A 57,671-nucleotide genomic window follows, 5' to 3' on the forward strand; every position below is an offset into this window, starting at 1 on the left:
TTTGCGGACGATTGCGGGAATAGTTTTCACGCCAGCTTTAGATGATGCACGCCAGCGGCGCTCACCCATGATGATCTCGTAGTGCTCATCGGGGGTCTCGCGGACCACGATGGGCTGGAGCAGACCAAACTCACGGATTGAGTGAACCAGCTCAGCGAGGTCTTCCTCGTCAAAAACGCTACGGGGGTTTTTCTCATTGGGGATGATGAGCCCGATGGGAATTTCCCGGTAGGTGGCACCAAATTCTTCGAGTTGCTGATCTGTTCCGCGTGAGCCTGCGGATTGCTTTTCTACTGCATGCGCAATGATGGGGCTAATGCGCGCACCCTTGGCTTCGCGTTGCAAGCGCGATTGTTTGTTCTTCTCAGTTGCACCGCCAAAAACCACATCTGCTGCGGAGTCGCCGATGCGTTGCCCAGGCGACGGGCTTCCAGTTATCAACGCGCCAATTCCTCTGCCGAGACCACCTTTACGAGCTTCCTGTGCCATCTTTCTTACTCCTTTGAGGTCTCATCCGCGTGATCGGCATTGCCTTCATTTTGGCTTTGCCCTTGTTGTTCGCGCAATGCTTCTGGTGACATCCCGATTGGGCCCGAGCTTTCCGACGGCAAATAGTCGCCGCGAGTGGCCAGCTCTCGTGCCGCGTCGAGGTAGGCTAGCGCGCCCCGAGAACCTGGATCATAGGCAAGAACGGTTTGCCCATAGCCTGGGGCTTCTGACACCTTCACGGAGCGCGGAATCTTGGTTCCCAAGACTACGTCACCAAAATGCCCGCGTACTTCATCCATGACCTGCTCTGCGAGCTTTGTCCGACCGTCATACATGGTCAGGAGAATCGAGGAAATATGCAGGTTGGGGTTCAGATATTGCCTGATCATCGTGATGTTATTCAACAGCTGACCCACACCTTCGAGGGCATAGTACTCACACTGAATAGGGATAAGTACCTCATCAACGGCGGTCATGGCGTTAATGGTGAGTAAGCCAAGCGAGGGTGGGCAATCGATAAATATGTAATCGAAGTCTGCCTGCTGCATGTACTCCGTGTTGAGAGCGTCGCTGAGCCGGTATTCTCGCCGAACTAAGTTAACCAGCTCAATTTCGGCGCCAGCTAGATCGATGGTTGCGGGAACACAGAAGAGGTTCTCAGATGCCGTCGTTTCCTGTATCGCGTCTTCTACAGTGCATTCTCCGATGAGTAATTCATAACTCGACAAGGTTCCGGCACGGTGTTCAACACCTAGGGCAGTAGAGGCGTTTCCCTGCGGATCAAGATCAATAACAAGGACTTTGAGGCCATTAATAGCAAGCCCCGCTGCGAGATTAACTGAAGAGGTAGTTTTTCCTACGCCACCTTTTTGGTTAGCTACAGTCATCCTGCGAGAGCTATCTGGACGGGGCAGATGCAGGCTATTCGGCGTCAACACCTGCGCCGCACGGCGTGCCGCAGCGGCGATCGGTGTATCTTCCCAGTTCTGGTCGTCCATGCGTCCCTTCTCGTCTATGAATCGAGGGCCCTATCACGCCCACAGTGTACGTTTCTTACTTTAATGCCTAGAGGGCAGGCGGTTCCACACCACCCAACGCCGCTTTTAGCGAACTTTTCGGATAGAAATCAGTGTAGTTGGATCTTCCAGCTGATCACCCACCGTAAAAATCTTGATTTTTCCGCCACCAGCTTTAAAAATCATCTTTTCATCACGGTCAAATTCCTCTTTTACGGAGGAGCCTTTCATGGCGATCATTTTCCCACCAAGACGAACCAACGGAAGCGACCATCCCGCAAGTTTTCCTAGGGGAGCGACTGCGCGCGATGTGACGACGTCGACAAGCCCCAGTTCGTTTCGGACCTCTTTTTCTTCTGCACGCCCCCGAATCACGGTCACGTTATCTAACTCCAGGGAGTCTTTCACCTCACCCAAGAAAACAGAACGCTTGAGCAGCGGTTCAATGAGCGTTATCTCCAGGTCAGGACGGGCAAGCGCAAGAGGAATACCAGGCAAACCGGCTCCTGAGCCAATATCTGCAACGCGAGCATGGAGATCCATCGCTTCACCGATGACCGCGCAGTTAAGTATGTGACGGTCCCACAGTTTTGGAACTTCACGAGGGCCGATAAATCCGCGTGTGGATCCGTCGATAGCCAATAAACGGTGGTATTCCACCGCTTTATCCAGCAACGATCCAAAGATCTCTGTGGCTACCTCTGGGGGAGAGACCAGCTCAAGCTCACGCTCGGCACCGTTATTTTCCTCATGTTTCACGTGGAACCATCCTTAATACTTCTACCGGCATCACAGACAACTCCGGTACGTTCACAACGCTATCACGCCGGTCCGACACTGTTGCCCCCAAACGGGAAAGCCACCACATCACGCACGCACTTACCAGGCGGAATAACAAAAACTGCCGCCACCACATATGGTGGCGGCAGTGAGCGGAAGAAAAATTATTTCTTCTTGCCCTTCTTAGGGTTATTCGGACGCTGTCCGGGCTTCGGAGCCGTTGCCCGCTTCGCGGCCTTCTTGGCTTCAATTTCTTCGGCCTCTTCTGCGTCAATCTTGTTAAAAATCCAACGCTGCTGGAAGAAGGTCCAAATGTTGTTGGCCACCATGTAGAACAGCAGACCGAGGTGCCACAGGACACCGGTAAACAGAATGGTCAATGGCATGAACCACAGCATCATCTTGTTCATCATGTCCATTTGCATCTGCATCTGGCCGCTAGTAGGCGCGGCTTGCAGGCCGGATTCACGCCGTGCTTTTTGGCGATTAACAGACAAACGTCCGTTCATATGCGTTGCTACCACGATGATCAGAATCAACGGAGCTGCCACAGCAATGATGTTGGCACGGGTGAAATCTACAGGTTGGAAAGCCTTGTACATGTCACCAGGCATCGAAATGTATGCGGAGAGCGGCACGCCAAAGATACGAGCGTCAAGGAAGGACTGAACGTCTTCGGGCGAGAAGATGTAGTTAGGGGTCTGTCGGTTGACCTCAACGGAAAGTCCCAGCTGGCTGTGTCCGGTACCGGTACGGTTGAAGGAGCGCAGCACGTGGAACAGACCGATGAACACAGGCATCTGTACGAGGGCGGGAAGGCAACCAGCGATGGGATTGACTCCCACTTCTTTTTGCACTTTCCGTGTCTCTGCCATCATCTTCTGCTGGTCTTTTCCGTATTTCTTACGGATTTCCTGCATCAGCGGCTGGAGTTCCTGCATCTTGCGAGCAGAACGCATCTGATTGAGCATTGGCTTCACAAGGAATGCACGAATCGTGAACGTCAGCAGCATAATAGCCAACACCCACGAGATGCCGGAGTCTGGGTCAAACACAAAGCTCACTACTTTGTGCCAGAACCACAGGATGGCCGAGATCGGCCAATAAATGAAGTTGAGCACTGTGAGTCAGAACTCCTTGGTGGTCGAAGTTTTAAGATGTGGCGTTCCCTGCATATCGAAGCTGATCATCGAGGATCCTCCAAAGAATCTCCGATGCATAATCAACGCCGAGGCACGGGGTCGTAACCGCCTGGGTGCCAGGGGCCACATTTGGCTAACCGTGCGATCGTCAACGCCGTGCCTACAACAGCACCACGCCGAGACACAGCCTCAAGCGCATACGCACTACAGGTCGGATCGAAACGGCAGGTAGACCCCATCTTAAGGGGAGAAATATATTTTTGGTAGAAACGCACCGCATCATACAGCAGCCCACTGAGCATCCCAGCAGGTCGCACAGGCCAAGAATTATTATTCTCATTGCCTAGTTGCTGGTGGGAATAACACATGAGAGCCGCTCCTTATCAACGTAAAAGCAGCTTTTCGACGCCCGAACGAACATCCGCTTCCAGTTCCTTAGACGTCGCCATTGCCGCCGGGGGTAATGCGCGAACAACAATATGCACGTCGTGAGGAATCTGGTCTTTCATGCCCATAAGAATATGCCGAAGTTTGCGAGAGACTGCATGACGGATCACCGCATTGCCTACGGCTTTAGACACCACGAGGCCAAAGCGTGGTCCGCCTACTGCCGCTATGTTGTCCGCAGCAGCATGGGTGCGTAAATGAATAACGACGGTGCTTCTTCCAGCACGCTTGCCTTTCCGAATAGTTCCACGGAACTCGTCGGAATTGCTGAGCTTGTGCCTAGAAGGAAGCACCGTCGTTTAATTCTTGTAAGAAGAGACTAAGCAGTCAGCTTCTCACGGCCCTTACGACGACGTGCAGCCACGATTGCGCGCCCCGCACGGGTACGCATACGAATACGGAAGCCGTGCTTACGTGCGCGACGACGGTTGTTCGGCTGGAACGTCCGCTTGCCCTTAGCCACGGTGAACACTCCTCAAGTTGTGTGTAGGCGGCCGCACAAAGATCCCCGACCCACAGTGGGCCAAGCACCCTCTTACTTCTCAGCATTACTGGGAAGCGCGGTCACCCTAAATTGGATGATTTTCAAGTGAGGTACGCGCACCACGCTAACCACAATCACGTTAGCGCCGAATTTCCGGAACCCTGTCGGCGTCACACATCTCTTTTGATGCGAGGCGTTCCGAAAGCTCTGTCGTTCATAGCGGCGTTCTCAACAAAGCACTTGCGATTGACGTATTAAAAACACGCCCGTTGCAGTGACAGACCTCAACAGACTACGTGAGTTTTCCTAGCTAGAACAAATCGACACGCCGTTCCCCCAACCCCACCCCTGTAATGACATTTTTGTAATTAACAGCTGCTCATCCACTATTTGGCCGGTCAGGGTCTCTCGACAGTTGCAATATAGCCATAAAAATGCGTCTGTTCGAGCTCCCCAGACCGAGAACATAAAACATCTAAAATTAATTTTTGGACAGCCTCACGTCACACCGAGTAACAATATTTGTAAGGAAAAATCACACACTGTGAATAACCAAGCCTGTGGATAACTCTCAAATCTATGTCGAAACTTTTCCCATAGAATTGGGTTCATGCAGGTTAAAAGCGGTACTTTTCACGGTGGGCGTTGTCCACAAGGTTGTGAAATGACTGTGGATAACTTTTCACACACCCCAGTGCGGAAAGTTATCCACAGTTGTGGAAAACTCTGTGGAATACGCGGTCACAGCACCCAAAGCGTTGTGAACAACTCGGTGAAATCCCCGTGGACAGTGAAATAACATTTTTCACCGCCGGCTGGGGAAATCTCGTTGTTTGGACATTAATTTTTGGGGTTGATGAGCGCTGCTGATATGGCATTGACCCGCGAATGCACTGCCATATCAGCAAGAAAAATTAGTTGTTGTTCATTCGCACAAGGTAAAGGAAATACGAAGTGTCGGAGACTCCATCGACATGGAACGAACGGTGGCAGGAAGTTACTAATGAGCTGCTGTCACAGTCTCAGGACCCAGAAAGTGGTATTTCCATTACTCGCCAGCAAAGTGCATACCTGCGGTTGGTTAAGCCAGTCGCATTTGTAGAGGGTATTGCAGTTTTAAGCGTTCCCCACGCCCGAGCGAAAAAAGAGATTGAGACTACGCTGGGCCCTGTTATCACTGAGGTATTGTCTCGTAGGTTAGGGCGACAGTACAGCCTTGCAGTGAGCGTTCATGCTTCAGAGGAAGAACCAGAAGACTCCTCACTTAGCCCAGATACCGCGCCTGCATACCAGGAGCGATCTGCTGTTTCTGGTCATTATGGCGCAGGCTCTGTCAATGCGGCGTATCAGAATCAGCAAAGCGCGGCATACCGCCAGTCACAGGACGCACAGCATCCTGTGACTTTTGGTTCCCTCTCATACGGAAATGAAAAGTACCCAGAAAACACTCTTGAACAGTGCTTTTCCACTCCTCATTATGGGTTTAACGAGCAAAATTTTAACGAGGCTCAACACACCACGCCGGCGACTTCTCATACCGCACCACAGAGTGGATCTGCGTTATTGCATGATCCACTTCAAACGCGTGGAACTGAACCATCGTTGAACCAGGACTATCAGGGGAATACTGGAGGATGGCGTACTGACCATATCCAGGAACCCACTCCTGCAGAACAGATTCCTTCCGGCACACCGCGTGCTCGTGAGCAGCCATCGTTTAACCCCGATCGTGCTTTAGCGCTTAACCCGCATTACACATTTGATTCTTATGTAGTCAGTGATTCCAATAAATTGCCGTGCTCAGCAGCAATCGCTGTGGCGGAAAAGCCTGCTCGTGCCTACAATCCGCTCTTTATTTGGGGAGACTCAGGCCTAGGTAAAACTCACCTCATGCATGCGGTAGGCAACTACGCCCAATATTTAAATCCGCGTCTTCGCATTAAGTATGTTTCTAGTGAGGAATTCACTAATGAATACATTAATTCGGTGCGAGATGACCGGCAGGAAGCGTTTAAGCGTAAGTATCGTGAACTAGATATTTTGATGGTTGATGATATTCAGTTCCTCCAGGGTAAAGAGGGTACTCAGGAAGAGTTCTTCCATACGTTTAATGCTTTGTACCAAGCTAATAAGCAGATTGTTTTGTCTTCAGATAGGCCTCCAAAACAGCTGACTACCTTGGAAGATCGACTACGTACCCGGTTCCAGGCTGGCCTTATTGCAGACATTTATCCGCCAGATTTAGAAACTCGTATTGCGATTTTGATGAAGAAGGCGACGTCGGAACGCATTGTTGCGGATCGTGAAGCTATCGAGCTGATTGCGAGCCGTTTTAATACGTCGATCCGCGAGCTAGAAGGCGCTTTCATTCGTGTTTCTGCGTATGCGTCGCTGATGTCTCCAGATAAGGGCAAGCACCGTATTGATCTGCGGATAGCCGAAAAAGCTCTTGAAGATATGATGCCGGAGCAGGCCAATCAAGAAATTACGGCGACAACCATTCTCGCGGCTACTGCTGAGTATTTTGAGATGGATGTCAATGAGCTCAAGGGCAGTGGTAAGACGCGTGCGGTGGCTCATGCACGTCAGCTAGCAATGTATCTGTGCCGCGAGCTTACAGATCTGTCGCTTCCAAAGATCGGCGAACAATTCGGCGGTAAAGACCACACCACGGTGATGTACGCGGATCGAAAAATTCGTAAAGAGATCACAGAGAAGAAAGAAACTTACGACGAAATTCAGCTGCTCACGCAGCAGATCAAGAGTTCTTCTCGCGGATAAGACCGTTATCGGCTTCTAACAAAGGCTGCCTCCCGGTAATTCTGGGAGGCAGCCTTTGTTGTGGGTTCTTCCAGGTCACAACAGTTTTAAAAGTAGTACACAGAGTTATACACAGCTGTGTAATTACAAACATGTAATTTGATGATACTCGACACATTTTGAGGTTTTCGACGCCGCCCAAGACCTGTGGATAACACTGCCTTTTATGTGTAAGAATTAACCCTGAACTGGGGATAGAATGTGAACAACTCACCACCCCAAAAAGTTATCCACAGGACCGTCGAGTTATCCACCGACATTCCACAATCGCATTCACAGCCAAAAAATCCGCTACGACCGTAGCGTTCACCCCTCATTCCACAGAATGCACAGGACTTACTGTTACTACCAACGATTTACTCTTAATGAAACTAAGTAGAAAGAGGAGCTGGGGAATAACAACTTTTGAGGCTCGGCCTGCGGTCTCACCGGATTCTTGAAATTACAAAAATCTGGGGCTGCGGAGTTTTGCAGTCGCGTCAACCCGGGTACGGTTAGGTCTTGTAATTCCAAGATTCACTCAAGCGAGGAGCCCTCATACGCATGGACGCACAAGCTGTCTCATTCCGGGTCGAGAAGGAAGACCTTTCAGGTGCAGTGAGCTGGGTTGCGCGTAACCTGCCAACAAAGCCCACCCAACCCGTACTGCGAGCCGTGGTCATCACAGTTGATGATGAAGGGCTAGAGTTTGCGGGTTTTGACTATGAGATCTCTACAAAAGTTCGTATTTCCGCAGATGTAAGCCAACCGGGACGTATCGCTGTTGCTGGAAAGCTCCTCTCAGACATCATCGGAACTCTGCCAGCAAAGCCGGTGGAAATTTTTGTAGAAGGTAGCCAGGCTCTCGTGGTCTGTGGATCTTCTCGCTTTGAGCTTCCGCTCATCCCGCTGGATGAATATCCGATTTTGCCTAAGCTACCTGCAGCAACAGGCGCCATCGACCCTAAACTTTTCGCAGATGCAGTGCTCCAGGTCGCAGCAGCAGCTGGCAAAGATGACACGCTGCCTATGCTCACCGGTATTCACATGGAGATCGACGGGGAAGACGTCACGCTCACGGCCACCGACCGATTCCGTTTGGCTTTACGACGCTTCCAGTGGACACCTGCTGTCGCCGATGCCAAAGCAGATCTTTTGATTCCCGCGAAGAACCTCTCGGATAACGCACGCAGCCTTGATCAAAACTCAACCGATCCGGTCGAAATCGCTGTCGGTGCTGGCGAGAGCATCGGTTCTGAAGGCCTCTTTGGCATTCACATCGACAGTCGCCAGACAACAACGCGCATGCTTGATGCGGATTTCCCCAATGTGAACCCGCTGCTTCCTAAGATGCACAAGTCGATGGCGAGTGTCGAGATTTCTGCGTTAGCAGACGCAATCCGTCGTGTGGCTTTGGTCGCTGAAAGAAACGCACAGATCAGGCTCCAATTTTCCAAGAACGAAGTCATTTTGTCTGCCGGTGGATCGGATGCCGGCCACGCAGAAGAATCAGTTCCTTGCGCATACACCGGGGAAGACGATTTCCTCATCGCTTTTAACTCGGGCTACCTGCGCGATGGCCTAGGCGTGATCAAGACAAACCGTGTGGTCTTTGGCTTTACTGAGCCGTCTCGTCCGGCGATCATGATCCCGGAACCAGAAGAGCTTCCCGAGGCTGATGCCGATGGCACGTTCCCCACACCCGACACTGACTTCACGTACCTTTTGATGCCAGTTCGACTGCCAGGCTAAAAGCGAAAACTGCTGGTGAGATGCATCTTTGTGTCTCACCAAAAGAAAGCAACTAGAGGTAATTACCGTGTACATTCGCGAGCTATCGCTCCGAGATTTTCGTTCGTGGGCAGACTGCCACGTAAATCTTGAACCGGGTGTCACGGTTTTTGTTGGGCGCAATGGTTTTGGGAAAACCAACATCGTTGAAGCCATCGGCTATATTGCGCATTTGGGATCCCATCGAGTCTCCCAGGATTCTCCGCTTGTTCGTCAGGGGAAAGACTCTGCGCGGGTATCCGTTACCGCTGTTAACCAGGGACGCGAGCTAACAGCTCATATGTTGATCCAACATAAGGGCGCCAACCAGGCTCAGATCAATCGGACCCGGCTGAAGTCTCCCAGAGAGCTTTTAGGTGTGGTTCGGACTGTCTTGTTTTCTCCGGAAGATCTGAGCATGGTTCGTGGCGAGCCGGGGGAACGCCGGCGCTATCTGGATCATATCGTCGCTACCCGAAAGCCCAGGCTGGCAGGGGTAAAAGCAGATTATGACAAGGTCTTAAAGCAAAGAAATTCGCTGTTGAAAACAGCTAGTGCATCGCTGCGCCGGGGATATGGTGCAGATGACGGGACTCTGAGCACGCTGGATGTCTGGGATACCCAGCTTGCTCGGCTCGGCAGCGAGCTTATTCATACTCGACTTAGCCTCGTTGCAGAGCTCGCCCCGCTTGTTCATTCCGCGTACGCCCGCATTGCTCCGGAATCGCGGCCCGCGCGAATTAACTATGAATCTACTGTTCCCGTGCCGGCCTCTGTCGTTGATACCGAGGCTGCGTCGACAAGCATTCCCGACATGGACGTACTGGAAGCCGCTATGCTTTCTCAGCTGGGAGTTCAGCGAAAAAAGGAGATTGATCGGGGACTATCCTTGGTGGGGCCGCATCGCGACGACCTAGCTGTTTTGTTGGGTGATTATCCCGCTAAAGGATATGCGAGCCATGGGGAAACCTGGTCGATGGCGTTAGCCCTGCGGCTAGCGGAATTTCGCCTGCTCAGCGCGGACGGGTCGGAGCCGATTTTGATCCTCGATGATGTGTTTGCGGAACTCGATTCCAAACGCAGACAAAAACTCGTGGGGATCACCGCAGAGGCCGAACAAGTGCTCATCACGGCGGCTGTCGGCGACGATCTTCCAGATAACCTGGCAGAATCGGTGGTACACCGGCATATGGTGACCATGACGGATACCCCAGAGGGACGTATTTCTGAGCTGGACAAGGACAAAGACGCGGAAGGACCGAGCGATGAGCACTCAGCCTGCTGATGCTGGATCAGAAGATCCCGTAGCAGAGGCATTTGCAGCTATTCGCGCCGAGGCGCAACGCCGCACGGGGCGTATCCCTGACCTGTCTGCCCATAATCCACGCCCCGGATTAAAGCTTAACGACGCCCCCGCTACTCCTCGCCGGCCCAAAACCCCGGGAAAACCGACTGGTCCGGATGGCCGTAGACTACGGCGCTCTTATGATGTCGAGCCAGTAGGCTCTGTGCTGAGTAAAGAAATCCAACGCCGCGGATGGCGACACGGGATTGCTGGTGGTTGGGTGCATTCGCATTGGGATGAACTGGTGGGGGAAAAAATCGCGGCGCACACCAAAGTGGAAATACTCAAAGAGAAGTCCCTCTTTATATCGTGTAATTCCACTGCATGGGCTACAAATTTGCGTATGATGCAGCGTACGATCTTGCAGGCTATTGCGGAAAAAGTAGGCCCTGATGTGGTGGCGGAGCTGAAGATTTTTGGCCCTAAGACACCTAGCTGGCGCCATGGCCCCTTGCATGTGAAAGGTCGCGGCCCGCGCGATACATACGGATAAGGCGGGGAGAACTGCCTCAAAATCGTCTAATTCACCCCTATTTTGCCGTTATAAGCGTGTGAATGCATTCCTTGTAGGGAGGGAGGGTAGGCAGTGTAAGATGGAACGGTCTAAGCGTATTTAATAACAAGGAGTGCTCGTTCCGTGGCAACCGCTGAACATGAATATGGCGCCTCATCCATTACGATCCTTGAGGGTCTAGAGGCTGTACGTAAGCGCCCCGGTATGTACATCGGCTCGACCGGTGAACGCGGCCTACACCATTTGTTGTGGGAGGTCGTAGATAACTCCGTCGATGAGGCGATGGCTGGTCACGCCACGCATGTCGACGTCACACTGCTGGAAGACGGCGGCGTGGAGGTCGTGGATAACGGCCGTGGTATCCCCGTCGATATGCACGCTTCTGGTGCACCGACGGTGCAGGTCGTTATGACGCAGCTCCACGCGGGCGGCAAGTTCGACTCTGATTCCTATGCTGTCTCCGGCGGTCTTCACGGTGTGGGCATCTCTGTCGTGAACGCGCTGTCCACTCGCGTTGAAGCCGACATTAAACTTCACGGCAAGCACTGGTATCAGAACTTCTCCAACGCGGTTCCGGACGAGTTGATCCAGGGCGGAAATGCGCGGGGGACAGGAACTACCATCCGGTTCTGGCCGGATGCTGAGATTTTTGAAACCACCACGTTTAAATTCGACATCATTGCACGCCGATTGCAGGAAATGGCGTTCCTGAACAAGGGACTGACCCTTTCGCTGACAGATAAGCGCGTGAGCGATGAGGAACTTGAGCTGGAAGCAATCGCCGATGAAGGCGATACCGCAGAGAACGTTTCGCTGGAAAAAATAGATTCCGATGCCGATGGCAACATCGAGGCTCCTGCTGCGCCGAAGAAACGCGAGAAGAAAAAGGTCTTTTATTACCCCGAGGGCCTCAAAGACTATGTTGCGCATCTGAATAAGTCCAAGCAGGTCATTCACCCGACCATCGTCGCCTTTGAAGCCAAAGGGGAGGACCACGAGGTTGAGGTGGCTATGCAGTGGAACAACGGCTACGCACAAAGCGTGCATACCTTTGCTAACACCATCAACACCATTGAGGGTGGTACCCATGAAGAGGGCTTCCGCGCTGCGCTCACAACGTTGATGAATCGCTATGCCCGTGAACACCGACTGCTTAAAGAAAAAGAATCCAACCTTACCGGTGACGATTGCCGTGAGGGCCTTTCTGCGGTTATTTCCGTGCGCGTGGGCGATCCTCAATTCGAGGGACAGACTAAGACAAAGCTCGGTAATACCGAGGTCAAGGGCTTTGTTCAGCGCATGGTCAACGAGCATGTGGCGGATTGGCTAGACGCGAACCCGGCAGAAGCAAAGACCATCATTAATAAAGCTGTGTCTTCTGCGCATGCGCGTATGGCGGCACGCAAGGCTCGTGACCTGGTGCGTCGCAAGTCTGCAACGGACCTTGGTGGACTGCCAGGCAAGCTTGCAGATTGCCGTTCTAAAGATCCCGTGAAGTCGGAACTTTATGTGGTGGAGGGTGATTCCGCAGGTGGCTCGGCTAAAGCAGGCCGAGACTCCCTTTACCAGGCTATTCTTCCTTTGCGCGGAAAAATCCTGAATGTGGAAAAAGCGCGACTGGATAAGGTGCTTAAGAACGCCGAGGTTCAGGCGATCATCACTGCTTTGGGCACCGGCATTCACGATGAGTTTGACATCAATAAACTGCGCTACCACAAGATTGTTCTTATGGCCGACGCTGATGTGGATGGCTCCCACATTGCTACGCTGCTGCTTACTCTCTTGTTCCGCTTCATGCCTCAGCTCATCGAGGAAGGCCACGTGTACCTGGCTCAGCCGCCTCTGTACAAGCTTAAGTGGGGTAAGGGTGACCCTGGCTTTGCATATTCGGATGCCGAGCGCGACTCACTTTTGGAAGAGGGCCTAGCGCAGGGACGCAAGATCAACAAGGATGACGGAATCCAGCGTTACAAGGGTCTGGGCGAGATGAACGCTAGTGAGCTGTGGGAAACCACGCTTGACCCAGAGTTCCGTGTATTGCGTCGTGTGGACATCAACGATGCACAGCGTGCTGATGAAATTTTCTCCATCTTGATGGGTGATGACGTTGCTGCTCGTCGTAGCTTCATCACCCGTAGGGCAAAGGACGTTCGTTTCCTTGATATTTAGGCTCTTAACCTAAAGCTTAGGCCGCCACCGAAAAGTTTTCGGTGGCGGCCTAAGCTTTATACAAGGCGTATCTGCGGGATACTACATGTGGTTGTGCATGATACGGCCGAGGCCTTCGACGTTAGGCTCGATGAAGCCCGCAGCCTTGCCGCGAAGTGAGCTGTATGCCTTTTTGAGAGCCGGAACGTCGATTTTTTCTGCGTTACGGTCTGCCATGACGAGCAATTCGCTGGATACTTCTTCCTTGCGTCCTGCTAGGAAAATGCCAAAATCAGCGTCTCCTGATTTTTCAAACTGAGTCCAATAAGGATCGAGAACCTCAATGACCTCGGGGAGGAGTCGGTTCGCAGCTTTGGTGACGATGTCGCCGTTGACTGTTTTTGCAGCTCCGATGGTGCCTTTAAGCGCCATACCGGAGAGGCCCTTTTGCTCAGCAACGGTTGTTTCGATGAAAGCGGAGAGTTCTGCCCCCACGGTGGCGTGCTTGGTTTCGAGGAGGGACTTCAGACTCGACATATATATATGACCTTTCACAATGATGGCATAGCCGGAAACATTTAGGTTATCGCTTGATTATATATAAAGCGACCTCCATTGTTGGCTACACCAGACATTGATGCGTCCAACGACGGAGGTCACTTGTGTTGTCATTCTTCCACCACAGGAAAAGCAATTTTTTTGAACAGGTACATTGTTCACTGCTGTTTACTGTAATCACAACAGTCACAAATGTTATATGATTCGCCTCTCTTGCGGCAATAATGACACAAAATGACGTAGTTTTTGGCATCGATCTTTCACCGTTGTTTTTACCGAAGCTGTATTTCTGTGCTGATCAACACTATGTGTGTGCAATCCCATACTGTGCTCATGCCATGTAATTCCTAAGCATTAGGAGTTCAGGTCCTTTAATACGCGGGAAAGAAATATGCCAAAGGACTCGTTCTGTCTGGTGAGTGGAGATACTCGGGGGACAAAAAACCTGAGATATTCCGACTGCTGCATAGGCGAAGAAAAGGGTGATACCCCTTCAAAAGAGGCTGTTGTCGTTGCTGCTATTGCCGCTAGTGCGGCAAAGTCGTTGATTGTGGCGTTGCAGGTGCTGCAGAAGTCGTCGGCAAGCATAAGCACTTGTTCTGCGGAAAAGCCTCGCATTATCTGTTTCCTCGTATGCGGCGTTCTGTGGCGGTGAATGTGGGGAGATGCACGCGGGCCAGCTCTCGTACTTCGGAATCTGCGACTGTGCGAACCGCCGTGCTCACGATGGCGCGCACAGCTGCCTCGTGTTTGCTGGAACCTTGAATTTCTGCGAGCAGTGTGAGCGCTCGATCCTGTTCGGGAGTTAGCCGTAGAGTCATCGCCATTAGCAAATGGTATCAGTTTGGTAGCAAAAATGGGGTGAGATGTGCCGTAATCACGTCTCAGTGGGGCGCTGGGCGAATTAAGCGGATAGACTCTAAGAGTTAAGTTCTCAGCGACATATTCGGACTGCTTGTGTAAGCCGTTCGGACAACCCTAGAAAAGGTGACATATGAGCGACGATCTCTTGGGTGGCGAGGGATTCGACCGGATTCATCCGATTGACCTCAACGAGGAGATGGAGACCAGCTACATCGATTATGCGATGTCGGTCATCGTCGGACGTGCTTTGCCGGAGGTCCGTGACGGACTTAAGCCGGTGCACCGCCGTATCCTTTACGCGATGTATGACTCGGGCTACCGCCCGGAGCACGGGTATGTAAAATCTGCCCGTCCGGTCTCGGACACCATGGGTCAATTCCACCCGCACGGCGACTCAGCTATTTATGACACGCTGGTTCGCCTTGCCCAGGACTGGAACATGCGTTATCCGCTTGTCGACGGCCAAGGTAACTTCGGCTCCCGCGGTAACGATGGCCCCGCCGCCATGCGTTATACGGAGTGCCGACTCACACCGCTGGCCATGGAAATGGTCCGGGATATTCGCGAAAATACCGTTGATTTCTCCCAGAACTACGACGGTAAGACCCAGGAACCAGACGTTCTTCCGTCCCGCGTTCCTAACCTTTTGATGAACGGCTCAAACGGCATCGCCGTGGGCATGGCAACCAACATCCCGCCCCACAATCTCAACGAGCTTGCCGACGCGATCTTCTGGCTCCTGGAAAACCCAGATGCCGACGAAGCCGCAGCCCTTGAAGCGTGCATGTCCTATGTGAAGGGCCCAGATTTCCCCACAGCAGGTCAAATCGTTGGTTCCCAAGGTATTAATGATGCCTACACAACCGGCCGCGGTTCTATCCGCATGCGGGGCGTGACCTCGATTGAGGAAGAAGGAAGCCGGCAGATCATTGTGATCACGGAACTTCCGTACCAAGTGAACCCGGACAATATGATTTCTAACATCGCGGAGCAGGTGCGCGATGGAAAACTGGCCGGTATCTCCAAGATCGAAGATGAGTCTTCCGATCGTGTGGGTATGCGCATCGTGGTCACGCTGAAACGCGATGCCGTGCCGCGCGTTGTGCTGAACAACCTGTACAAGCATTCCCAGCTGCAGACTAACTTTGGTGCGAACATGCTCTCCATCGTCGATGGAGTACCGCGCACCCTGCGGTTGGATCAGATGCTGCGCTACTACGTTACGCATCAGATCGAAGTCATCGTTCGTCGTACACAGCACCGCCTTGAAGAAGCTGAGAAGCGTGCTCATATTCTGCGTGGTTTGGTTAAAGCCCTGGATATGCTCGACGAGGTTATTGCTTTGATCCGCCGGTCTGCCACGGTGGACGTTGCTCGCAGTGGGTTGATTGATCTGCTCACTATCGACGAGATTCAAGCTGACGCTATTTTGGCTATGCAATTGCGTCGCCTGGCAGCCCTTGAGCGTCAGAAGATCATTGATGAGTTGGCAGAAATTGAAATCGAAATTGCCGATTACAAGGATATTCTTGCTAAGCCGGAACGTCAGCGTGCCATTGTTCGTGATGAGCTTAAAGAGATCGTGACTAAGTACGGCGATGAGCGTCGTACGCAAATCATTGCAGCCACCGGGGACGTCACTGAGGAAGACCTTATTGCGCGGGAAAATGTGGTCGTGACCATTACTTCCACCGGCTACGCTAAGCGCACCAAAGTCGATGCTTATAAGTCACAGCGACGCGGCGGCAAAGGCGTGCGTGGTGCGGAACTCAAGCAAGACGACGTGGTCCGCCACTTCTTTGTCTGCTCCACCCATGACTGGATCCTGTTCTTTACCAACTTTGGCCGGGTCTACCGACTCAAAGCCTACGAGCTGCCAGAGACATCCCGCACCGCCCGCGGCCAGCACGTGGCTAACTTGTTGGAGTTCCAGCCGGAGGAGCGCATTGCCCAGGTTATCCAGCTGCAGTCCTATGAAGATGCGCCATACCTGGTGCTCGCCACCGCGCAGGGACGCGTTAAGAAGTCGCGTCTGTCCGACTACGAGTCCAACCGTTCCGGCGGCCTGATCGCTATCAACCTGGCGGAAGACGACAAGCTCATTGGCGCTGCTCTGTGCTCCAACGACGACGAGCTTCTTCTGGTGTCGGAGGAAGGGCAGTCGATTAGGTTCAGCGCCGACGACGATCAGCTGCGCCCCATGGGGCGTGCAACAGCCGGCGTGAAGGGCATGCGATTCCGTGGCGACGATCAGCTGCTCGCTATGACCGTGGTGCGTTCGGACGCTTATCTTCTCGTCGCAACGTCGGGTGGCTATGGAAAGCGCACCTCGCTTGAGGAATACTCCCAGCAGGGTCGTGGTGGCCTTGGTGTGGTTACCTTCAAGTACACACCAAAGCGCGGCAAACTCATTGCCGCCGTGGTTGTTGATGAGGACGATCAGATCTTTGCTATTACATCTGCAGGTGGAGTGATCCGTACCGAGGTCAACCAGATTCGCCCAAGTTCGCGAGCAACCATGGGTGTACGCTTGGTCAATCTGGAAGACGGCGTGGAATTGCTTGCTATCGACCGCAACGTTGAAGGCGAAGGCGAAGAAACCGCTGAAGCAGTTGCTACGGGAGCCATCGATGGTCCCGCCAATCGCGGCCGTCAGACCGAAGTGACCATTGAGCCCGAAGGAGAAGACCAGTAATGGCAACACGTCATGTTGTTATAACTCGAATTTCACCTGTATCGGCGTTTAAAACCGCCTTGTCCCTGTCCCTCATCGGTCTGGCTGCATGGGTCATTTGCGTGGCTCTGCTGTACCTTGGCATGCAGTCTGTAGGGGTCTGGGATAACGTCAACGAGGTTATTGGTGGCGTCGGTGGCAGCCAAATAGTTACGTTTGGTCTAGTTCTTAGCGTGGCTGCGTTGATGGGCGCTATTACCTCCATCATCGTTACTATTCTGGCTCCCCTCGGTGCGATCATCTACAACTCGATCGTGGACCTTTTTGGTGGCCTTGCCATTACGTACCGTGAAGAAAACGATTAGTTAGTCGCTGTGGCGTGAACGAGGCCTCTTGCTAGGATCCTGGAGAACAGAGGATCTGAGCAAGAGGCTATCTTTATGAGCCTTTTATGAGCATTCAAGTACATTGCAAAACCTTGGAAAAAGGGGTTATGTGCAGGCGATTTGCTAAATTTTATAGTTTCTAGGTAAAGTTCTATCTCGTTCCCAGGGCCTATAGCTCAGTCGGTTAGAGCGCATCGCTGATAACGATGAGGTCGCAAGTTCGATTCTTGCTAGGCCCACCAGGAACAACGGGGCATTAGCTCAATTGGTAGAGCACCTGCTTTGCAAGCAGGAGGTCAGGAGTTCGATTCTCCTATGCTCCACAAACAAAGGATCCAAGCTTAGGCTTGGGTCCTTTGTTTGTTGCAATGATCCTAGACACAACCCGTTAGTGCTCCTTTGTGTTGACATTAGGATGAACTATATGATTAGAGTTGCGACTCCTCGGAAGTCCCGTCGCTCACCAGGATGGGTCCCTAACCAGCATGGGGCATGGTTTATGGTGACTGTTCCCGCCCTCATCGGAGTGGTCCTTGCCCCTGCGTGGATTGATATTCCTCTTCTGCTGTTGTGGTGGTGCGGGTACTTTGCGTTTTTTGCGGGAAGTGTATGGATGCGGGGGAGGTACCGAAAGCGCCACTTACCGCCACTTGCTGTTTATGGTGCCGTTACTGCGCTTGCGGGGCTGGTGGTCTTGTTCTGCAACTGGCGGCTGGTGGTGTGGATCCCTGCCTTTCTTCCTCTCGTAGGGATCGCCGTATATGAAACATGGCGACGCAGGCCGCGCTCACTTCTTTCTGGTCTATCCACCGTATGTGCGGCCTGCCTTATCTTGCCTGTTATCGCCTGGGCTGGTGGTGGTCTTACTGCCCGTGTGTGGGCTGTGTGTGGGGTTTTGCTGTTGTATTTTGCTGGCAGTATCCCGTACGTGAAAACGCTTATCCGGGAACGTGGCTCCCGCCCCTGGATTATCGGCTCTATAACTTTTCACCTAGCTTTCCTGATTGCTGCATGTGTGGCCGTTGCGTATCAGGCGGTTCACGGTGCGGTGGCAGTGATCGCTGGAATCCTTCTGCTTCGCGCATGGCTCATGCCCACTACCGGTGCGCGTCGGGAACGCCCGTGGACACCCAAGCAAGTAGGGCTTCTCGACGCTCTCCTCGGGGTGTTGGTCGTTCTAGCCGCAGTGCTTCCGCCTCGTTGATATAAAAAGACCTGGCACCTCAAAAGGTTATTTTTGCTGCTAAAGATTAATTTTTTCATATCTACACCGCTGTGTGCTGGGGATTTTCTGGGCATATGTGAACACTCCGTATTTGGTGTGTGGCATAGAACTCACTTTTTGAAAACGGGTGGTAATAGGGATGATTTTTTGCCGAATCGTGCCCGAAATGAGATCGCCTGTTGATAGAAAAACGATTATCCGTAAGGTGGGGCTCGTCCCAAACAAGGGACAACAGGATTGAGCACTCGATCATGCCAACAACAGGCATCATCCTGAACCTTCAATGTGGATTAAGGAGAATTGTTTGTCTTCTAACAAGAACGTTGCTCTCCGTAACCTAGCAGTAGCTGCTGGTGCCACCGCCCTGGGTCTTGGTGCGGTATTCGGAACTGCTGGAGCAGCTATGGCTGCCGATGAGCCAGCAACACCACCAGCGGTCAATGCAGAAAAACCTGCCCCCACCATCGAACAGGACATTCCTGTTGAGGTGGATAAGCCAGAGCTTCTGGATCTCGACGACGCTCCCGATGTAGAGACACCAGAGGTTGATGATCTGGACGACGTGCTGAAGTACGAGCCGACGACCGTGGCTGCAGGGCACACCGCCTATGCGGACATCAAGGGAGAAGTTGATGACGACACCATCTTTGGTTACTCGCAGTCTGGCATCCCGGAGGGCTGGTTTGTCTCCGTGGATGAGGAAACCGGCAAGGTTAGCGTTAGCGCTAGTCCCGATGCGAAACTCGGCGACACATATACGGTAAAAGTCAAGGTCATCGACCTTGATGGGAAGGTAACGTGGGCAGAAACGCCCTTCACTGTGGGTGAGTAAGGATGCATATGCAACGACGCTAACCGCATGAATGAACTTATGTAGTGAAAGAACAGTGAGGCCCCCACAAGGAGAACCTCACTGTTCTTTTCTAGTAGAAATATGCTGCGTTTATCGGCTGAGCTGGTGGCTGGGTCCTAAGTCAAAACGATCTTGTTTATGCTGTATACGGCTGTATTAGACGTAGCGGGGATCTAGTTGCTACACTGATACCGCACCGGGGCATTAGCTCAATTGGTAGAGCACCTGCTTTGCAAGCAGGAGGTCAGGAGTTCGATTCTCCTATGCTCCACGGCATGAAGAAGACCACCTCTAATTTTAGAGGTGGTCTTCTCGCGTGAATGGGGTGTTTTGACGTGAGGTGGGGCGGGTTGTTCGACGATGTCGGGGCGGCCTTCCTGGTGTAGGGTGCCTTGACGTAGTAGTCGTGTTTGCGGCGGCGTTACCTCGCAGTCACACTGTCCTACGGAGCCTGGACTGACTGTCAGTCCCAGGAACGATCCACGATTAGTTCGTATACACCGGCACACACGGAGTCTTGGTGGTTGACCTGTTTGATGCGTAGGGGGTGCACAACAGTTTGAAAGTATTGAGCGTTCTACGGTTCTGAGGGGGTGCATTTGGAGGAAGATAAGGGGGAGGCAGATCCCTGGTGGCTGCTTCGACGAGTAGGTCGTGGACGGTGTGCTCTCCTTTGTGATAGATCTCGAACACCCAGGGGCAGCGGTGCCCGGTCGAAGCTGTTCTCGAAGGTGCTGTACGCGGCTGGAGCAACCCAGGTATAAGACCGCCGTCGGGTATGTTGCGTAATAAAGTCATTCCCGCTTTGAATAGAATATTAGGCTGAGTCTGCGTGGCAAGCTGGATCTCGACGCGCTTTCACCGTTGCCGTAGCACGGCTGTAGGTAGTGACCTCATCGGGATTTATGAACACGACGATGACTGTAGTGTGCTCGAACGCGGTGCCGAGCGCCTCCCCAATATACGACGACTCTGCATTGTTAGTTCGACGTCGGTTGTCCACCTTATTGGCGATATCGCGATACTGTGAGAGATCTCATTGCAGTCGTGTATGACCAAGACGGGCCAGTTATAGTTCGGACTGCCTATGGTTTTCTTTCTCTCTTCCAGTGATGTCATGCCCCTTGAGGGTAAGCGTATCCTTGAGACGATTTTCCCAGCCTTTTTTGTGGATGATTCTGACGTAATCAGCTTTTGAATCTGAGAGAAGGTCGATCCGGCTGCGGCGGCTGAGATTGGTCCAGTCTTCGTACATCACATAGAGGGCGTTTCCATAGTCGAGATTCTCCAGTACGATAAGATTTTCACGAAACTTGAATCCGAAATAACGAGAGAACTGTCCTTTCCCTACGATGGTCGCGCTCGGGTGAAACCCGTTCACAACTTCGTATCTATTCTGCATTGTTTTCAAGCGCGGACTTCCTGGGGTGGGATTCAGAAGCGTCAGAACCCTGGTGAAGCTGGCTTCGCCCTTCGGGAGAAGCTCCCATGTCACTTGCTGGTCGTTAAGCCAATCAGTGACCGAGAGCTTCGAGGAAACGATAGACACGTGAGCGTTGATATTTTCTCTTAGAAGTGAAGCTGCCAGGTGAAGATCACGCTCATCGAGTTCCCTGCGGTCGAATACATGATCAACACGGAATCCAATAATGACCTTTCCATCCTCCGGGTCCTGGACATCGATAAGAATCGGCAGCTGCTTCGCGTACCAGATCTCCTTTTGGAAGACCTTGCGCGTGGAATAGTGTGTATGACTACCATGCTTCCAGTCTCCGAAGTTGGGAACTTGCCATCCTCCAATAAGCTTCTTGACCTTCGGGAGGTCCTTACGCACGAAGAGTCTGCCGTCGATGTTGTACCGAGACCACTTGCCGTTGGTGGCTTCGGGCACCACGGCTTTAGTGAGGTGTACAGATTCTCCGTCTGAAGTGATCCCAAGGTGTTCAAGAGCACCGGATGCCAGATCCGAGAGTTGGTATGTCAGTGTCTTGCCCACATAGAAGGTATCCGTCGAACAATGGTCAACCAACTCATTGATGAAACTAGGGATCTTGGCATACCCGGACATTTGAACCTCCTTGTGGTTCAAGTAGCCGCCACTGGGGTCGGTCCTCTGTAATTGATGTGTTTTCGAAACCAATATTATTTGGTTTGCATGATTCACACAAGGGGTGATAAGCTTATTGTATGTATCTCAAATAAGGGATGTAGTAGTGCAGACCTGACCATGTTGTTCTGGGCGAGGTGGAGTGCTTGCGTGTCGTCTTTAAGGATGATGACCCCCGTCGACTGGCCGAAGATGCGTCCTATGCGCCGCGGCGCTGGGGCGTAGACATCATCAAGGCGTACCGGAAGAAGATCCAAGTACTGCTCGCGGCTACCGACGAACGAGACCTATATGCGCGATGCGTTCCCTCCGGCTGGAGCGACTCAAAGGCAACCGTGCTGGAACCTCATCCATTCGTCTGAATGACCAGTTCAGGCTCATCATCAAGTTTGAGACGGATGACGAGGGCCGGATAGTTATCGTCATCGAGATGGTTGATTAACCACTGAAGGAGAGTGATGACCATGAGTACGCCGATGGCTGCCGAGGTATTCCCGCTCGGGGAGCACCTGGCTGACGAACTCGACGCACGCGGTTGGACTCAGGCTGACTTTGCGGAGGTGCTGGGAAGACCAGCACAGTTCGTGTCCGAGGTCATCTCGGGAAAGAAAGAGATCACTCGCGAGTCTGCCGCGCAGATCGCGACTGCGCTCGGAACAAGCGCGGAGCTTTGGCTTAAACTCCAGGACTCTTATCTTCTTTGGAAACAATCACAGGACTCTCGCACCAGGGAGAATCTTGATGCTGTAAAGACCCGTGCTAGATTGCGCGCGTTGGCACCGGTCGCCCTATTAAGGAAGCGCGGATTTATCACCATGGCCGATCCAGAAGGCCAATCGAACGAGGTCCTTCGCCTCTTCGGAATGCAGAGCCTTGATGAAGAACCGACGGTAAGGTTCGCCGCGAGGAGAAGCAACCCGGACGAGGCAGTCACCGTGCTGCAACGGGCTTGGGTTGCGTGCGTCAAAGCCAGTGCGCGTGAGCTAGAGGTTGCGCCGTACTCTCGTGAACGACTCCGCCGGTTGGCTGAGCAACTCTCGGAACGAGCACGCAACCCGGAGGCGTTTGCAGACTTTCAAGCATCGTTTATGGAAGTCGGAGTGAAGTTGATCTACGTTGAAGCATTCCCTGGAGGGAAGCTCGATGGGTGTGCATTGATAGTCGATGAAACCCCCGTGATCGGTATCTCCGGTCGATGGAAGCGGCTAGATAAAGTACTCTTCACAATTCTGCATGAAACTGCCCATGTTTTGCTGGGGCATGTCTCAGAGGACGGGGGAGTCATCATTGATGATTTGTCTGAAGAGAGCCAGGACGAGGAAATGGAAGCTGATCAGCTTGCTAGTGAACTAACGATTTCGAGACCGCTTCCCGTCGTTCCCGAACGGCCAAGCATGACCTGGGCACAGACACAAGCGGAGGCGCTGGGTGTGCACCCGATTACGCTGATCGGCAGGCTTCAAAACGATGGCCTACTGTCATGGAAAACTACCCTCGTCCGTAACGCGCCCAACGTTACCGATCAGCTCAAACGATGGAAGACGCTCGCCCCGGCCTGACGACATCACGACGTTCGCCTCGTCTTCTGCGGAACTTCGCGGGGCATCGTCGATCTGACATTAATGGTGTGAGATAAAGCGTCGATACGCTTAAACGTAGGGGGTGAGGATCGTTGCTTCTGCCTGGCTGCTCGCAGTAATGTGTGCGCTAAGAGGAACGATTACCTCACAAAGGCTGCAGATTGTTACCTAGATATATGCGTGGGCATGACTGCAGACCACTCGCATTCGTTTTCCTGTGTATGCAGGAGATCGGAGAACACCGTGACTCAGTCCATGTCACAGAGTGTGGCGTCGCGGCCTACCCCTCGTGGTGCGGCGTTTAAAACATTACAAAAAGTCGGCAAAGCATTCATGCTGCCCATCGCGATTCTTCCGGCAGCTGGTTTGCTGCTCGGCATTGGTGGTGCGCTTTCCAATCCCAACACGATCGCGGCGTATCCGGCCCTCAATAACTAGGTAGCACAGGGCATTTTTACCGTGATGTCTGATGCCGGAAGCATCATTTTTGCCAACCTTGCGCTATTGCTGTCCGTTGGACTTTGTATCGGCCTGGCCAAGAAAGATAAGGGGACCGCAGCTCTAGCGGGTATGGTCGGTTACCTTGTCATGACAGGCACCATTGCCTCGTTGCTCAAAGTCTTCAATCCAGACGGTGAAGCCATTGATACGGGAATCATCGGATCTTTGGTCGTGGGTTCTGTCGCTGTTTATCTGCACAATCGGTATCACAACATTCAGCTTCCGGCGGTTCTGAGGTTCTTTGGCGGATCTCGTTTTGTGCCGATAGTGACCGCCGGCGCAGCCGTTCTTGTGGGCGGAGTGTTTTATCTTATTTGGCCAACGTTCCAAGGATTACTCGTAACCGCGGGAAACGGAATGGCCAACCTGGGGGCCATAGGCACGTTCCTTTATGGATTTGTGCTTCGACTATCGGGTGCCGTAGGACTGCACCATACGATTTATCCCATGTTCTGGTACACCGAGTTGGGTGGAATAGAGCAGGTCAATGGGGAAACCGTGGTGGGGGCACAGAAGATCTTTTTTGCTCAGCTCGCGGACCCCAACCATCATGGGCTTTTCACTGAAGGAACTCGATACTTTGCCGGGCACTTTGACACCATGATGTTCGGGCTTCCTGGTGCTGCACTAGCGATGTATCACAGTATCCCCCGAGATCGCAGAAAGAAATATGCCGGTCTGTTCCTAGGCGTTGCGCTTACCTCTTTTATTACAGGCATAACCGAGCCCTTGGAATTTATGTTCCTCTTCGTGGCACCTGCGCTGTATGTGATTCACGCTTTCTTTGATGGCTTGAGCTTCCTCATCGCAGACCTGCTACAGATCAGAATCGGAAATACCTTCTCGGGTGGATTTATTGACTTTACGTTGTTTGGAATTTTGCAGGGACAAGAAAAAACACACTGGCTCTATGTACTGCCCGTCGGCGTTGCCTGGTTCTGCCTGTATTACGTGGTATTCCGCTGGTATATCAAGCGGTTCAACGTGGCTTCACCAGGCCGACTCAACGATACCGTGAGCGATACCTCAACGGACACCGCCGGGGCGGAGAAAAAACAAGCAGCACTGTATACCGAGGCACGTGAGATTGTGGATGCACTAGGCGGCGAAAAGAACCTAGAAGACATTGATGCGTGCATCACGCGTCTTCGGGTGTCAGTTGTAGATTCTTCCCAGGTGGATCGCGAGCGATTGAAACGACTAGGAGCTGCGGATGTGCTTGACGTATCTGGTGGGGTCCAAGCCGTTTATGGTGCCAAAGCCATTCTGTATAAGAACGCCATCGCAGACATCTTAGGCATCGACGACTAAAAGTTGCGGGAAGCGATTGTGAAGATAATGCGGGAAATGCTGAATTGGTGTTTCCCGCGTTAGCCACATAGCGACGAGAGGAATGATGAAGTAAAAATGTTTGGGTTTAAAAAGAAAAATCCTGTACCGCAGGGGATCGTTGCGCCGGTGATAAGGCAGATTAAAGACCTCGCTGAGGTGTCTGACCCGGTATTTGCGCAGGGAACATTAGGGCCTGGGTTTGCCGTAGACACGGCAAACAACACCATTGTCGCTCCCATCTCAGGGGAGGTCATAGTCATGTTTCCCACAGGTCACGCGTGCGCTTTACGTGGGGAAAACGGTGTGGAGGTGCTCGTACACATCGGAATAGACACAGTGAAACTCAAGGGGGAGGGGTTTCAAGCTCTCGTGGCGCAGGGACAGTTGGTGCAACTTCGCGATTGGAAAGAGACAGCTGCGCGCGTCCCTTCAATGGATACCGTTGTCGTGGTTACTAACGCGGATAAATTTAATGTGGGAGCTGTTGATAAGAACGCAGCTTTTGGACAGATCGTCATGGAGCTGAAGTAAAAACCATGTACCGGATGCAACGCCGTCACAACAACAATGTGGTGCAAGCTATCGACGACCACGGACGTAGCGTGGTGCTGCTTGGCAGAGGCATTGGGTTTGGGGTGTCTGTAGGAGACTCAATAGACAAAACCCGGATCGAAATGACCTATGTTTTGGAATCACAACAGCATGCGGCAAGCATTGCGGTGAGGCTGAGCAGCCTTTCTCCTGAGATTCTTATTCTCACTCGGCCCATTGTTGTCGCAGCACACGATCGTTTAGGGATAGACAACGCTGAGGCATTGTTGCTCCCCGTTGCGGAGCACATGAGTTTTGCCGTAGATCGTGCTGGCGCAGGAAAATACGTAGATTTTCCCTTGGAAACGGAGATACGGCATTTATTTCCCAAAGAATATGAGTTTGGCCAGCATGTTTTAAAAATGATCATCGCGGAACTGGGCGTTTCTCTGCCAGCAAGTGAAGCCGCTGCTTTTGCTTTGCACGTGGTGAGTATGCAGTTTGGCCGGTCTAGGATTTCCCGAGCCGTGGCCAATGACGCAGCTTATCGACGACATCCTGCGACTGGTCTCAGAACATTTAGGTTTTGTTGTTTCACGCGATGACTTTGCCACTCGACGCTTTGTGACCCATTTGAGGTTTGTGTTGGGAAGATTTGAAAAGCAAGGGCCTGAGGTGAAAGAACGCAGAAAATTTGTTCATACGATTAAGACGTCGATGCCGAGCTATTGGGATGTTGCAGTAAACGTGCAGCAGCATATTGAAGAACAAACCCATGCCACTTTGGGGCTCACAGAGACTGCGTATCTCACATTGCATATCGGCAACCTGGCAGAGGGAAAGTAGAACACCGAGGATTTGTGAAAAGAGGTTCATGAAAAGAATCGTGAGGTTTTGAGGCGAGGTCGCACATCTCACATGAACGGACATAAGAGCATGCCCCCGTTTGCGGGGTGATGCTTGTGCAGCTCAACGCCTCTGAATCGATAAACTAGCTGGTCAGTACAGTGGTGCTGGGCTTGACCCCCGGTCACATAGTGCGACACTATGCATAGGTGAAAAATCTCCGGTTCCCCCTACGTGCGGCGGTCGTTACGCTCGCCGCGTCCGTCGTGCTCAGCGCTTGCTCTGCAACAGGCGGTGCCCCGCGTTCCTCGAATACTTCGGGCGGGCAGGTAGGCGGAGTGGACACGCCTCGTTATGTCGTCGCAATGGTGACGCACGGCGCCCCTGGCGATACTTTCTGGGATTTGGTGCGTAAGGGCGCAGAAGACGCAGCTAAAAAGAACAACATGGAGCTGCGCTATTCCTCGGATCCCGAAGCACCGAATCAATCTAATCTGATTCAAAATGCCATCGACTCCAAAGTCGACGGAATCGCGGTGACTATGCCCAACGCAGAGGCAATTGGGCCAACCGCCAAGAAAGCGGTGACCGCCAAGATTCCGACGGTGGCGCTCAATGCCGGAATGGACGCATACCAAAAATATGACATCTCTGCGTTCTTTGGGCAGGAAGAAAAAGTAGCCGGGACCTTAGCCGGCAAACGCCTTGCCCAAGACGGCGCCAAACACGCGCTCTGCGTTATCCATGAGCAAGGAAATTCCTCACAGGAAGCTCGTTGCGCGGGCCTTAAAGAGGGGCTTGCCGGCGCTGACATGGAAGTGCTTTATGTCAACGGTAAGGATATGACGAGCGTTCAATCCACTGTGCAAGCAAAGCTCGCACAGGACAAGAGCATTGACTGGGTGATGGGGCTTGTGGCACCTGTGGCTCTCACCAGCGTTGATGCCGTAAAAAACTCTGGAAGCTCAGCCAAAATCTCAACTTTTGATACCAATGCGCAGCTCGTGACTGCCATCAAGGGCGGCACAGTGCAGTGGGCTGTGGATCAGCAGCCGTATCTTCAGGGCTACATGGCCATTGATGCGTTGTGGCTTGCGCAACGCAATAGATCAACCGTCGGAGGGAATCGACCGGTCTACACAGGCCCGAGCTTTGTCGACGCCACCAACGTAGACAAGATTGCAGATTCCGCAAAGGCAGGCCTACGTTGATCACTCCTCCTACCTCAGAATCCGCAGCAGCAGGCACTGCGGACATTGGAACTGCCACACAAGGTGACGATCGACTGCGCCGACGAACAGGCCTTTCCGCGTTGATCCTGCGCCCAGAGTTTGCCAGCCTGCTAGGCGCGGTCGCCATATTCGTTCTGTTTTTGAGCGTGGCACCGTCGTTTCGCTCCATTGACGCGCTGACTACGGTCCTTTATGCGAGTTCTACTTTAGGAATCGTCGCTGTGGCCGTGGGCCTGCTCATGATCGGCAATGAATTTGATTTGTCCTCGGGCGTGGCCGTGACTACAGCGGCGTTAGCTGCGACGATGCTGAACTACAACCTGCATCTCAACAGTTGGGTCGGTGCGCTTATGTCTTTGTTCATTGCGCTGGCAATCGGCGCACTGAACGGATATTTGGTGACTAAGACCGGGATCGATAGCTTCCTGATCACACTAGCGGTGTTCCTCATGCTGCAAGGACTTAACCTGGCTATCACTAAGCTGGTGACCAGCCAAGTAGCGACCCCCAGTATCGCCGATATGGAAGGTTTTCCTTCAGCTCAGAAGGTCTTTGCCGGGACCGTACACATCGGCAGCGTCTCCGTGCGTGCAACCGTTTTTTGGTGGATATTCTTTGTCGCAGCGGGCTCATGGTTGCTGTTTAAGACGCGATTTGGCAACTGGATTTTTGCAGTCGGCGGGGATGCTGATGCCGCCCGCGCCTCTGGTGTGCCCGTGGCACGCGTCAAAATAATCTTGTTCATGTTCGTTGGTTTTGCCGCCTGGTTTGTGGGCATGCATAACCTCTTCACCTTCGATTCCATTCAAGCTGGTCAAGGCGTGGGTAACGAGTTCTTGTACATCATCGCTGCGGTGATTGGCGGCTGTGCAATGACCGGTGGGCGCGGCACGATCATAGGCACCGCTATCGGCGCTCTCATCTTTGGAATGACAAACCAGGGAATCGTCTATGCAGGATGGAACCCCGATTGGTTTAAGTTCTTCCTCGGCGCCATGTTGCTTTTTGCAGTGCTCACCAACACTTCCTTTGCCACGCTCACCAAGGGGAGGAAATAAATGGATACGTCCACAACTCCGATCATTGAACTACGCGACATCACAAAAAGCTATGGCGCATTCGATGCCCTACGCGGCGTGAACCTGAGCGTCGCGCCGGGTGAGGTGACGTGTGTTCTAGGTGATAACGGCGCAGGAAAATCCACGCTCATCAAGATATTGTCGGGCTTGCATAAGCAGACCTCGGGAGAGTTGCTTATCGACGACCAACCAGTAACTTTTAGCAGCCCTCGCGAGGCGTTAGACCATGGGATTGCTACTGTTCACCAAAACTTAGCGGTGGTTGGACAGATGTCGGTGTGGCGGAATTTTTTCCTAGGTCAAGAGCTCACAGGCTTTTTGGGGCGTCTTCGTGAAGAGGAAATGCGTTCGATTGCTCAAGAACAGTTGAAGGCCATGGGGATCGATCTGCCCGACATAGACGTGGACGTTGAGTCCTTGTCAGGCGGACAGCGCCAAGTGGTAGCCATTGCCCGCGCTGTGTATTTCGGCGCTCGCGTTATCATCCTTGACGAGCCCACTGCAGCGCTCGGCGTGAAGCAATCTGGCATGGTGCTGCGCTTTGTGGCAGCCGCACGAGACAAGGGGATTGGTGTTGTTCTTATTACCCACAATCCCCACCATGCATACTTGGTGGGCGACCGCTTTACTATCCTCAACCTGGGCAATCAGATATTGAACGCGTCGCGGGATCAGGTAACCCTAGAACAATTAACGCAGCAGATGGCCGGTGGTGGGGAACTAGAGGCGTTAAGCCACGAGTTATCCCGTTAGGGAGAAGATCGCGGGCAGGGGAGGGCGTCGATAAGCAAAAATACCGCCTCATCCGGGACTAGCGGAGAGGCGGTGTTGTTTTACTTGTCTTCCTTAGAATCCGTATGCTGCTTGAGCTGGTCTTCTAGGGAACCGAGGAGTTCCTCGTCGCGTTCTGTGGCCCCTTCCTCCGGAGACGCCACGTGCTCGTCCTCGCCATCGACAGGCGTTTGAGTGGAATAAACAAGGCGGGATTCTTGGGTGTTCACAGAGTCTGCGCCGAAATCCTCTACGTGTGGCGGCTCAGTAGAGACGACATCACGCTTGCTTAAGAAGTAGTAGGTGACGGCGCCCACTGCAGCGAGAAGCGTGGTGAAGAGCGAGAAATTGAACAGGCGCTTACCAAAGCTGGGCTGCTTCTTGGGGGTTGCGCTCTTCTTAGCAGATTGTGCAGCTTTCCGCGCGGCCTTCTGAGCTTTTTTAGACTGCTTGCTCAAAGACTTAGATGCTTTGGAAGCCTGCTTATTGACTGTTTTCACCGTGTCATCTTTGGCGGCTGCGGCGTCGGCGATTGCGGAATCAAGGCGCTTGCGGGCCTGCGCGGTGAGGCTGCTGACGCGCTCTTGGGACTGATCGTAGAGATCTGCGACGTTGGACTTTACGTCTTTGCGGACGTCATCATAAGAATCGGCAGCATTGAGTAGCGCATCATATGCCTCACGAGTCTTACGATCGCGGTAGTTTGCGTACTTGTCGTATGCCGCCTTGGTCACCAAAACGGCGCCGCGAATAGTAGTGCTGCTGTTCATAGGATGCTCCCATCAGAAACTGACAAAATGAGTTCGTTGTTCCTTCCAGCGTAGCGAGGTTGACACATTCGCGCTTATGATGTTGCGTATGACTTTGAAAACCGCTACCGCGATTTTGCACACCAACCGTGGTGATGTTGCAATCGAGCTCTTTGGCAACCATGCTCCAAAGACCGTCGAAAACTTTGTCACCTTGGCAGATGGCTCTGCAGACTACAAGACTGAGAACGCCTCCGGAAACGCTGAAGGACCGTTCTATGATGGTGCGGTTTTCCACCGCGTCATCGATGGCTTCATGATTCAAGGCGGTGACCCCACAGGCACCGGTCGTGGCGGCCCAGGCTACATGTTTGCAGATGAGTTCCACCCGGAGCTTCAGTTCGACCGTCCGTTCCTGCTCGCTATGGCCAATGCAGGCCCAGGCACCAACGGTTCCCAGTTCTTTATCACCGTGGTGCCCACCCCGCACCTCAACAACCACCACACCATTTTCGGCGAGGTCACTGATCCCGCATCGCAGAAGGTTGTTATGGACATTGCTCAGACTTCCACCGACCGCATGGATCGCCCTGTCGAGCCAGTTGTGATCGAGTCTGTAGAGATCACGGAGTAAAATGCTCCACATAGCCCCAAGTACCGCGGCCACCGTGCTTCGGATACTTGGGGTTTTCTTCTACTTTCAACGAAAATGGGAGAATGTCCGCCCAACGAACATTGCGTGCAGCGTATAACCAGGCTCCTGCCACAGTGATACTTAGCTTATCGACGCTCATAATTTTCCTGATCACCGCTTTCCAATCGCGGTCGATAACCGATAACCTCTATGACTCGTGGCTCGGCGATCACTGGATTCTCTACACTCCGCAGATGCACGACCCCCTAGGAATGTTGCGCGCAATTGGCTCAATGTTCCTGCATATTGGCCCTGCACACCTTGCGATCAACCTCTTTTTACTTTTCTTTTTGGGCCGTGAAGTTGAGCAATTTATGGGGTTTGCTTTCTTTAGCGCCGCGTATTTTATTAGCGGATTAGGTGCATCGCTAACAATCATGATTATGGATCCGCTTTCGCCGACTGCGGGAGCATCCGGCGCTATCTACGGGTTAATGGCAATCATGGTGGCCATAGCAATAACGCGCAAAACTGATATTCGTGCACCTCTCATTCTCGTTGCCGTGAACGTGGGATACTCATTGATCACCGACAACGTTTCTCTCTGGGGACACATCGGCGGTCTTATTGCTGGCGCTATAGTCGCGCTTCCTCTCATGTCTGCACACCGCAGCCGCTCTGTTACCGGAGTACTTTTAGCTTATGCAACGCCGAGAACTCGTCGTCATTTTCTACGCGGACACGTAATTACATGGCTTATAGTGGCCGCGATTGCTGTATGCGAGGTCATCGGAATCTGGGTAGCCGGCACTAGATTGTTGTAGCCCACAACGTGGGATGGTGCTGTGGAATCGTTGACGCGGTTTCACAGCACTATTTTTATGTCCTCACTTCTCTCCTGGAGGACTGCGAGTGCCTGAATATGTCTGATTGCATTTGTATCTGTCTTCTTATACATGGCCTTTGAGACGCACGCGTTCATTTAAATCACAATCATGGGATTTAGCCCTGTGTCGATCGAGTTATCCACTGAAATTACACAGATTTTTGGAATAATTCGTAGTTCTCACAAGGATGTGAATTATCCACAAGAGTTATCCACACTGTGGATAATTACACGAGTGTTGTTCAACGCGTCATTCTCTAATTTCTGAATTTTTACGGGGAACAACCTGCGCTTTTGCAGAAGCTCTCGAACAAAGCCCCAGGTGGGGAAGAAGTGCACAAAGTTATCCACAGGCTGTGAAGAAACTCTGGGGATAATCCTATGGCTGGGTTCTGCACATTTTTATACACAGCCTGTGGATAACTTTGTGCACAGTTGTACACATAGCAGTGGAAAGAAAAAAATGGGACCGATTGTGATCCTGTAGTTATTGCGGAGGTGACGCGCTGTGGTGGCGAATAAAAATCAAATCGCCGATTGTGTCTGATTGGCTAGGGCGCAACGGTTCTTGTGAATAAAAAGGGGTGGGGATGAACGCTGCTATGCGGATTATGGCTAAACATGAGTGGTTGCGCCGACGTGGTTTGCGGGAGGTGGGTCGGGCCCGGAACGCCCGTGTTGCGTCACACCTGTGGATGGGATTGGTCACTTATTGGGAAGCGTTTCTGGGGTGGAAGCGTGCCGCGGAGAAACCTTATTAGTGCCATAACCTTGTGTTTTGTGTATAAAAGTTTTTTAGGCGTGTGTTGCACACTAGACACCTTCCGTTTAAAGGTTTTTTAAATTCTTAGATTGGCATATTTTAAGGAAAGTGGAGCGATTATCGCTTGATGTGTTGGTATTTATGCAGGTGTAATCCCTGTTAAGAAATTGGGCATCAATCCGGGTTTGTTGATCCTGAGATTTATATAAATTTTATCCAGGAAGTGAAGAACTATGGAAAATATGTCTTTCCCTGCGCGCTCTCAGCGAGCAGGGAAACTTCTATGCGTTGTTGCATGTGTGATCGCACTCGTCTCATCGCTGATGGTGTTTGCCACCAGGCAGCCTCTAGCACGTGCTGAATCCGTATGTAGTGGCGGGAATTGGTCTGACCTTGCATGGAAAGACGAGCATTCAAACCCTAGCCTGAGTGCTAACACCTACTATGGGCCGGGTTCCTACGCTGAAGTGCAGTTTACGTGGAAGGCAAAAGCTGACGCTAGGCAGGGCGACAAAATCACTTTTACACTTCCACCACAATTACAAGGCGTGGACACCGGATCAATTTTACTGAGGGATAGTGAGAACGAACTTGTAGCGCGGGGAAGTTGGGACAGTAGGCTTAAATCTTTTGTGATTACGCTTGAACAGTTTGCCAACACCCACTTTAACGTGCACGGAACAGCCTTTGTCTCAGTGAAATGGAACCGTGATGGGATTGATGGAAACCCTAAGAAATTTGATGGGTCGCTGAGCTTTAACGGATGCGGTAGTGGATCTCTTAACGGAAGATACGAGGAAGGCTCGGAAGGTGATTCACACGAGACTGCCAAGATTGGTGAATATCAGGGATATGATTCCGAGAATAAGGTGCATAAAGTCCAGTGGACAGTAGGGCTGAGCGGAAAAACGGGAAACGGGCAGCGAGTCTTGGTCACCGATAATGCTCCCGCTGGATGGAGCTTTGCCTGCGACGGAAAATATAACGACGGATATGCTCCGGTGTATGTATCAACCTTGTTAAAAGGGAACCCTCCCCAGATTCTGCTTCATCGAAATATAAATCCTCAAAATTTTGACCAGGGAGGAACTAGGCATGGGTTTGGAGACAGTATCAAAAACGATGATGGTTTTTTGGCTGGGCATAGTTACAAACTCAACTGCACGCCACAGCAGATATCCGTCGATTTTCCCTACGGAATTTCCCCTGACTCCAGCCCGCTCATCTCTTTGCTCACTATCTCAACCGAGAAGCCTGCTTTAGGTTCTACTGTCTATAACACCGCAGAAGTAAATGGCAGAAAGATCAGCGGTAGCGTTACGTTCCCTAGCGCCGGTGGCCAGGGTCGGGGAAGCAAAGGCGGGTTTACGATTGAAAAAATTGTTTCCGGGGAGCATACCTCGAAACAATTTTCCTTTGCGTGGTCGTGCACGTCGCAAGGCAAAGAAATGAAGAGTGGCACGATTAAGCTCGCAAACGGGGACGTGCATCATGAGAAACAGCTGGATAAAGATGCCTCGTGTGTGATTAAAGAGGAAGATGCTGATGCAGCGTCTGAGAAGAAGCATTCTTTGAAGTGGTCTGTAGATGGTGAGGAAAAAGAAGGAAAGTCCGTAACCATATCCATCAGGCAGCCTGAAGAACAGGCAGTTCAAGTAGTAGCAACGAATATTTATTGCCAGGAAGAACCAGAGGATCCGGAGATCCCTCCTGTGCCTCCTACGACTACCTCGTCCTCTGCGCCGTCGACAACAACGTCAACGAAAACGACCACGAAGACTACAACGAAGACCACGACTACAACCACCACTGCAACGAAGACGACCGAGCCTTCTGCAACGACAACCACGTCGTCGGCGCCGTCGTCATCGCCAAGAACTACAGAACCCACGCGGGCACCGCGTAATCCTTTATTGCCGATACATATTCCCATCCCCATACCGCTTCCGCCTGCACCACCGGTGACCACAACGGTGACGCCGCATGCTCCTGCGCCTGTGTCGCCGCCCGCCACACCGTCGATAGCTTCCAATAAGCCTGCGGACGCTGCACCTAAACCGCCCGCAAAGCACCTTCTAGCTCGTACTGGAGCTTCCGTCGCAGGTCTGGTTATCCCTGCCCTGTTCTTGATAATTGGTGGCGTGGGATTGCTCATGATTATTCGCAGAAAACGCAACTCAGAATGATCCACCGGAAATAAGTGAAATCTGGCCCCTTGTTCTTCTCTCAAGGGGCTAGCTTTTCGACGCCCGCCCGCCGCTGCTACGCCGTTGCGAGTTTTTGCGCTCTTTGGAAGCTAACCCCCAACAATGTGCCGATGTCCCTATAAGACAAGCCCTTTTTGGATAGTTCTGCGGCGGCTTGTCGCATGAGTTGGGAGGCTTCCTTTTGGGCTTGTTTTGCCTTTTGATTAGCCTGCACCGCTTGGTTGGCTATATCCGCTATATCTTCTCCTTCACGGAACTCGATGGTCACGATGGCATTTTCTGGATCGTCGGTAAGTTCAGGGAAAAGCCCCAATGCATCGCGGACCATATCTGGAATTTGATCCAGGCGCCGGGTTTGGGTTAGTAAGCCTGGATCTTCTTTAAGCTGGATTACCCACCAGCCCTCACCTCGTTCCGTGAGGGATGTAAAAGTGTTGGTCATTTTTTATCTCTATCTACTTGTAAAATGTAGTTGTTTTTACTGTTTCTCTGGAAACAGTTGCCATATGCGCGCACCTCTTTTTGTGATCCGCACACCGGGCTTCATTTTGATAATGAGGTTCCCGTCTTCTGGAGACCTCGGTACGTACATAAACCCGCCTGTATTCGACAAACCTTCTACAGGTGGATAGGCCTCGTCGTAGTCGATAACCTGATTGAATCGAACAAATTTTCGGTACATGCCGAGTAGCTTAACGCAACTCGAACCGTGCAAACCCTCTTGTCCACGTTCCATATAACGGGCGTGCATACGCAAAGCTTTAAAGATTGTATTGTCCTTATGTGTCTCGTCGATATTAGTCCACGGTAAATCGTTTTTGATATATTCCTGCTCTGCAGCTTCGTGGCCAGCCCGCTTGGCAAGTATGAAGATGTATTGACGGGTAACCCCATATTCTCTAGCGATCTGGGATTGGGTCATGCCTTTGCCTATCAGGCGCATAACTTCTTCGGGTGTAATAACCACTATTTGTCTCCATTGTTGACATGCGAACAATAACTACCTTTTATCTATGTAGATGCAGATGGTGAATATAAATAAGGTGTTTGCAATAGGTGTTACATATAAAAAATATACTTCTTAACTATGGTGACTTTCCTGATCAATATCTATAAATTTGTCAGTGGTTAATATTTGTAAGATCACTTTTGGGGGTATTGATGATCATTCTGGTAATTCAGGAATGGTAAGCGGATTGTTGGAGATGGACTTTCTTTGTATATGGTTTGAAAACTAAAATTAATTGAGATAATAAAAATAGTGCTTAGTCGGCGTATCTAATTATTAAATAAGTCTTCTTCTTTAACCGTGCTGTGTGAAGCTTGCTTCTTTTTGTTATCGATACGTATTCTCAATTCCACACACAATAATATATTTATATAAGTGTCCAAGCGTTGGTACCTATGGATAGGTCGAAGACCATAATCTTGTGAGAATTACGTCTAGAGTTTTCTTCCGGCCCCTACGTACGTGCAGAGAAAAAGCGAGCGTTTCATTGAATAGATTTCGTATAGCGGTTGTGCCCTAGCAGGCAAGTATTTTTCCTGGGTGCTACATTTCTAGATTGCTATATTTCTAGGTATGTAGCACTAGATGGACTCTTGGTAGTCGGTTGCCTGCTCTATGACTTCATCATTGTCATTGTCACTGTTTTTCGTGAGCAAGGGACCCCGCCACCATAGTGACAGCAATAATCACTTGAGCCGCAGACTTCACATTCAAGGGCTGAACTTTCAAGATTTTTAGAATTTAAAAAGTCATACCATACACCTGAAAGTGCAGAGACAACTTGGAGTGTGAATGTCTGAAATGCGACTTATATATATTTTAATCAAACAAGAGCCGTTTGGTATTATAATTAATGTTTGTTAATAAAGACACAATTTAAAGGAGTTTTTATATAAAAAACTAAGAATTTGCACCGCAACATCTGGAATGGCGTATGCATAATGAAATAAACCTGCCTACACGCTGAAAGGATCGTGCAATGAACAAAAAACAAGCCATTACAGCCTTCTTAGCCATACAAGTATTGTCGCTTATCGGATTGATTCTGTCAGGGGTGTTTTCCTTTAAGTCCTCTCCTGAAATAATCGCAGCAGGGCTTATCGGCTCTATTGTCATAGCTACCGCTTTTTGGCTGTTCGTGTATGTAATTATGTTTATTGCGCAACGCTCTGAAAAAAAAGAAAGAAACTAAAAAGTAAAACGTTTCAGTTCTGTCAAAGTGGTCATCGCAATTGGATGCGCCTTTTATCGCTTAATCAACCAGTTGCAATTGCTCAAGAAATGCAGACCAAACCTCTGAATGTTCAGCCTCATCACAGATGGCGACAACACAAGTAGGGGCAAAAATAAGTTCTGCTGAAGAGCAAAATCTTCTAGAAAACTCTCTAATGGTCTGATTCCACACAATGCAAACCTCTCAGAGATTAACATCTCGGAAACTGTATCTATCCCCAACGCTGAAAATTTGTCGGTATATCAAATTCCTATCAACGGAGAATTTTCGGGGACAAACTATATAATTGTCCAGTTCAGGGATGGCGATGGAACTACCTCCGCATACGCGGAGAAAAGACTAAATAACCTGCGCGTTTACTCACTCTCCGAGCAAAAATCCTCCAAAACTTCGTCTGGAATAATTGCATCGGCTTCATCCAGGGGGTCAGCAAAACGCACATCTTCTATTAGACCACGAGCAGAGAGGAAAAGACCATCAAGATCAACGACGGGGCGGCGTTGTTTTCCTGTTGTGCGGATTCTGAACCCTTGCTCAGCATCATATTGCGGGTGAATCAGAGTAAGAGATCCTGCTAGGTCTACGGAGTGGCATTTTTCCCAAAGGTTTTCCATGACAGCTCTGGATAGAACTCCTACATAAAGACCTGCGTCCACTTCGGAAAGGAAACGACTGAGGTAGCCGTTGAGGTGGTTCGGAAGGTTATGTCCTTGGATGACCGCAAACATTTATTTACCACCGTATTGTGTGTGCCCTGGGACTTCGTGGTTTCTTCCGCCGATGAGGCGGTCATCGGTACGCTCGGGGAGATGCGGAGTGAGGATCTCCATCATAATGTGGATCATGTTTTTGAGGAGGTCCTGATTCACGATTTCGCTTCGCACGAGTCTTCTAAACTCGGAACCATCGTCGTCGTTGTTAGCGCATTTGAAAGCAGCGGGGATTGTGAGTGTTGGTTTGTAGAGGTCGGCGAGGTCAAAGAGGAGGGATCGGATATCTCCGCGGTGAATGATCCCTAGAGCTGGGTTAATTCCTAGTGCTGCGCATGCAGAGGCGGCGCATCCGTAAAGGATGGAATTTCCCAGGTTAAGGTTGGTGTTCACAGGATCAGTGGCGTTAGTATCGCGCTTAAAATTTTTGATCTTGTGTTGAGCACTGAGCCTTTTGTATAGGTTTCTGATGGTCCGGCCTTCAACGCCACGCATAACTGCGATGGAGTCTGCTTCTATTTCTTCTATGCCCAGTTGTCGTTTGTATAGGATTCGGGCAGCTGTCCGTTGTTTGGCTTCGTTTGATGCAAGACGTGCTTGTGCGATGGCCCATCGTGCAGAGGACGTAAGTGGGGTGGACAAACTATATGCTTGAACACCACCGCCACCGGTAAATAAGACGGAGACACCTGCTCGCGCACAGGAGGTAGCGGCAGGCTGACTTATGCTAGTTCCTGGCCCCAACATGAGCACCGCAAGCCCTCCTACAGGAAGTTGGATTCGGGCTTTGATCGGGAGATCTTTCAACTCGGCAGGGGCTTTTTCGTCGCCACGGCTTACAGCGATAACCCCTGTTCTGTCTTGTCTGATTAGGCAATATTCGAGATACAGAAAAGATACTCTGTCTTCGAGCCTGATTTGTTCAGAAGCTGGGATAGTAGAAAATGCGAGGGCTTCATTGGAATAACTCACTTTTGTGGGCCTTTCAAACCGCTCTGGAGGTCATATTCTTCAGGCTGGATGTGTACGTACGGCTGAATAACCAGAGAGCAGGGTTTTGCCTCTGATAGCGGGACCTCCCTGCTGGTGATCGGGAGAAATTTATCTGAGCGTGGTATCGAAATAGACGCACGGAGTGCCCTACGGAGAAACTCGCTGTCTTTGGAAGAAATTGCTATAAGCTTTTCCACACTACCCGTCCACGCGCCAGGAATCGTCCCCGTAGGATCGCAAAGAATCGCCGAAGTAGTCGGATAGTCGATGAGTCGAGTAGCTCTTTCTTCCAGATCCTTTGCAGAAGTGATCTGAAGAAAATCCTCTACTACGCAATCAGAGGATAAAACCTGTCGTGGTTTCCCATGTTTTGCAAAATCAATACGCGATGTACCTGCTTGGCGCTGTTTAGTGACCCAAGAGGCAACCTCGTTGAGATAATCATCGGCGAGAGTCTCGCGTTCTTCGGCAGAACTACAATCTTCCGGTAATGACACTCTTTGGAAGAGCTCTTGCAACCCAGGCGTAGTTGCATCAATAAAATCCTGAATATCGGCAGGGAATTCAATCCGGTCTCGTTGTTTGAGCCATGATTCCACCCTGTATAACTGCGAGCGTAGATAGGGGAGAGTTTGTCCTGTACTAGGTGAATCCATCACTACAATGGTGAGCTTTTCCCCACCATCCCTGGGGCACGTACCTCCCTTTGTGGATCAAGACGTCGCCACAATCTTCCTGCGCGTTGAATAAGAGAGGGAGCGGGGCACAGCTCGGTTCGGAGCAGATCGAGGTCAATATCAAGGGATGCCTCGATTGCCTGTGTGCCAATAACAAGGGTGGCGTTTGCTGTTCCTTTTTTGCCGATTGCTTGTTCTAACTTTGTTGCTGCTTCTTTACGATGCCCCGCGGTCATACGAGAATGTAAGACAATCGGTGACTCATGGGCTAGAGCTTCTGCAATGGATTGCGCGCGACCAACCGTATTACAGATAATGCCAATCCGTGCTTGTGGAAAAAGTTTCCTCTGCTCGATAACCCACTGCACGTGAGAATCCACAATCTCATTGTGTGCAATTTTGTCTATGTGGATTGGGATAGTGGAAGCTTCAATGGGGATGTTTTCCTGGCTGGTTTCTGTGTTCTTACTAGGTGTCGATCAGCCTTCTAGAGAAGGAAAGACTCCTTTAAAGTGGGGTTCTTTTCCGGTGTAAGAGAGATGGAATTTTTCTCTTTGCCATGCAGGCATTGTTGCGGTGAGGAGAGTGACCGGAGTGTCGGTAGCAGACCACTATTCTAAAAATAGTGTTTGGCATGGTAGACCTCTTTCTGTATAGCCTCAATGAGGAAGAAGCACCTTGGCCAATGATTCCTTGCGTTTTGCGGGGGTAGGGTGCTTCTTCTCCCTTGTCCTAACTTTATCAGACTTTTAAATTTTAGGTAATTTTAGGTAACTGTTTTGAGAACTTAAAGTTGAAGGAAGGGGACCATGAAAAGCAATGTTTTTAAAGACTTTCCATTCATAAAAACTAATAAGGGGCCCATGACTGTGGAAGAGTTTTTTCATTCCAGTCATGAAGAATCTCTCCATTTGTATCTTTCCATTCCTGGATATGAATATGGGGCGATTTGGCGATTACTTACCTCACTCACTGCAGTGCTAGTGCAACGCGATCCTTCGTTTTTGGAGGGGAAGGAAACTAGCCTTGAACTGAGGTTTGATCCAGAATTTATATCTCAAATACTTGATGATTTAGGATCAAAAATAAGTTTGACTGAGGGGAAAAATCTTTTTTTCCAGCGCCCTCTTTTGGAGGGGGAAAATCCGAAGGATACTGCCCGGTATGTAGGTCCAGGGAAAGATCCTGCTTGGAAATTATCGCCAACCGCCCCCAGTGAAAAATCCCAGATTTATTGGAATTTGGAGAAGCTAAAGCCTGAATCCTTGGAAGCTGTAGACGCGATTGTTGCGTTGATGGTTTTCTCTATGTATTCATTTACTGGAAACTCGAAATACGATGGCGCAAAGTGCCTCAACGGATCACCAGGCATCAGGTTCCTTGGCAGTGGAAACACGGCCACGGAATTCATCATTGAAGCCCAAACGCAAACGCCACTGCTATCTTTACTTAAATCCATTCCGTTGGAATGGTGCGAACCAGGTGGATTGCCTGCTTGGTTAGATCGAACAGGTGCCGAATCCAGAAAACCCAATGGGGAAATGCATCCTTTATGGCGTGCGACGTGGAGTTCTAATACTGCAGCATGTTGTTGGGACGGAGAAACTCTAGTTGGTGTGGGCATAGGTGGAATTCCTCCAGAATGGTATGCCCTTGAGATGGGAAGCAAGCCCGAGGCTAGAAAAGAATGGTGGGATCAAAGAAATACCGAGGATCCTTTCTACTTCTATCAACCGGATAAGGGTGGAGCTTTAAAAGCAAAGCGCCTTGATTTAAGCCGGGACCTCACAGAACTGGCTGTGGAGTGGGTTGCAGAAGACTTGTCCACCGCATTAGCTGATAGAGTGCGCGGTCGCGCATTAAGAGTCGATTTTAAAAAAGACTCATTATTGTTCATCAGGCACCAGATAGGTGGCAATGCTTCCTCTGCGATGATCCGTGAGTCGGTGGTTTCTAAAGCTCGAAAGCAGCAGTGGGTCTTTGACACCACCGGAGCGCTGCAGAAACAAGTGCGAGGCAAAGCAGATTTTATTCTCTCGCTGAGAAATATCGTGTTGAGTCCGTTTAGGCGCGAGAACAAGAGCGACCGCGATAGAGGACGAAGAGTTTTGGATAGTTTGGCCAGCGAGCGACCAAAGATGAACGCGACTTTTTGGCGGGAAATCGCACCAATATATGAGGAATTCATCCTTTATTTCACAGAACAAGTGTCTGGAGATGAGACAAGGAAAGAAGTTCGCGCTCAAGCGAAAAAGACTCTCAAGGAATTGGAAAAAGACGCTGTTAGTACTGCTCAAAAGGCGTTCGATATGGTCCTTGAACCCTATCTGCTGCAGAATCCCAGCCAGGCCTATGAAGTGCGTCGACGCATCCATTCTTATTTGGCAAGCAAGATCGCAGAGACAAATGAAGGTGATCAGAAGTGACAACTAGTAGACCCAAGCAATCATGGACACCTTTGGTAGCCGAGTTTGCTCAGAGAAAGAAAGATAAGGAGTTTCGGGCCAAACGATCGGCACTTCGCGCCGGGTCTGGAACATACACGGAGTTCCGTGCTTACTCGTATGTTCTGCCATTTTTAGGAGAAAAACACTCAGGAGCACAAAAACTGCTTTGCTACGTTGCATGGCAGCGTTGGCCGAGTATCCGGATGTTGTTTCCAGTGGTGAAAAAGCTACAGCTTCATCGGTAGGTCAATGGGTGAACCGTGTTGCCTTTGACGGAAAACAAGGGCAGTCAGAACCCGATTCTATGGTGGCGTCTCGAATCAAATATCTGCATACGCAGGATCTGGAAGAAGCGATTTCTTCTTGCGGCGCATCATGGCATTTGCCGACAGAAAAAACGTGACTACCAAATTAAACCCATATCAGTTTGTCGAACTTTTCTGGTATTGGGGAAATGGGTTTACAGACGCGTCGACAAAGCATCGACTCAGTGTCCTGCGCGATTTTTACAGCACCAAACAAAAAGAAAACACTGATCCACAAAGCTCTTCCGAAGGAGAAAAATAATGTCTCGTCATCTCACTATTCACGTTGTTGCTTCTGTTCCTTACTCCAACCTCAACCGTGACGATTCTGGTACACCGAAGAATGTTCGTCGAGGCGGAGTGACATGTGCACTATTGAGCTCCCAGTCCATTAAAAAGGGAATTCGTACTAAATACGAGGAAGCCTCTTTGGACACCTCGGTGCGTTCAGGTCGTATCGCGGACGACGTGCTTGAAAGAGCGAAAGTACTTGCTCCTGAGGCAGACACTAAAGCGCTAGAAAAAGCAGTGAAGAAGATCATTGGTACCTTGACAAAGGTTGCCGAGGCTAATGAATCTGAAGGTGAATCAGATCGTTCGATTTGGCTCAGCGCCGAGGAGCTAGAAGCCGCCGCTGTGAGCGTGGTTGAGCAAGCGGAAAAGAAAGACTTTATCGAGGACGGCCGGACAGGTTCGCTGGCTATCGCTGCCTTTGGTCGCATGTTTGCAGCTGCTCCGCAGAAAGGAACCGAGGCTGCTCTGAGTGTGTCTCCTGCGGTGACAACTCACGGCGTGACGATTGCTACGGACTATTTCTCCACGGTCGATGATATTCGTGAGCGAAATCGCGATACTGGAGCAACCTATCTTGGCGTGGCACAGTACAGTACACCACCGGCGTTTTCTATCGGACAGTGACAATTGATAAAGAACAATTGCGCGAAAGCTGGACTGGATTGGATCGCGAAGACGCAAAGGAAAACCTTGCTGCGTTAGTAAATGCGATCATTTATGGACTTTCCCGCGGAAAACAGCATTCAACGGCGCCTTTTGTCCAGCCCGCCCTGATCTTGGCGGAAGAACAATCCTACCGTTGTGCTTATGATTTTGAGTCCCCTGTCCAAGCAGATGCTCGTGAAGGCGGCTACCTCAAGCCGACCGTGGAAGAACTGAAACGTCAGTATGACTCTGCCAGGGCTTTCGACGCAGATAACTTTGGGGAAACCCAGGTAGTTTCTGGCACCTACCCCGAGGTATCTGAGTTCTTTGCCGGTGCTAAGTATTCTGACAAGAATGGCTTTATCGACGAAGTTGTTGCCTGGATTCAGCGTTAACTGGTGATCGTATGACAACTACCTCGGTATATCTACGATTAGCTGGACCGTTGCAGTCATGGGCAGGGCCCGCTGTAACGGGAAACTTTGTACGAACGGGACCAATCCCCACACATTCTGCATTAGTAGGTCTCATCGCGGGTGCTTGTGGCTATCGACGTGACGAGTGGCCCGATTGGCTTAATCGTCTTAGCTTTCGGGTTCGTGTGGATCATCCTGGAAAATTCGTGGATGATTTTCAAACGGTGTCAGCCCATGAAGAGGAGATGCTGTTCCGTGAGCGTCTGATCTTTGCGACGGGAAAACGGCCCAGTGCTAAGGCAACTCGTTTAACTCCTGATGGACGCGGAATGACAAGTATTATCCAGCGGACCTACCTGGCAGAAGCTGAATTTATCGTCGAAGTCGCATCGGACACGCATGGTGAGCTGTTGCGTGACGCGCTACGTGCGCCGAAGTTCAGCACCTATTTAGGGCGGAAGGCTTTCGCGCCAGCGTTCCCGTTCTTTTTAGGTGCTACTGCGGACGTCGATGTGCTTCATCGCATCCCTGCTTGTGATCTTTCTGGCACCAAACGCGATACTGCGCGGGTTCAGATTCATCACTGCAGCGCCGATCTGCACACCTCGGCGGAGCATATTAACGTGCCTGTGGTGCAAGAGCGCTCGGACTGGTTAAAAAAGACCAAAGCGCTGTTTGCGTAAGGTTTTTAAGAAGTGGTCTCTCACAGAAGCACGAGAGGCCACTTCTCTGCATATACTGCAGGGCGGAATCGATTATTCCCAGTGGTCGTGTTTGATAATTCGCTCGGGTATAAAAGGAAATTCAGTTTTACTATTGAGATACCACTCCACCATGCGTCGGGCATGTTCGTGGGTGATGCCGCGGTGTGTGCGGAAGAGATTTTTAATGTCCGCGCTGATGTCGTCTCCTAGATGCGAAGTACGGTAGGGCAAAGCTACGTCACTGATGGTGATAGCGGGTTCTGTGAACTGAAAGAAGAGCTCTTCTTTTTTGATCAAAGTCCTATACATTAAGCGGATTGATCGCAATTCTTTATGCGTCCACTGCCATCCACAATTGTTTTTATTGTGGTTAGGGTTGGGAGAATCTGTGCGGTGCTTCAGCAGCTCTTTCCATGTAGTCTCCCAGCTGTTATAGCGATCGAGCCACAGTTTTGCCTGCTCGGGGGTGTAAACGTAGTTAAGGGACTCGGTCAGGTTTTTGATCTCTATCGCGGGTTGCGTGTGGGGTGCTTGTGACGTCTTCCGATAAACGCTTTCTTTGATGCGCGATAAGCATCGACGTATTGGTACCCCTGGCCATATGGAGTGGATCGCCTGAGCAGTGGATTCATCTCCACTGATAACCACGGCACTTGGCCGTGGAAAATAGGTATACACCTGTGTGCACGCGGCTTTATTGTCTTTGTCTACCCATTGCCATCCCAGCACATGGGTGTTGTTATAGGCCACGATGAGGCACCACGAGTGAAAAAACGTGCCGTCATTCATCACTAATATGCACGCTTTGTCCGTCATATATGGTTGCGGAACGGGAACCTGCCAGCACCACGATGTTAAGCGGCGCTGGGTTCGTGAAACATCGCTTTTATCGCGTGAGTTGCCTAAGAGCCATGATATGAAGGCTTTCATCTGTCTTTGATGCAGCGTTCCTGATCGCGTTGCTGTCGACGACGCTCCGCATCCTTTGCATCGGTACCGGGTTTTCCCTGCGGATGTTTTGCCGTTTTTCTTTAAGGTACTGCCGCATATGTCGCAGTGATGCCCGTATGGGTGTGAAGCCATAATTTATAATTAGCAGCTTTAAATCTGCTACACATAGCCTAAAAACAGCAATATTGGACACACTTTTTGGCCTTTAAGTATAAAAACTTTGGCTATTTTGACATATTTTACACAGTTATTGTCCATGCATAATGCCTGATTGATAGCGCTAGCCTTTCACGACTTATTTTGATTCCTTTTATTAAAAGCCAACTTTTTTACAGTGACTGTCAATTTACTAAAAATTATGTGAGCTATAGTTACAGGAAATAACCATTGATTTTATAGTGGTTTAAGTTTTACAATGGGGGTATAGCGCAGGTTGTTCACACTGGTCAGTGACCATTTTTTGAGCATCTTTCCGCGAAAAATCTATCCGCAAACGATGGTGTGGCATCTTTTTGCCGTTATGCACCGAATGTAGAGGGATGAACGATGAGGAAAAAAGTTGTTTTATTCTTATCTGTAATTATAGGAATCTTACTTCCTGTAGGAAATGCGGTAGCAACGCCTGTTTCACATGACGCAGCTTCCACAGGGAACCGGCCCGTTTATGCGATTGCGCACAGGGTCCTCACTACTCAAGGCGTAGACGATGCAGTCGCAATTGGTGCGAATGCACTCGAAATTGACTTCACGGCATGGCACGGTGGCTGGTGGGCGGACCATGATGGCATTCCCACCAGCGCAGGAGCTACTGCAGAGGCGATTTTTAAACATATCGCTGAAAAGCGGAAGCAGGGAGCAAATATCACTTTCACCTGGCTCGATATTAAGAATCCTGATTACTGCACAGACCCTCATAGCGTGTGTTCCATTAACGCGCTGCGCGACTTAGCGCGCAAATACCTTGAGCCAGCAGGTGTTCGAGTGCTGTATGGATTCTATAAAACAGTTGGCGGCCCAGGATGGAAGACAATTACTTCTGATCTGCGCGATAACGAGGCAGTAGCGCTCAGCGGGCCGACGCACGACGTGCTGAACGATTTTGCAAAAGCAGGAGACAAGATCCTGACCAAACAAAAGATTGCCGACTATGGGTATTACAACATCAACCAAGGGTTTGGTAATTGCTATGGCGACGGCAATAAGACATGCGATCAACTGCGTAAATCCAGCGAAGCTCGCGACCAAGGAAAACTCGGTAAAACTTTTGGATGGACAATCACTACAGGCCAGGATGATCGCGTCAATGACCTCCTAGAAAAAGCCCACGTAGACGGAATGATCTTTGGTTTTAAAGTGACCCACTTCTACCGTCACGCAGGCACTGAAAACTCTTTCAAAGCCATCAAGACGTGGGTAGATAAACACTCCGATACCCATCACTTGGCCACTGCCGCAGATAATCCGTGGTGAGCTGGTAGCCGCCAAGTCGGCATCGCATTCTAGGGCCTCCCGTAATACAGGGGAGGCCCTAGTCCTGCATCATTGCGACGTTTGGAACTGGTAATTCGGTTGGGATGACGATGAGTTGGTCGTCGATAAGTGTGGTACGAACAGTGATGTTAAAGACCTCGGATATGAGCTCTGCGCTGATCACGTCTTTGGGGGATCCTGTGGCTACGACGCTTCCGTTTTTCATAACAATCAGGTGGTCGGCGTAGCGGACGGCTTGCTGGAGGTCGTGAAGTACCGCGACGACGGTGCGATTGAGCTGGGTTGTCAGGGAGCGTGCTAGTTCAAGGAGTTGGTACTGGTGGGCGATGTCCAGGAAGGTGGTGGGTTCGTCGAGAAGCACGGTGGGGGTGTTCTGTGCGAGAACCATGGCAAGCCATACGCGCTGGCGCTGCCCGCCAGATAAATCAGTGACGCGTTTGTGAGTGAGTTCTTTAACGCTGGCGGCACTGAGCGCAGCATCGACGGCCCGAGTGTCTTCTTTGGTCCATTGATGCAGCCAATTGTGGTGGGGGAATCGTCCGCGGCGGACGAGTTCTTCTACGGTGATGTCGGCTGGGGTGATGGTGCTCTGGGGGAGAAGTGCGAGTTGTTTGGCTATCTCCTTGGTGTGCAGGTGGGTGAGGTCGTGCCCGTGGAGATAAAGAGAGCCGGTGTCTGGGGCGAGAATGCGGGCGCAGCTTTTAAGCAATGTTGATTTTCCGCATCCGTTAGGGCCGATGATTGCCGTGAACTTTCCTGCGGGAATATCGACGCTGAGGTCGGTGCTCACCACATGCTTATCCCAGCTGAGGGTGACGTTTTCTGTGCGAAGCGCGGAAGTATTGGCTGCGGAGGAGGAATCTGGGGAGGCAGTTGCGGGTGTGTGCATGGGAATCCTTAGGCGCGTCGAGAAGCTGAGGCGATGAGCGTGAGTAGATATATGCCGCCGATAACCACGGTGACCAGTCCCACGGGAAGCTGAACGGGGGAGAATACCCGCTGGGCGATGATGTCTGCAATAAGAAGAAGCGTCGCCCCTGTGAGTGCAGAGACTAATAAAGGAGTGCGGGGGCTGGCTGTGATGCGTTGAGCGATATGCGGAGCGGCCAGCGCGATAAAAGAAATGGGTCCGGCGATAGCGGTAGTGATCGCGACGAGGAGGACTCCCACGATCAGCAACATAAGCTTGCTGCGGTTAACTGGCAGCCCCAGTGCCGTGGCGGTATCGTCGCCGAGGTTGAGGATGTCAATGCGAGAGCCTAGGAGTAGAGCAAGTGCCACGATAATGGCCAGCGCTATGACGGCAGGGGTGGCTACGGACCAACGGATTCCGTTGAGGGTTCCGGCGCCCCAGCTGGCGGCAGACATTGCGGTGTTGAGGTCGCCACGGGTGATAAGCCAGCGGTTGAAAGCCGAGAGCATTGCGGAAACGCCAAGGCCGACCAGGATGATGCGGAGGCCGTCGATACGCACGCGGACGGAGAACAACATAACCGCGAGGGCTGTGGCTAATCCGCCGACGAGGGCGCCGAAAGCGACGGAAGTGAAACCGGTCATGCCCGCCATCATGGTGAGAATAACCCCAGTGTAGGCGCCAGTGTTAAAGCCAATGATGTCGGGAGAACCCAGCGGATTTCGGGTTAGCGCCTGGAATAGCGATCCCGCAATTCCTAAGGCAGCGCCGACAAAGAGAGCTGTGACGATTCGCGGGGTTCGCCAAGAAAAGACGATGGTGTGAGCAAGACCAGATTCAGTGCCTTGGAAAACTGACCAGACTTTGGCAGTAGTGATGCCTGCACCTGGCAGTGAAACGGCCACTGCCGCGGAGAGAACCAGCAACAACGCCAGAACGAACACGGTGTATAAGGAACGGCGGTGGATCATCACATTTCCCCCTTCCGGCTTTGGGCATACGCAATGAGGAAGGGTGCGCCGATAAAGGACACGACCACTCCGGCGGGAAACTCGCCGGGAACGATCAAGCGGCCCAGAATATCTGCGGCAACAAGGACGAGTGGCCCGAGAAGGAGAGACGTGACGAGCACTCGGGGGAGGTCTGGTCCCACGATCCATCGCGCGACGTGGGGAACCATAAGTCCAAGGAAGATAATCACTCCGGCTGTGGCAGTAGCACTGGCCGCGAGGATCACTATGGCGATAAAAGAAATGAAGCGGATGCGCGCGGTGGATGCACCGATGGACGTGGCCATGGCGTCGCCCAGCGCCAGCGCATTAAGCCCATGAGCGCACGTGATCGTGAGGACAATGCCGCACGCAAGACCAGCGCCGGCGATGCCTAGAGGCGTAAGCGTGCCGACGTCCACGCTTCCCACCATCCAGCTCTTTAACCGGTCAAAGGCCTGGTGGTTAACCAGAGAAAGTCCCTCGCCGATTCCGGAAAGAATCGCGCTCAGGGCAACACCAGATAGAACCAACCGGACCGGGTCTGCCGTTTTCGCACGATGCGTGCCCACTGAGTACACCACCACTGCGGCAGCGCATGCGCCCGCGAGGGCGAGTGCTAAGAACACCCACAAGGAAGATGCGCCAAAGAGGGCTATGCCCACCACGATGGCAAAGGCTGCGCCCGAATTGATTCCCAGCGCGCCGGTGTCTGCCAGGGGATTGCGGGTGAGCGCTTGCGAGAGTGTGCCAGCAAGGCCAAGAGACATGCCAGCAACAAGGGCAAGGAGGGTGCGGGGGATGCGCCTGTCCCACACAATCGTGGAGGCCACATTAGTGGGATCTGGGTGGAGTATGGCGTTGGCGATCTCGGGGAGCGGGATGAGTCTCGCGCCGATCATGACACTGGCGACGCTTAACGCTGCAAGCAGTACTACTAGCAGTGCTACTAGCAGTGCTACTACGGCGATCAGGGGTCGGCGTGTCCGTTGGGTGGTGCGCGGATGCTTCGCGGGGAAGCTGCGGTGTGAGTCGGAATTGGAGGTGGCGGTCGAAACCATTGTTCTATGTTAACTACAGTAATTAGTTTAGGCTAAACTGCACAATGTGAAAGATACTCAATCTCTGAACCTATGGAGTCGTCGCATCGCTGTGATGCTGGCTCTTCTTGTTTCTGTCTCCCTCGTCTTTGCGCTGGCAGCATGTTCTACTGAAGAAAAACAATCCAAGGACACCGGACAAGGAAACTCCGATGTAGCCACCGGTGGCGCACACTTTTCCACGGCTGACGCGGAAACTGCAAAGCTTGGTAGCGACGCAGCCCCAGGTGAATTCCCTCGCACCGTCAAGCACGCGTTGGGTGAGACCGAGATCAAGGAACAACCCAAGCGCGTGGTCGTTCTAGACACTGGCGAACTAGATAGCGTTCTTTCCTTGGGGATCACCCCCGTGGGAATGGTGACTACGAAGGGCGCAAATCCTGTTCCAAGCTACCTTGCAGACAAAGTAAAAGACGCGAAGAGCGTGGGAACGATCAATGAGATCAACGTAGAAGAGATTGCTGCCTTGCAGCCCGACCTGATCATGGGCAGCAAACTGCGTGCAGAAAAAATCTACGCCCAGCTTTCTGAGGTCGCACCGACCGTCTTCTCCATACGCCCCGGCTTCCCCTGGAAAGAAAACTTCCTCCTCATCGGCGAGGCTCTAGGCAAGGAAAAAGAAGCAGAAGCAAAGCTGAACGAGTACACCGCCAAGGTTGAGGGCATCAAGAATTCCGTGCCAGCAGACACCACGGTCTCACTTGTTCGTTTCATGCCTAAGCGCATCCGTCTCTACGCCAACAAGTCTCTTATCGGCGTGATTCTTAAAGACGCAGGAATTACCCGTCCGGAGAACCAGAACGTTGACGAGCTGGCTACCGAGATCTCCCCTGAGACCATTGACCAGGCAGAAGGAAGCGTGATCTTCTATAGCAGCTACGGCAAGACCGATGCCACTGGCCAAGACGCCATTGTTAATGGTGCTGCGTGGAAGAACCTCAGCGCAGTAAAGAATGGTCAGGCACATGAGGTTAACGATGACGTATGGTTCCTAGGCTTTGGGCCCACCGGCGCTATGCAGATCGTGGAAGACCTCAAGGAGTTGCTTCCTAAGAAATAAGAATGCTCGGGCATTAACGCTTAAAAAATTAGAGCCACAGAGACAACTCTGTGGCTCTTCTCTTTTCTGTGTCGCCAATCCAACGATGCGTGAAAGAGAAAAGGCATATCGCGTAACCGATCACGCGATATGCCTAAAGACTAAGCGGGGGAGGCTAGCGCCAGCCCATGGTCATGAGAAGACCCACGATAAACAGGCCAAAGCCGATGCCGTAGTTCCACGCGCCAAGAGACATCATGAAGGCAATGTCTTCACCTGCGAGGTAGTTGACGATAAGCCACAGCAGACCGGCCAGGATAAGACCGAACATGATGGTTTTGTACCACACGGGGGTTCCAGTGGAGTTGATCTTCACCGGGGTACGGTTGGTAGTAGAGCTCGACGCAAAAGGAGCGGAGCTCTGGGTGATCTTTGACTTTGGCATAATGCACCTTTGTATGTCTGTATATCGTTGGTGTGGCCCGCAGGTCACGTAATGGAACTAATCTATCAGCTTTGGGTGGACTTACCAGCCCTGCGCGTGGGTATCAGGGATACTAGCGCGGGTTGGTAAGGGCCGAGAGGCTGAATTCGTAGAGATGAATTTCTATCGGGGCATCTTTGCGCAGCGGCGTGCCGGCAGCCGGCACCTGGGATGCGATCAAATTCTGATCAGACAAAGACACCGTAGGCACCCGTTCGCCTTGCGTGATCTTAGATGCAGTACCTGTCCACCCTGCAGCGTTGAGCGCTCTCACCGCATCAGCGACGGTGAGTCGGGTGATGTTAGGGACGTTAAACATCTGTCCGTTGGATACCTTGACCGTGACAGTTGATCCTTTAGGAACCTCAGTGCCCTCGCCGGACACAGAGACAACGGTACCGGCTGGCTCGGGGGCGTCGACAGTGCGTACATCGGGGACGAATCCCAAGGAAGTGAGATTGCCTTCCGCCTGATCCCACTTCATTCCCGTCACTACCGGGACGCGAACGTTTTGCACTCCGGTAGACACAGTGATGACCACTTTTGATCCTCGGGAAACCTGCGAGCCGGCACTCGGTGTCTGCTCTATGATTTCTCCATTGGGAACACTATCTGAGCTCTCCTCGCGCACAGTCGAATCCAGCTGAAGGCCGGCTTCTTCAAGAATCTTCGCGGCATCCGCGGTGTTCTTGCGCGCAAGATCGGGGACTTCTGTGACTTCCTTGCCAGAAGAGACAACCACCGTGACAGTGGTGTTCTTTTGTACTGAGGATCCGCTGGTGGGGTTTGTTCTGATGACTTTCCCTCGTGGAATCTCCGGGTTAGCCTCTTCGATCAAGTTGACCTGCAGACCCAGCTGCTCTAGCTGATTCACAGCGTCCTGCTGAGAGGTCTTTTCCAGCTTGGGGATGTTGACAAGAGATCTATTCTTGCTGCTGTTGCTCACAAAATCATAGGCAAAAGCACCACCGACACCAAGGACGAGCACTGCAAGAACCGCGAGAATGGCCTTCATGGCCTTGCTCATACCGGAGCGTTCTTCTTCCGCAGCATGAGCCGGGCCAGTGAACGCAGAGCGCTCATACCCAGCTATCTCGGTGTGCGGCGCAGCTGAGGCAGGTCCTGGCTGATCGAGCTGAGTAACAGGGACGATGGTGGTGGGATTGGGTTCTTGGCTGATCAAACTCGCCGGCGAAACATAGTGGCGAGCAGCTTCTGTCACAGCATGACGAGCCAGGCGTTCAAGATCCGCCCCCATGTCCATAGCCGTTTGGTAGCGATCGCCGGGGTGCTTGGCCATTGCTGTGAGCACGACAGCATCCACGTTCACCGCAGCGGTGGGAGTGAGATCAGAAACAAAATCACTGGGTTTTGCCGGGTCCTCTTGAACATGCTGATATGCGACGGCGAAAGGCGTTTCCCCTTCAAAAGGAGGGCGTCCCGTAAGTGTCTCATAAAGCACGCAGCCCAATGCGTAGACATCGGAGCGGGCGTCGGCAAGCTTGCCTCGGGCTTGTTCCGGGGATAAATACTGGGCGGTGCCGATCACTGCGGAGGTCTGCGTCATGGCGCTGGTGGCGTCGTCAAGCGCACGGGCGATGCCGAAGTCCATGATTTTTACAGTGCCCGTATTGGTGATCATCACGTTTGCGGGCTTAATGTCGCGGTGGATAATCCCCGCGTCATGGCTAAATTGCAGCGCCTGGCATACCGGAAGCAACGTTTGTGCGGCTTCCGTCGGAGAAAGCGGCCCGTCTTCCCTCACGATGTCTCGCAGGGTCCTGCCGTGCACGCGTTCCATCACGATATAAGGCGTGCTGATACCAGCGCGCTCGGTCTCGCCAGTGTCGTACACCGCAACGATTGCGGGATGATTCAGTCTGCCGGAGTTTTGAGCTTCTCGACGGAACCGCTCGCGGAAGTTCACATCGCGCGCAAGGTCCGCGCGCAGCATCTTTATCGCAACCTCGCGACCAAGGAGAGTATCGGTGGCAGAGTACACCTCTGACATTCCACCCGTGCCGATGACCTCACCAAGCTCATAGCGGCCAGCAATCACATCGTTCATGGGGCACCTCCTTGTTCTGGGGCATTAAGACTGTTCAGTAGATCGGCGATGGGGTCGGAACCGTTTCCGCGTGTTGGACTGGGAGCCGGATTGCGATGAGTAGAGGGGATCTGTGACCCATCATTGAGATCTACAGTCGGCGCTGTCCGGGGATCGTCAGTAGACGGAATCGGAACAACAGACTCCGAGGCATCGGGGAACTCCGATGGCTCGCTGGTAGGCGTAGGAGTTTCCTGTGGGCGCTGGATCGGCCGTGGTTCTTCACGAATCGTAGGCGTTTCCGTGACCGTGGCGGTAATCGTCGCAGGGTTAACCGAGCTGCTGGGCTGGTCGCTTCCGCCCAATAAATCACCAAAAAGACCCTGATTAGCAGCCCATATGCCGGCACCAAACAATGCTGCGAGGAGAACCCCCACGGCAAGACCCGTGCCCACCCCACCAGAGCTCTTTTTATTTTCCTCCGGCGGGATCGTTGCTGGAGCAGCACCATAGCCAGTACGCGGTCCTGCTACCTGACCAACGGCAACAGTCTGCGGAACCTCCTCGGTTGCTGGTATGACCGTGGTGGGCTGTGCCGTTTGACCTAATGCGTACGTTGAGGCGGTAGGTGTTGGCTCGGGTGCTATCTGCTGGAGCTGTGCTGACTGCGGCTGCGGAGGCCGTTGCCCCATACGAGTAGCGGATACTGCTAGCGCAAGCTCATTGCCGTCGGCATACCGATGCGCTGGATCCTTACGCAAAGCGATACCGATGAGCTCGCGCGCCGGGGCGGAGACTGTTGTGGGAAGAGCCGGTGGCGCCTGATTGATGTGGGCAATTGCCACTGAGACAGAAGAATCGCCAGTGAAAGGACGCGTGCCAGCGAGCATCTCATACCCAACAACACCCAGGGAATACACATCAGAGGCCTCAGTGACCTCTTTACCTTGGGCCTGTTCAGGAGAAACATACTGCGCCGTGCCCACCACCATGCCCGTGCGGGTTAGTGGGACAGCCGCAGCTGCCTTAGCGATACCAAAATCGGTGATTTTTACTTGGCCATTTTGAGTAATCAGGAGGTTGCCGGGCTTAATATCCCGGTGCACCATGCCCATCCTATGGATGATGGACAAGCCATGAGCTGCCTGCTCAAGGACATCGAGAGCAAGGTGCTCGTCGAGGCTGCCTTTACGCGCCAGCATGTCTGCGAGGGATTCACCACGCACGTACTCCATGACAATGAAGCACAGGGTTCGGCCGGAGGGGTCGGTGAGTTCGCGGTAATCAAAAGTTTGTACAACGTTTTCTGAGAGGATGTTCTCGCTGGCGAGCGCCTCATTGCGGAAGCGAGAGAGGAACTCGTTGTTGTCAGAAAACTCGGGGCGCAGAACTTTGACAGCCACCTCGCGCTGGTTGCGGGTGTCGTCGGCAAGCCATACCGTAGACATGCCGCCGGTGCCCACGACCCACTGGAGACGATAATCGTCGCCGATGAGGGCCTGGAGCGCGGGATCTGGAGAATTGTAATCAGTGCTCATGTCAGTCCTATCTCTGCGCACCACGCGCTGCTTGAGCCGCTGCGATCACTGCCCGGCCAATCGGGGCAGCCACTGAACCACCAGTTGCTGCTTGGCCAGCAGAACCACCATTCTTGACCACCACAGCCACGGCAACATCGGCGTTAACAGAGGGGCCAAAAGCGATATACCAGGCGTGCGGGTTGGAGTTTCGAGAATCCTCGCCGTGCTCGGCAGTACCTGTCTTGGAGGCGATGTCCGCGCCGGTGTATCCCGCTGTATGGCGCTCCGAAAGCCGCATGAGTTCGGTCAGCGTCGTGCTTACTTGAGGGGTGATCGCTTGGTTGAGCTCGCGGGGTTTGGTCTCAGAAATCGTCTTCAAATCTTGGCCAACGATCTTGGATACCAGGTGTGGCTCCATCCGCTTGCCACCATTAGCCACTGTCGCAGCGATGACGGCATTTTGCAGAACCGACATCGCGACGTCTTTTTGGCCGATTGCGGACTGTCCCCGGGCTGCTGCGGAAGAAATGTCTCCAATCGTTCCGCGTGCCATACCGATGCCAAGATCGTAGGAATCCCCAACACCAAAAGCATTGGCTGCTTCCTGCAGCTTTTCAGCCCCTGTATCTATGCCCATCTGAACAAAGGCCGTGTTACAGGACAGCTGGAAAGCCGTGGCCAGGGTGACCTCATTGGAACCAGCGCACGTTTGACCAGCGTAGTTTTCCAACGTTGCCGTGGTTCCCGGAAGCGTGATCTGCGATTGGCCAGTGAGCTTGGAATCTGGGCCATACCCGGCGTTGAGACCCGCAGCTGCCGTAATCACTTTAAACGTGGAACCAGGCGGCAGGATTTCCTGGGTCGCATGGTTGAGGAGTGGGTTGCCCGGATTGGCGTTGAGTGCTGCCCATGTGGTCTCTGCAGTTGCGGGATCGACGATCTCAGCAGAGTTGAAACTCGGGGTAGACGCCATGGCGAGGACCTCACCGGTAGAGGGGCGCAGTGCTACCACAGCACCTTCGTAGCCAGCGTTGGCCAACTGGCTGTACGCCACTTCTTGCACACTGGGGATCAGCGTGAGCTCTACGTTAGCGCCCTTATGCTTCTTGCCCAGGATATCCTCCCACCAACGCGAGAATCCCAGGGAATCATCCGTGCCGTTGAGGATCCCGTTGTAGCTCGATTCCAGGCCTGCGGCACCATAAATATCGGATAGGTATCCCTGCACCGGGCCGTAAGCGATGGGGTTAGTGACATAACGACGCTGATAGTAGCCATTTTCGTCTTTATAGGACTCAGCTAGCACTTGGCCTCCGGCGGAGATTTGGCCGCGGGCCTGCGACTTTGCCTCGATGAAGGCGCGTCGATTGTAAGGACTCTGCGCATACTTTTCTTGGCTAAAGCCCTGGATCCTGGTCAGGTTAACCAGGAGAACCAGAATGAGAAGAAGAGCGAAGATGCTGGTAAAACGGATTGATCGGTTCATCGTTGAGCCTCCTCGCTAGCAACTGACCTACGCCCAGCAGAAGACCCATCCTGAGCGGCAGCTCCCACAGCACCAGACTGTGCGGAGTGCGCCGAATGGGAGATCCGCAGGATCAATCCAAGGAGGATGTAGTTGGCCATAAGGCTGGAACCACCTTGGGACATAAACGGTGTGGTCAAACCGGTCATCGGCATCAGAGCTGTGATACCGGCGGTCACCACGAATACCTGGATAGCGATGGTGAGGGAGAGTCCAGAGGCAACGAGTTTTCCGTAGGAGTCGCGGGCACGCAATGCAGTACGGAAACCACGGGTAATAAAGATCGCAAAGAGAACCAGAATGGCTGCCAGCCCTACGAGCCCGATCTCCTCGCCAATAGAAGCAAGGATGAAGTCAGACTCTGCGACTGGAATGAGACTGGGATGGCCTTGCCCGAGGCCAGAACCGGCGATACCGCCGGAGGAAAGCCCGAACAAAGACTGGGAGAGCTGATATCCCGTGCCGTTGAAGTTGGCCAGGGGATCCATAAAGTTGTTGACGCGGGATTGGATCTTGGAGGAGATCTGGTACAGCGTGGTACCGCCGATGCCCACCAACATGGCGCCGATAAGCAGCCATGAGACTCGGTTGGTAGCTAGGTAGAGCATGCCCAATACGGTGCTGAACAACAGGAGTGCTGGGCCAAAGTCATTTTCTCCGGCCATCACCAGGATGGCAAAGAACCATACGCCCAAGATAGGGCCGAGGTCGCGCAGTCGAGGGAATTCGAGGCCAAAGAGGCGGTAGCCCGCCACGTTAAAGAGCGCTCGCTTGTTTACTAACAGCTGCGCGAAGAAGAGCAGCAGCAGGATCTTGGAAAACTCGCCAGGCTGGACAGAGAAGGGGCCGATGGAGATCCAGATATTCGCGTCGGCGTTCATCTTGGTGGGCCATACAAGCGGCAGCGCGAGAAGCACAAGGCCAAGAAGCCCCAGGATATAGGAGTAGCGGGAGAGTATTCGGTGATCGCGGATCACAACGAGCACCACGATCATCAAAATGATGGCCACGAGCGTCCATATAACCTGCCGGCTGGCCAGTGATTTTCCAGTGGCCAAGTCGAGCCGGTAGACGGTCACTAGCCCGAGCCCGTTAAGCACGCTGGCCACGGGGAGCATGAGCTGGTCCGCATGGGGGGCCGTGAAACAGATGGCGAGGTGCGCAATGGTGAACACACTGATGAATCCACCGATCACCCACAGCGTCTCCGTAGTTACTTTGAGGCCCTGCGCCATATTCAGGTTGATCAGGGTGACCCCGATCAGGACGGTGGCCAGGACAAGCAACCCGAACTCGATGCGTCGTGAAGCAAGGCGTTGAGCAAAAGACATCTACTTCACCTCCCTACAGGTCACTCCGGGAGTGGAGAGATCACCCGGCTCTGGCATTGTGCTTGGTAGCGCACCCTCCTGTTCCTGCGGAGCAGCTGGCTGTGGCTCTGCACTAGGGGAGCCATTAGCTGCCTG

General features: G+C 52.2%; 57 protein-coding genes, 3 tRNA genes and 1 pseudogene (2 of these 61 running past the window's edge). 32 read left to right on the forward strand and 29 right to left on the reverse strand.

All coding sequences use genetic code 11. The features are described 5' to 3' along the window. The 7 genes from ET810_RS04595 to rpmH all read right to left on the reverse strand — a co-directional run. Nucleotides 1–489: the 5' end (the start) of a ParB/RepB/Spo0J family partition protein gene (locus ET810_RS04595; protein ID WP_087454795.1), read on the reverse strand. It extends 567 nt beyond the left edge of the window; the window shows 489 of its 1,056 coding nt (coding positions 1–489); the start codon lies at nt 487–489; its stop codon lies off the left edge, out of view. A gap of 5 nt (nt 490–494) precedes the next feature. Continuing rightward, the gene (locus tag ET810_RS04600; RefSeq protein WP_087454796.1) at nt 495–1,487 is read right to left on the reverse strand and encodes a ParA family protein; all 993 of its coding nucleotides are present in this window, start codon (nt 1,485–1,487) and stop codon (nt 495–497) included. Between the two features lie 105 nt (nt 1,488–1,592). Next, nucleotides 1,593–2,264 (reverse strand): 16S rRNA (guanine(527)-N(7))-methyltransferase RsmG, encoded by a 672-nt coding sequence (gene rsmG, locus ET810_RS04605; RefSeq protein WP_134316112.1) that lies wholly within the window; start codon nt 2,262–2,264, stop codon nt 1,593–1,595. Nucleotides 2,265–2,449: 185 nt separating this feature from the next. After that, nucleotides 2,450–3,406 (reverse strand): membrane protein insertase YidC, encoded by a 957-nt coding sequence (yidC, locus tag ET810_RS04610; RefSeq protein ID WP_087454798.1) that lies wholly within the window; start codon nt 3,404–3,406, stop codon nt 2,450–2,452. Nucleotides 3,407–3,507: 101 nt separating this feature from the next. Continuing rightward, on the reverse strand, nt 3,508–3,795 hold the full coding sequence (gene yidD, locus ET810_RS04615; RefSeq protein WP_087454799.1) for a membrane protein insertion efficiency factor YidD: 288 nt from the start codon (nt 3,793–3,795) through the stop codon (nt 3,508–3,510). A 15-nt stretch (nt 3,796–3,810) separates the two neighbouring features. Beyond that, complete coding sequence (gene rnpA / locus ET810_RS04620) at nt 3,811–4,167, reverse strand: ribonuclease P protein component (protein WP_087454800.1); 357 nt, start codon at nt 4,165–4,167, stop codon at nt 3,811–3,813. A gap of 26 nt (nt 4,168–4,193) precedes the next feature. Then, complete coding sequence (gene rpmH / locus ET810_RS04625; RefSeq protein WP_013242964.1) at nt 4,194–4,337, reverse strand: 50S ribosomal protein L34; 144 nt, start codon at nt 4,335–4,337, stop codon at nt 4,194–4,196. A 975-nt stretch (nt 4,338–5,312) separates the two neighbouring features. On the opposite strand from rpmH, the gene dnaA reads away from it, so the two are divergent. From dnaA to gyrB, 5 genes are all read left to right on the forward strand, one after another. Continuing rightward, complete coding sequence (dnaA, locus tag ET810_RS04630) at nt 5,313–7,139, forward strand: chromosomal replication initiator protein DnaA (protein WP_087453051.1); 1,827 nt, start codon at nt 5,313–5,315, stop codon at nt 7,137–7,139. Nucleotides 7,140–7,721: 582 nt separating this feature from the next. Beyond that, nucleotides 7,722–8,909, forward strand: a complete 1,188-nt coding sequence (gene dnaN / locus ET810_RS04640) for a DNA polymerase III subunit beta (RefSeq protein ID WP_134316110.1) — start codon at nt 7,722–7,724, stop codon at nt 8,907–8,909. Between the two features lie 67 nt (nt 8,910–8,976). Continuing rightward, nucleotides 8,977–10,212, forward strand: a complete 1,236-nt coding sequence (gene recF / locus ET810_RS04645; RefSeq protein ID WP_134316109.1) for a DNA replication/repair protein RecF — start codon at nt 8,977–8,979, stop codon at nt 10,210–10,212. Further along, entirely contained in the window at nt 10,193–10,765 is a 573-nt protein-coding gene (locus ET810_RS04650; RefSeq protein ID WP_087453054.1) for a DciA family protein, read from the forward strand. The genes recF and ET810_RS04650 overlap by 20 nt, the downstream gene beginning before the upstream one ends. A gap of 144 nt (nt 10,766–10,909) precedes the next feature. Then, complete coding sequence (gene gyrB, locus ET810_RS04655) at nt 10,910–12,955, forward strand: DNA topoisomerase (ATP-hydrolyzing) subunit B (protein ID WP_134316108.1); 2,046 nt, start codon at nt 10,910–10,912, stop codon at nt 12,953–12,955. 81 nt (nt 12,956–13,036) lie between these two features. Here the strand turns inward: gyrB and ET810_RS04660 are convergent, their stop codons facing one another. The 3 genes from ET810_RS04660 to ET810_RS04670 form a co-directional block, all read right to left on the reverse strand. Further along, nucleotides 13,037–13,471 carry a DUF6918 family protein gene (locus ET810_RS04660; protein WP_087453056.1) on the reverse strand — a complete coding sequence of 145 codons (435 nt, stop codon included), beginning with the start codon at nt 13,469–13,471 and terminating at the stop codon, nt 13,037–13,039. Between the two features lie 375 nt (nt 13,472–13,846). After that, the gene (locus tag ET810_RS04665; protein ID WP_087453057.1) at nt 13,847–14,110 is read right to left on the reverse strand and encodes a hypothetical protein; all 264 of its coding nucleotides are present in this window, start codon (nt 14,108–14,110) and stop codon (nt 13,847–13,849) included. Continuing rightward, on the reverse strand, nt 14,110–14,319 hold the full coding sequence (locus tag ET810_RS04670) for a CopG family transcriptional regulator (RefSeq protein WP_087453058.1): 210 nt from the start codon (nt 14,317–14,319) through the stop codon (nt 14,110–14,112). The genes ET810_RS04665 and ET810_RS04670 overlap by 1 nt, the downstream gene beginning before the upstream one ends. Before the next feature lie 167 nt (nt 14,320–14,486). Here ET810_RS04670 and gyrA point away from each other — a divergent pair, with 167 nt between their 5' ends. The 7 genes from gyrA to ET810_RS04705 all read left to right on the forward strand — a co-directional run bounded on the left by gyrA (nt 14,487) and on the right by ET810_RS04705 (nt 19,765). Beyond that, nucleotides 14,487–17,051 (forward strand): DNA gyrase subunit A, encoded by a 2,565-nt coding sequence (gene gyrA, locus ET810_RS04675; RefSeq protein ID WP_087453059.1) that lies wholly within the window; start codon nt 14,487–14,489, stop codon nt 17,049–17,051. Further along, entirely contained in the window at nt 17,051–17,395 is a 345-nt protein-coding gene (locus ET810_RS04680; protein WP_087453060.1) for a DUF3566 domain-containing protein, read from the forward strand. Before gyrA ends, ET810_RS04680 begins: the two co-directional genes overlap by 1 nt. 186 nt (nt 17,396–17,581) lie before the next feature. After that, nucleotides 17,582–17,658, forward strand: a tRNA-Ile gene (locus tag ET810_RS04685). 8 nt (nt 17,659–17,666) lie between these two features. Next, a tRNA-Ala gene (locus ET810_RS04690) sits at nt 17,667–17,739 on the forward strand. Between the two features lie 101 nt (nt 17,740–17,840). After that, nucleotides 17,841–18,620 carry a YwiC-like family protein gene (locus ET810_RS04695; RefSeq protein WP_166741026.1) on the forward strand — a complete coding sequence of 260 codons (780 nt, stop codon included), beginning with the start codon at nt 17,841–17,843 and terminating at the stop codon, nt 18,618–18,620. A gap of 325 nt (nt 18,621–18,945) precedes the next feature. Then, nucleotides 18,946–19,473 carry a YPDG domain-containing protein gene (locus tag ET810_RS04700; protein ID WP_134316107.1) on the forward strand — a complete coding sequence of 176 codons (528 nt, stop codon included), beginning with the start codon at nt 18,946–18,948 and terminating at the stop codon, nt 19,471–19,473. 219 nt (nt 19,474–19,692) lie between these two features. Beyond that, a tRNA-Ala gene (locus ET810_RS04705) sits at nt 19,693–19,765 on the forward strand. Nucleotides 19,766–20,311: 546 nt separating this feature from the next. Here the strand turns inward: ET810_RS04705 and ET810_RS04710 are convergent. Both ET810_RS04710 and ET810_RS04715 read right to left on the reverse strand, forming a co-directional pair. Next, on the reverse strand, nt 20,312–20,497 hold the full coding sequence (locus ET810_RS04710; protein ID WP_134316106.1) for a hypothetical protein: 186 nt from the start codon (nt 20,495–20,497) through the stop codon (nt 20,312–20,314). Nucleotides 20,498–20,563: 66 nt separating this feature from the next. Next, entirely contained in the window at nt 20,564–21,562 is a 999-nt protein-coding gene (locus ET810_RS04715) for a hypothetical protein (protein ID WP_087453063.1), read from the reverse strand. 185 nt (nt 21,563–21,747) lie between these two features. Here ET810_RS04715 and ET810_RS12460 point away from each other — a divergent pair, with 185 nt between their 5' ends. The 10 genes from ET810_RS12460 (at nt 21,748) to ET810_RS04760 (ending at nt 29,455) form a co-directional block, all read left to right on the forward strand. Then, complete coding sequence (locus ET810_RS12460) at nt 21,748–21,963, forward strand: type II toxin-antitoxin system RelE/ParE family toxin (protein WP_134316105.1); 216 nt, start codon at nt 21,748–21,750, stop codon at nt 21,961–21,963. 102 nt (nt 21,964–22,065) lie between these two features. Continuing rightward, a complete protein-coding gene (locus tag ET810_RS04725; protein ID WP_087454801.1) occupies nt 22,066–23,160 on the forward strand; it encodes a helix-turn-helix domain-containing protein in 1,095 nt (364 codons plus the stop codon). 264 nt (nt 23,161–23,424) lie between these two features. After that, on the forward strand, nt 23,425–23,619 hold the full coding sequence (locus ET810_RS12470) for a hypothetical protein (protein WP_225870216.1): 195 nt from the start codon (nt 23,425–23,427) through the stop codon (nt 23,617–23,619). A gap of 12 nt (nt 23,620–23,631) precedes the next feature. Further along, nucleotides 23,632–24,993, forward strand: coding sequence for a PTS transporter subunit EIIC (locus ET810_RS04730; RefSeq protein WP_310795232.1), 1,362 nt, complete (start codon nt 23,632–23,634; stop codon nt 24,991–24,993). A 96-nt stretch (nt 24,994–25,089) separates the two neighbouring features. Continuing rightward, nucleotides 25,090–25,545 (forward strand): PTS sugar transporter subunit IIA, encoded by a 456-nt coding sequence (locus ET810_RS04735; protein ID WP_087453065.1) that lies wholly within the window; start codon nt 25,090–25,092, stop codon nt 25,543–25,545. A 14-nt stretch (nt 25,546–25,559) separates the two neighbouring features. Then, on the forward strand, nt 25,560–26,150 hold the full coding sequence (locus ET810_RS04740) for a CAT RNA binding domain-containing protein (protein ID WP_166741025.1): 591 nt from the start codon (nt 25,560–25,562) through the stop codon (nt 26,148–26,150). Beyond that, nucleotides 26,080–26,391, forward strand: a complete 312-nt coding sequence (locus ET810_RS04745) for a PRD domain-containing protein (RefSeq protein ID WP_134316102.1) — start codon at nt 26,080–26,082, stop codon at nt 26,389–26,391. Before ET810_RS04740 ends, ET810_RS04745 begins: the two co-directional genes overlap by 71 nt. A gap of 209 nt (nt 26,392–26,600) precedes the next feature. Further along, nucleotides 26,601–27,602 carry a substrate-binding domain-containing protein gene (locus ET810_RS04750; RefSeq protein ID WP_087453067.1) on the forward strand — a complete coding sequence of 334 codons (1,002 nt, stop codon included), beginning with the start codon at nt 26,601–26,603 and terminating at the stop codon, nt 27,600–27,602. A gap of 44 nt (nt 27,603–27,646) precedes the next feature. Then, on the forward strand, nt 27,647–28,681 hold the full coding sequence (locus ET810_RS04755; RefSeq protein WP_087454802.1) for an ABC transporter permease: 1,035 nt from the start codon (nt 27,647–27,649) through the stop codon (nt 28,679–28,681). Beyond that, entirely contained in the window at nt 28,682–29,455 is a 774-nt protein-coding gene (locus ET810_RS04760) for an ATP-binding cassette domain-containing protein (protein ID WP_087453068.1), read from the forward strand. An 80-nt stretch (nt 29,456–29,535) separates the two neighbouring features. On the opposite strand, the gene ET810_RS04765 is transcribed toward ET810_RS04760, so the two are convergent. Next, on the reverse strand, nt 29,536–30,243 hold the full coding sequence (locus ET810_RS04765; RefSeq protein WP_087453069.1) for a hypothetical protein: 708 nt from the start codon (nt 30,241–30,243) through the stop codon (nt 29,536–29,538). Nucleotides 30,244–30,319: 76 nt separating this feature from the next. Between ET810_RS04765 and ET810_RS04770 the strand changes: the two genes are divergently transcribed. From ET810_RS04770 to ET810_RS11955, 3 genes are all read left to right on the forward strand, one after another. Then, nucleotides 30,320–30,856: a peptidylprolyl isomerase gene (locus ET810_RS04770; protein WP_087453070.1), complete on the forward strand. Its 537-nt coding sequence runs from the start codon at nt 30,320–30,322 to the stop codon at nt 30,854–30,856. 83 nt (nt 30,857–30,939) lie between these two features. Continuing rightward, nucleotides 30,940–31,680 (forward strand): rhomboid family intramembrane serine protease, encoded by a 741-nt coding sequence (locus ET810_RS04775; protein WP_087453071.1) that lies wholly within the window; start codon nt 30,940–30,942, stop codon nt 31,678–31,680. Nucleotides 31,681–32,828: 1,148 nt separating this feature from the next. Next, on the forward strand, nt 32,829–34,691 hold the full coding sequence (locus ET810_RS11955) for an Ig-like domain-containing protein (protein ID WP_225870229.1): 1,863 nt from the start codon (nt 32,829–32,831) through the stop codon (nt 34,689–34,691). A 76-nt stretch (nt 34,692–34,767) separates the two neighbouring features. On the opposite strand, the gene ET810_RS04790 is transcribed toward ET810_RS11955, so the two are convergent. Both ET810_RS04790 and ET810_RS04795 read right to left on the reverse strand, forming a co-directional pair. Beyond that, the gene (locus ET810_RS04790; protein ID WP_087453073.1) at nt 34,768–35,154 is read right to left on the reverse strand and encodes a transcriptional regulator; all 387 of its coding nucleotides are present in this window, start codon (nt 35,152–35,154) and stop codon (nt 34,768–34,770) included. Between the two features lie 36 nt (nt 35,155–35,190). After that, the gene (locus ET810_RS04795; RefSeq protein WP_087453074.1) at nt 35,191–35,679 is read right to left on the reverse strand and encodes a helix-turn-helix domain-containing protein; all 489 of its coding nucleotides are present in this window, start codon (nt 35,677–35,679) and stop codon (nt 35,191–35,193) included. 1,021 nt (nt 35,680–36,700) lie between these two features. Between ET810_RS04795 and ET810_RS04800 the strand changes: the two genes are divergently transcribed. After that, complete coding sequence (locus ET810_RS04800) at nt 36,701–36,913, forward strand: hypothetical protein (protein ID WP_134316100.1); 213 nt, start codon at nt 36,701–36,703, stop codon at nt 36,911–36,913. Between the two features lie 398 nt (nt 36,914–37,311). Here the strand turns inward: ET810_RS04800 and cas2e are convergent, their stop codons facing one another. Genes cas2e through ET810_RS12480 form a run of 4 tightly spaced genes read right to left on the reverse strand, consistent with a single transcriptional unit; the run spans nt 37,312 to nt 39,715 of the window. After that, the gene (cas2e, locus tag ET810_RS04805) at nt 37,312–37,683 is read right to left on the reverse strand and encodes a type I-E CRISPR-associated endoribonuclease Cas2e (protein WP_087453076.1); all 372 of its coding nucleotides are present in this window, start codon (nt 37,681–37,683) and stop codon (nt 37,312–37,314) included. Beyond that, nucleotides 37,684–38,637, reverse strand: coding sequence for a type I-E CRISPR-associated endonuclease Cas1e (cas1e, locus tag ET810_RS04810; protein WP_087453077.1), 954 nt, complete (start codon nt 38,635–38,637; stop codon nt 37,684–37,686). It lies immediately after the preceding gene. Continuing rightward, nucleotides 38,634–39,314 (reverse strand): hypothetical protein, encoded by a 681-nt coding sequence (locus tag ET810_RS12475; RefSeq protein WP_225870214.1) that lies wholly within the window; start codon nt 39,312–39,314, stop codon nt 38,634–38,636. Before ET810_RS12475 ends, cas1e begins: the two co-directional genes overlap by 4 nt. Before the next feature lie 2 nt (nt 39,315–39,316). Beyond that, nucleotides 39,317–39,715 carry a helicase-related protein gene (locus ET810_RS12480; RefSeq protein WP_225870213.1) on the reverse strand — a complete coding sequence of 133 codons (399 nt, stop codon included), beginning with the start codon at nt 39,713–39,715 and terminating at the stop codon, nt 39,317–39,319. Nucleotides 39,716–40,144: 429 nt separating this feature from the next. Between ET810_RS12480 and ET810_RS04820 the strand changes: the two genes are divergently transcribed. The 4 genes and pseudogenes from ET810_RS04820 to cas5e all read left to right on the forward strand — a co-directional run bounded on the left by ET810_RS04820 (nt 40,145) and on the right by cas5e (nt 44,125). Next, on the forward strand, nt 40,145–41,761 hold the full coding sequence (locus tag ET810_RS04820; protein ID WP_087453078.1) for a type I-E CRISPR-associated protein Cse1/CasA: 1,617 nt from the start codon (nt 40,145–40,147) through the stop codon (nt 41,759–41,761). A 199-nt stretch (nt 41,762–41,960) separates the two neighbouring features. Then, the gene (locus tag ET810_RS12485) at nt 41,961–42,185 is read left to right on the forward strand and encodes a hypothetical protein (protein ID WP_225870212.1); all 225 of its coding nucleotides are present in this window, start codon (nt 41,961–41,963) and stop codon (nt 42,183–42,185) included. A 163-nt stretch (nt 42,186–42,348) separates the two neighbouring features. Beyond that, a pseudogene (gene cas7e, locus ET810_RS13295) lies at nt 42,349–43,421 on the forward strand (type I-E CRISPR-associated protein Cas7/Cse4/CasC). 11 nt (nt 43,422–43,432) lie between these two features. Continuing rightward, nucleotides 43,433–44,125, forward strand: a complete 693-nt coding sequence (gene cas5e / locus ET810_RS04835; protein ID WP_134316099.1) for a type I-E CRISPR-associated protein Cas5/CasD — start codon at nt 43,433–43,435, stop codon at nt 44,123–44,125. Between the two features lie 72 nt (nt 44,126–44,197). Here cas5e and ET810_RS04840 read toward each other — a convergent pair whose 3' ends face one another. Continuing rightward, the gene (locus tag ET810_RS04840) at nt 44,198–45,229 is read right to left on the reverse strand and encodes an IS1/IS1595 family N-terminal zinc-binding domain-containing protein (protein WP_087453082.1); all 1,032 of its coding nucleotides are present in this window, start codon (nt 45,227–45,229) and stop codon (nt 44,198–44,200) included. Between the two features lie 414 nt (nt 45,230–45,643). Between ET810_RS04840 and pld the strand changes: the two genes are divergently transcribed. Further along, nucleotides 45,644–46,567 carry a phospholipase D Pld gene (gene pld, locus ET810_RS04845; RefSeq protein WP_134316098.1) on the forward strand — a complete coding sequence of 308 codons (924 nt, stop codon included), beginning with the start codon at nt 45,644–45,646 and terminating at the stop codon, nt 46,565–46,567. A gap of 58 nt (nt 46,568–46,625) precedes the next feature. Here pld and ET810_RS04850 read toward each other — a convergent pair whose 3' ends face one another. From ET810_RS04850 to ET810_RS04860, 3 genes are read right to left on the reverse strand one after another with little or no spacing between them, the layout of a single operon-like run. Then, nucleotides 46,626–47,477 (reverse strand): ABC transporter ATP-binding protein, encoded by an 852-nt coding sequence (locus tag ET810_RS04850; RefSeq protein ID WP_087453084.1) that lies wholly within the window; start codon nt 47,475–47,477, stop codon nt 46,626–46,628. A gap of 8 nt (nt 47,478–47,485) precedes the next feature. Continuing rightward, nucleotides 47,486–48,472: a FecCD family ABC transporter permease gene (locus tag ET810_RS04855; RefSeq protein ID WP_087453085.1), complete on the reverse strand. Its 987-nt coding sequence runs from the start codon at nt 48,470–48,472 to the stop codon at nt 47,486–47,488. Then, nucleotides 48,472–49,551 carry a FecCD family ABC transporter permease gene (locus ET810_RS04860; RefSeq protein WP_087453086.1) on the reverse strand — a complete coding sequence of 360 codons (1,080 nt, stop codon included), beginning with the start codon at nt 49,549–49,551 and terminating at the stop codon, nt 48,472–48,474. The genes ET810_RS04855 and ET810_RS04860 overlap by 1 nt, the downstream gene beginning before the upstream one ends. A gap of 46 nt (nt 49,552–49,597) precedes the next feature. Here ET810_RS04860 and ET810_RS04865 point away from each other — a divergent pair, with 46 nt between their 5' ends. Then, entirely contained in the window at nt 49,598–50,650 is a 1,053-nt protein-coding gene (locus ET810_RS04865) for an ABC transporter substrate-binding protein (protein ID WP_087453087.1), read from the forward strand. A gap of 154 nt (nt 50,651–50,804) precedes the next feature. Here the strand turns inward: ET810_RS04865 and crgA are convergent, their stop codons facing one another. The 6 genes from crgA to ET810_RS04895 form a co-directional block, all read right to left on the reverse strand. Then, nucleotides 50,805–51,074, reverse strand: a complete 270-nt coding sequence (gene crgA / locus ET810_RS04870; protein ID WP_087453088.1) for a cell division protein CrgA — start codon at nt 51,072–51,074, stop codon at nt 50,805–50,807. Between the two features lie 112 nt (nt 51,075–51,186). Next, a complete protein-coding gene (gene pknB / locus ET810_RS04875) occupies nt 51,187–53,181 on the reverse strand; it encodes a Stk1 family PASTA domain-containing Ser/Thr kinase (protein WP_087453089.1) in 1,995 nt (664 codons plus the stop codon). After that, nucleotides 53,178–54,698, reverse strand: coding sequence for a serine/threonine-protein kinase (locus tag ET810_RS04880; RefSeq protein ID WP_087453090.1), 1,521 nt, complete (start codon nt 54,696–54,698; stop codon nt 53,178–53,180). The genes pknB and ET810_RS04880 overlap by 4 nt, the downstream gene beginning before the upstream one ends. 7 nt (nt 54,699–54,705) lie before the next feature. Continuing rightward, complete coding sequence (locus ET810_RS04885) at nt 54,706–56,166, reverse strand: penicillin-binding transpeptidase domain-containing protein (RefSeq protein WP_087453091.1); 1,461 nt, start codon at nt 56,164–56,166, stop codon at nt 54,706–54,708. Continuing rightward, nucleotides 56,163–57,536 carry an FtsW/RodA/SpoVE family cell cycle protein gene (locus tag ET810_RS04890; RefSeq protein WP_134316097.1) on the reverse strand — a complete coding sequence of 458 codons (1,374 nt, stop codon included), beginning with the start codon at nt 57,534–57,536 and terminating at the stop codon, nt 56,163–56,165. Before ET810_RS04890 ends, ET810_RS04885 begins: the two co-directional genes overlap by 4 nt. Next, nucleotides 57,537–57,671 carry the final stretch of a PP2C family protein-serine/threonine phosphatase gene (locus ET810_RS04895; protein WP_087453093.1) on the reverse strand. The gene runs 1,374 nt beyond the window's last position, so only the last 135 of its 1,509 coding nucleotides appear in the window; its start codon lies off the right edge, out of view — the gene reads right to left on this strand; its stop codon occupies nt 57,537–57,539.

The organism is Corynebacterium silvaticum, assembly GCF_004382825.2.
In the GTDB taxonomy this organism is placed as follows: Bacteria; Actinomycetota; Actinomycetes; order Mycobacteriales; family Mycobacteriaceae; genus Corynebacterium; species Corynebacterium silvaticum.

Excerpts from the sequence above, each read along its gene's own strand:
- ET810_RS04600 (WP_087454796.1), bottom strand. The coding sequence starts at position 1,487 with ATGGACGACCAGAACTGGGAAGATACACCGATCGCCGCTGCGGCACGC.
- yidD (WP_087454799.1), bottom strand. The coding sequence starts at position 3,795 with ATGTGTTATTCCCACCAGCAACTAGGCAATGAGAATAATAATTCTTGG.
- dnaN (WP_134316110.1), top strand. The coding sequence starts at position 7,722 with ATGGACGCACAAGCTGTCTCATTCCGGGTCGAGAAGGAAGACCTTTCA.
- ET810_RS04650 (WP_087453054.1), top strand. The coding sequence starts at position 10,193 with ATGAGCACTCAGCCTGCTGATGCTGGATCAGAAGATCCCGTAGCAGAG.
- ET810_RS04660 (WP_087453056.1), bottom strand. The coding sequence starts at position 13,471 with ATGTCGAGTCTGAAGTCCCTCCTCGAAACCAAGCACGCCACCGTGGGG.
- ET810_RS04665 (WP_087453057.1), bottom strand. The coding sequence starts at position 14,110 with ATGCGAGGCTTTTCCGCAGAACAAGTGCTTATGCTTGCCGACGACTTC.
- ET810_RS04670 (WP_087453058.1), bottom strand. The coding sequence starts at position 14,319 with ATGGCGATGACTCTACGGCTAACTCCCGAACAGGATCGAGCGCTCACA.
- gyrA (WP_087453059.1), top strand. The coding sequence starts at position 14,487 with ATGAGCGACGATCTCTTGGGTGGCGAGGGATTCGACCGGATTCATCCG.
- ET810_RS04680 (WP_087453060.1), top strand. The coding sequence starts at position 17,051 with ATGGCAACACGTCATGTTGTTATAACTCGAATTTCACCTGTATCGGCG.
- ET810_RS04695 (WP_166741026.1), top strand. The coding sequence starts at position 17,841 with ATGATTAGAGTTGCGACTCCTCGGAAGTCCCGTCGCTCACCAGGATGG.
- ET810_RS04715 (WP_087453063.1), bottom strand. The coding sequence starts at position 21,562 with ATGTCCGGGTATGCCAAGATCCCTAGTTTCATCAATGAGTTGGTTGAC.
- ET810_RS04725 (WP_087454801.1), top strand. The coding sequence starts at position 22,066 with ATGAGTACGCCGATGGCTGCCGAGGTATTCCCGCTCGGGGAGCACCTG.
- ET810_RS04735 (WP_087453065.1), top strand. The coding sequence starts at position 25,090 with ATGTTTGGGTTTAAAAAGAAAAATCCTGTACCGCAGGGGATCGTTGCG.
- ET810_RS04740 (WP_166741025.1), top strand. The coding sequence starts at position 25,560 with ATGCAACGCCGTCACAACAACAATGTGGTGCAAGCTATCGACGACCAC.
- ET810_RS04745 (WP_134316102.1), top strand. The coding sequence starts at position 26,080 with ATGACGCAGCTTATCGACGACATCCTGCGACTGGTCTCAGAACATTTA.
- ET810_RS04760 (WP_087453068.1), top strand. The coding sequence starts at position 28,682 with ATGGATACGTCCACAACTCCGATCATTGAACTACGCGACATCACAAAA.
- ET810_RS04765 (WP_087453069.1), bottom strand. The coding sequence starts at position 30,243 with ATGAACAGCAGCACTACTATTCGCGGCGCCGTTTTGGTGACCAAGGCG.
- ET810_RS04770 (WP_087453070.1), top strand. The coding sequence starts at position 30,320 with ATGATGTTGCGTATGACTTTGAAAACCGCTACCGCGATTTTGCACACC.
- ET810_RS04775 (WP_087453071.1), top strand. The coding sequence starts at position 30,940 with ATGTCCGCCCAACGAACATTGCGTGCAGCGTATAACCAGGCTCCTGCC.
- ET810_RS11955 (WP_225870229.1), top strand. The coding sequence starts at position 32,829 with ATGGTGTTTGCCACCAGGCAGCCTCTAGCACGTGCTGAATCCGTATGT.
- ET810_RS04790 (WP_087453073.1), bottom strand. The coding sequence starts at position 35,154 with ATGACCAACACTTTTACATCCCTCACGGAACGAGGTGAGGGCTGGTGG.
- ET810_RS04800 (WP_134316100.1), top strand. The coding sequence starts at position 36,701 with ATGAACAAAAAACAAGCCATTACAGCCTTCTTAGCCATACAAGTATTG.
- cas2e (WP_087453076.1), bottom strand. The coding sequence starts at position 37,683 with ATGTTTGCGGTCATCCAAGGACATAACCTTCCGAACCACCTCAACGGC.
- ET810_RS12475 (WP_225870214.1), bottom strand. The coding sequence starts at position 39,314 with ATGGATTCACCTAGTACAGGACAAACTCTCCCCTATCTACGCTCGCAG.
- ET810_RS04820 (WP_087453078.1), top strand. The coding sequence starts at position 40,145 with ATGAAAAGCAATGTTTTTAAAGACTTTCCATTCATAAAAACTAATAAG.
- ET810_RS12485 (WP_225870212.1), top strand. The coding sequence starts at position 41,961 with ATGGCAGCGTTGGCCGAGTATCCGGATGTTGTTTCCAGTGGTGAAAAA.
- cas5e (WP_134316099.1), top strand. The coding sequence starts at position 43,433 with ATGACAACTACCTCGGTATATCTACGATTAGCTGGACCGTTGCAGTCA.
- ET810_RS04840 (WP_087453082.1), bottom strand. The coding sequence starts at position 45,229 with ATGGCTTCACACCCATACGGGCATCACTGCGACATATGCGGCAGTACC.
- pld (WP_134316098.1), top strand. The coding sequence starts at position 45,644 with ATGAGGAAAAAAGTTGTTTTATTCTTATCTGTAATTATAGGAATCTTA.
- ET810_RS04850 (WP_087453084.1), bottom strand. The coding sequence starts at position 47,477 with ATGCACACACCCGCAACTGCCTCCCCAGATTCCTCCTCCGCAGCCAAT.
- ET810_RS04855 (WP_087453085.1), bottom strand. The coding sequence starts at position 48,472 with ATGATCCACCGCCGTTCCTTATACACCGTGTTCGTTCTGGCGTTGTTG.
- ET810_RS04860 (WP_087453086.1), bottom strand. The coding sequence starts at position 49,551 with ATGGTTTCGACCGCCACCTCCAATTCCGACTCACACCGCAGCTTCCCC.
- crgA (WP_087453088.1), bottom strand. The coding sequence starts at position 51,074 with ATGCCAAAGTCAAAGATCACCCAGAGCTCCGCTCCTTTTGCGTCGAGC.
- pknB (WP_087453089.1), bottom strand. The coding sequence starts at position 53,181 with ATGAACGATGTGATTGCTGGCCGCTATGAGCTTGGTGAGGTCATCGGC.
- ET810_RS04880 (WP_087453090.1), bottom strand. The coding sequence starts at position 54,698 with ATGAGCACTGATTACAATTCTCCAGATCCCGCGCTCCAGGCCCTCATC.
- ET810_RS04885 (WP_087453091.1), bottom strand. The coding sequence starts at position 56,166 with ATGAACCGATCAATCCGTTTTACCAGCATCTTCGCTCTTCTTCTCATT.
- ET810_RS04890 (WP_134316097.1), bottom strand. The coding sequence starts at position 57,536 with ATGTCTTTTGCTCAACGCCTTGCTTCACGACGCATCGAGTTCGGGTTG.